The sequence below is a fragment of the Prevotella sp. E15-22 genome (assembly GCF_023204875.1).
Classification (GTDB): Bacteria; Bacteroidota; Bacteroidia; order Bacteroidales; family Bacteroidaceae; genus Prevotella.
This window is the reverse complement of record NZ_CP096247.1, coordinates 1,902,880-1,960,550: the sequence shown is the minus strand read 5'-3', so window position 1 is coordinate 1,960,550 and position 57,671 is coordinate 1,902,880. Positions and strand designations below refer to the sequence as shown.

Below are 57,671 nucleotides of genomic sequence, written 5' to 3'. Positions count from 1 at the left end.
TTTATCTCGGACATTGATTCGGATATTGACTGCACACTGTCCATTGGAATGTGGTGGCTTATTCCCATTGTTTTGGTTGCATGGGCTGTCATCGTTTGGGCTGCAAGTCAAATGTCGAGATATGATAATCGGCGGTCTCAGGGCATTCTTTCTCAGCGTGTCTGGGTTAATCTGTTGCTGATGGTTATGCTGATGTTCTTTGTGGCTATCGTAGGTAGTACCAATGCTGTGTTCCATTTCTCTTCGCATGCGGAAAGGGCCTTGATTCATGGGAATGTTGATGAAGCTCTGAGAGTAGGGGACGAGTCGCAGGAGACGGATAAGCGTTTAACTATGTTGCGCGTGTATGCGCTGTCTAAGAAGGGACAGCTGGGTGAACGTCTGTTTAACTATCCTGTGGTAGGTAATAGTAATGATATTTTGCCGATGCATACCACATTGCAAATTCTTTCAGCAGATAGCATTTGGAAACATTTGGGAGCAATGCCGTCTCATGTATGTGATGCTGATTTGTATTATCGGATACTGGAGCGTGATTCATTGGCTACTCAGGCTGTGGCTGATTATAGGTTGTGTGGCTGCCTGATTGATCGCCGCCTGGATGACTTTGTGAGGTTGCTACCTCAGTATTATGAGGTTGCTGATTCATTGCCTCTGCCTCGTCATTATCAGGAAGCTTTAGTTCTTTATAGGCATCTTCATACCAATCCGTCTGTTGTTTATCATCATGCTGTGCTTGATGAGGATTGGAAGAACTTGAAGCAATTGGAAAAACAGTACAAGCTATTGTCAGAACGTAAATACCGGGTGTTTGACCATTATGAGGGATCTTACTGGTATTACTATTATTATCAGAAATAAAATAAAGCAGGTTTCACAAAAGGTATTTACCTTAAAGTGAAACCTGCTTTATTTAGTGTATTTGGTTGTTTACTCGATGACAATCAGAGCGTCGTCTTCCATGACACTCTCGCCAACCTTAACACAGATAGCAGTTACCTTACCAGCTTTCTCTGCCTGAAGGTTATTGGCCATCTTCATGGCTTCAAGAACTACAACCGTGTCGCCAACCTTTACGTCGTCGCCAACAGCAACCTTGATGTCGGTAATAACACCAGGGAGCGGAGCCTTGATGGCATTATTTTTATTGATGTTGGCAGCTGAGGCTGTGGGCTCGGAAGTGTTGTCGGCTGAAGCTGCAGCTGGCTTACCAAGAACCGGCTTCTTCTTCTCTGGCTCAGCTTCCTTCTCCATCTCAACTTTATAGGTCTCGCCATTGACGGTGACGGTAACGATGTTCTCTTCAATATCGCCTACGGCAACCTCGTATTTTGTTCCGTTGATAGTATACTTGTACTCTTTCATTTTAATTTTGTGATTTAGGGACGTGCTGTCATTACCTGAGCGTAACCGTTCCACTGAGTGGGGTGCTCGGCAATCGTGATGATGCCGGGCTCCACATCGTGAACGTTGTTGCCCAGATGCTCGTGAAGAGCCAACGCGATGGCAGCATATACTTCATTCTTTTTCATACGTTTCTTTTTAACAATTACATAGGAATGTTACCGTGCTTCTTAGCGGGCAGAGCATCACGCTTGGTAGCAAGCTGAGCCAGACCGCGGCAGATGCGGAAACGGGTGTTGCGTGGCTCGATGACATCGTCAATGTAGCCATACTTAGCTGCCTGATAAGGATTGGCGAAGAGTTCGTTGTACTCTTCCTCCTTCTCGGCAATAAATGCCTTCACATCCTCACCAGCTTCCTTCTTGGCCTTTGCCTCCTTGGCATAGAGTACGGCTGCAGCACCTGATGCACCCATCACAGCAATCTCAGCTGAGGGCCATGCGTAGTTCAGGTCGGTGTGGAGCTGCTTTGAACCCATCACGATGTGTGAACCACCATACGACTTACGCAGGGTAACGGTGATCTTGGGAACTGTGGCCTCACCGTAGGCGTAGAGCAACTGTGCTCCGTGCAGGATGACGGCATTGTACTCCTGACCTGTACCGGGCAGGAAGCCAGGGACGTCGACGAATGATACGATAGGAATATTGAAGGCGTCGCAGAAACGAACGAAACGGGCACCCTTACGGCTGGCGTTAACGTCGAGCACACCTGCGTAGCAAGAGGGCTGGTTGGCTACGATACCTACGCTCTGACCATTGAAACGAGCAAAACCTACGATGATGTTCTTGGCAAACTTAGGCTGTACCTCGAAGAACTCACCATTATCAACTACGGCACCAATCACCTTGTACATGTCGTATGCCTCGTTGGGGTTCTCGGGGATAATCTCGTTCAGCATGTCCTCCATACGGTTGATGGGGTCTTCGCACTTTTTACGAGGAGCCACCTCCATATTGTTTGAGGGGATATATGAAAGCAGGGTCTTAATCATCTGCAGACCCTCTTCTTCTGTCTTAGCGGTGAAGTGGGTTACACCTGACTTCGTAGCGTGAACTGATGCGCCACCCAGGTGCTCTTGGTCGATATCTTCGCCAGTAACAGTCTTAACCACCTTAGGACCGGTGAGGAACATGTATGAAGTGCCTTCCATCATCAGGGTGAAGTCAGTGAGGGCAGGGCTGTAAACAGAACCACCGGCGCAAGGACCGAAAATACCTGAAATCTGGGGGATGACACCTGAAGCGAGGATGTTACGCTCGAAAATCTCGGCGAAACCTGCCAATGAGTTGATACCTTCCTGAATACGTGCACCGCCTGAGTCGTTGATACCAATAACGGGGGCACCCATCTTCATGGCCATATCCATCACCTTACAGATCTTCTGACTCATGGTCTCAGAAAGAGAACCTGCATGAACAGTGAAGTCCTGAGCGAAGACAAATACCAAACGACCGTCGATAGTACCAGAACCGGCTACCACACCATCGCCAAGGAAGTTCTTCTTCTCCATGCCGAAGTTATGGCAACGATGTTCCTTGAACATATCATACTCTTCGAAGGAACCTTCGTCGAGCAACATTTCAATACGCTCGCGGGCTGTGTACTTTCCGCGCTCGTGCTGTTTCTGAATTGCTTTTTCGCCACCACCGAGACGGGCTTGTTCGCGCTTCTCGATGAGTTGCTTAATCTTGTCTAATTGCTTTGACATTTGTTTTTAATTTTATTGATGATAATTTATTCTGGATGTTCACAGAGTTCTGTCAGGATGCCGCAGGTTGATTTGGGATGCAAGAAGGCAATGTTCAGTCCTTCTGCACCTTTGCGAGGTTTCTCGTCAATAAGACGGACACCTTTCTCGCTGACTTCTGCCAAGGCTTTAGCCACACCATCTTCTACGCAGAATGCCACGTGATGGACACCCTTGTTACCTTTATCGAGCCATTTCTGAATGGTACTCTCGGGTGATGTCGGCTCAAGAAGCTCGAGCTTTACCTCTCCACACTTTAGGAAAGCGGTTTTTACTTTCTGGTCTTCTACGACCTCTGTTGCATAACACTCTAAGCCCAGCACATCTTTAAAGAACGGTAGGCTTTCTTCAATGCTCTGAACGGCAATGCCCAGATGCTCAATGTGTGAAATCTTCATAAAGCTAAACGTTTAAACCTTAATTGTGCTGCAAAGTTACAAAAGATATGCGAGATACCCATCCTTTTTACATTCTTTTTTAATAAAAAAAGAGATTATTGCATCTCTTGTTTGCAATAATCTCTTTTCTATGAAATAATATCTGATATTTATTCTGTGGGGTTGGCAAAACTGTTGGGGTAGGTCTTGTCTTCGTTTTCGGTCTTAAACCAATCCTTGTCAACCTCGCTGTTTTGTGCCCAGTTCTTGAACAGCGGATAGGCTTTCGTGATGTCAATGAATTCAACAGGATAGTTGAAGTTCTGAGGTACGATGATGGCATAAGGAGGTTCTCCTTTCTTGGGAACTTCAATCTTCTTGTTGGTGGTCTTGTTGATGACATATATCTGTCTCATGAAGTCCTCCATATTCACCGAGTTGTTAATACTGAATTTCTCAGAAACATATGGATATACTTTCTTGCCTTTCTCGGTGTTGATGAACTCTGTGCCTGGAGTTACATTGAAGAACTTGTGTACTTCTTTGCTTGTCAGTTTCTTAGAATTATATAATCCTTGAATCTGAAGTTCATCGTATGCACCGCAAGCAATCAGGGTAATCTCAATTTGATTCTCATCAAGACGAACACCGCGAAGTACCACGTCGTTCATGTCATAATCGGCTTCCTCCAAACGGTCTTCGAAGCACATGGTGTATGCCATAGCCTCGGGCTCGATGGGCTCACTGGGAGCATCAACACCACTGCAAATTTCAATAATCATGTCGCTGAAGTTACAGTCGCAACCATCCTCGAAGCACATGAACGACTTGTTGTTGGCGTTGAAGATACCAATACGCGGGCTATCAAAATCCATACCATAAGGTGTCTCACCATACTTGACCTGTTTTTCTTTGGTTCCGTCTGTCTTGTGTTTTACGGATTCCATGCTGACATCCGTACTCATAGCCGAGAAGTAGTGACCAAAGATATGATTGTTCTCGATATTAAGCGGACCAAAACCATAGGTGCAGCCATTCATGCACTCATGAATGGATTCTCCATTCGCTTTTTGATTCATGAAACCAACAAGATAGCCTTCGGGGATAGAGGCAGAAACAGCTGTCATATTCTCCGTGATTTGTCCATCACCGTAATAGGGCAACAGATATTGAGTGGTTCTTTGGAATTCTTTCTGCTCCTTACCATTAAAGGCTTTGAACTTTGGCAATGTTTTGATGTAATTGGCTAATGCAGCGTCATCGTCTTTGTATTCCTCCAACTTTGATGCGGGGAAATAATAATAGTAGACGTTGTTGTATTCTCCTTCTGTGGTGTTCATCTGGAGAGGAATGATTGTCAGGGGCTGACCATTGCAGACAAAGTGGTTCTTGTACTGCTTGAAATAGTTTGTACCTTCAACAATACTCTTCCAGTTGTTTGACTTACCTCCTTTTTTTGTAACGATTTCACCGCCAGTCTTGGGCAGATAGTAATTTACCAGCCACTTCAGGGTGGTTAAATCCATATTGTCTGTGACAGCTTTTGTGATGGCACCATTGGAGATAGTCCAACCATTGCTTGAGCCATTCTGTGCGGTCCACAGTCTTTCATCCTTCCAAGAACCATCGGCCCAAAGGGGATATTCTCTTTCTGCGCCTTTATGAACGTCGTTTGAATAGCCTGCTTGGTCCCAAATAAGGGTGTATTTATCAGGATTGGCTTGCGCGTCTTCTGCACGAAGGGTGTTGAACGACTTAGCGGGAGCGCCCAACTTGACGGCTGCGGGATCTGGGAATGTTTCACCTGCTCTGTTCATGCGTGCGCTGGCTGGTTCAGCGAAGTTAACTTCCTTGTCTCCAACATTGAACACCTGAACGAAATAGTTGCCCTTGCTGTCTACGCAAGCTGCAAATAATACGTCGTAGATGTTGGGGGCATCATATGCCATCTGGACAGTTTCGCCCTTCTTTACATTAGCTGTATTTAAGATTTTTGCATTGCTATTGCCAAAAGGCGACTCTGTCAGAATCATAACTTTGGCAATGTCCTTTAGGTCTGCGTCAGCGGTGACTTTGATAACTCCTTTGTTGATTGAACTCCAATCCTGGCTGGGATCGATGTCTCCAAAGATCTTTTGTGCGTTTTCTCTAATGGCGGTGTCGTTGTAACCGTCAGCATCTTCATGGTTCATGCAACTACAAAGGCTAATGGCGATTGTTAGTGCGGTTAAAAAAAATTTCTTCATATGCATATAATTAGTGTTCTATTTTTCTACAAATATAGATAAAAAACGAAACAACTAATATGCAATGACCTAAATTTCTCTACAAATTTAACTTCTTTTAAGAAATGTATGATTAATTTGTAAAGTTAATCAAAATTCTACAGTTATTTTCCCATTAATTTGTCGTCCTGTGAGGTAATTAGGGACGGCCCATTGATTATTGGAAACGTCTGTTACCCAATAGTAACTGTTAACATTTGAGATGCCAAATAGGTTCAAACAATCGACTCCTAGCCAGATTCTTTTTAGGGTTTTTCTTTCGTGAAGTGCCTGATAAGCCATATAGCTCATGCCAATATCAGCTCGTTTATAGGCTGGAGCACGGAAATTTTGTGATTCCAAACCGCGATGAGGTGCACCAAAAGGCAGTCCATCGGCATAGGCCAGGCGTAGGGTCATCTTCCATCGTTCTGTTCCAGGGAAATAATCAGTAAAATGCAAGTTGATGGCATAGCGCTGGTCAGTGGGCATTGGAATCCATTGGCCATTCATCTTCTGCTTGGTACTCATTAGTGAAAGAGATATCCATGAGTCGGTTCCTGGTACGAACTCTCCATAAAGTTTGAGATCCAATCCTGCTGTATAGCCTGAGCAAAGGTTCTGTCCGTAATAGGTTATCTTAACGTTTTGCACGTTATAGGGTATCAGGTTTGAAAGAGCCTTGTAATATGCCTCTGCGGTGAACTTGTATGGACGGTCTTTCATGCGGAAACGATAGTCCATTGCTGCAATGAATTGCAGTGAGCGTTGACTCTTAATGTTCTTGTTGAGGGTGACAACGGTGATGTTGGTTGTTGTCGTGGTATCGCGCAGTTCCTTATAGAACGGTGCTTGATAATAGATGCCAGTGGCAAAACGGTAGACAATGTCCTGATTGAAGGCGGGGACGATGGCCAACGACAAGCGTGGCGAGAGAATTGTTTCTTTGTTGAACGACCAATGGGCGAAGCGCAGACCGTAGTTGAGTGTAAAATACGTTTCGTCATGATGCCAGCGGTATACGTCCTGAATGTATCCTTCGATGCGTTTTGACTTGATGTCCTGTTTGGATGATAGGGCATAGATTAAGTCTAAACGGTTGCCTGTATGCGGAATAGAATAGCCGCTTGAGTCGCGCATCTCGTATTCACGACTTTGCTCTTTGATGTGTTCCCATTTCAGGGTAAGACCGGCTTCGATATTGTGCTGACGCAGTTGGTGGTTAAGCATCAGCTTGAGGCTCTGCACATTGCCAGTGAGATAATTGCGAGCGTGTTCGGCATATGTTCCAACGCCTAATTGCTCAGCATTCTGCGATTCGTTAAGCCAATACTGTCCTTGAATGTCATAGCATTCCTGTTCTTTGGTCTTAAAGGCCGACCAAAGGAGTTTTATGTGTGTGGAATCGCCAAGATGACGGGTGATGGCAGCTGTAGCAAACAACGTGCGAAAGATATCTTTTTCTTGCCCGTCGAAATATACTTTGAACGACTTGACGTCTTCCATTGTTCCAAAAGATGTTTCGCGATCTTTTGGTTTGAAGTTATAATGGTTCTCAGAAATGTTTCCCAGCAACTCTAATGTCCATCGCTTATTGGGTTCATAGGTGATGTAGGTCTGATAATCCAACTGGTTAGGGCGATATTCGCCTGTTGTCTCTAAAGAACCTAATAAATATCGATTGGTCTTATAGCGCAAACCGTGGCTCATCGAGAAATTCTTGTTTGATGTTCCCACAAAGGCACTGGCACCAAGTAATGACGCTGTGGCTGAAGCCTCGAAGGCTTTGGGACGACGGTAGGTTATATCAAGTGCACTCGACATCTTATCGCCATAACGGGCGGCAAAGCCACCGCTGGAAAATCCTACCTTTTCGACCATATCTGGATTGATTATGGACAATCCCTCTTGTTGACCGCTCCTGATGAGCAGTGGACGATAGACCTCTACATTATTTATATATACGAAGTTCTCGTCGAACGAACCGCCTCGCACATTATATTGACTTGACAGTTCATTGTGCGTTGACACACCGGCTTGCTGTTGAATCAGTTCTTCAATGGCGTTGCCTGAAGCCGATGGTGTTGCTTTGATATTCTTGATGTCCAGTTGCTCCATCTGTTCTGTCTGACGACGTCTCTGTGTGATAGTGACACCTTCCAGTTCCATGTTGTGCAACTGGATTTGAATAGTCTGTGTGTTCTTTGGATTCCGAAGCACGCGTGTACGCGAGTTATAGCCAACCATTGAGAACTTGACAACTACCGAGTCGGCCGACTGCAAAGTCATCTTGAATTCACCTTTTAGGTTGGTCATCGTTACGGCAGCCTGCTCGACGCATGATACGGTGGCAAGCTCCAGAGCATTGCCCTCATCGTCGATGACCTTTCCTTTTAACGTGAATGACTGAGCAAAACACATGAGGCTTGTCAGAAATGTGACAAGCGTGAAAATATATCGTTTGGTGCGTTGTTTCATCAATAGTAATAACGCAGTGTGCTACGTTTTATTATATCTAGTCGCGATAATACCACGAAAACAGGTTATTTATCCATCCAATGGAGCAATGGAACCAACGATAGGCGCTGGCCTGCTTTCCTCCAAAGCGCAGGATGAAGTCGCGAAATGCATTCTTACGGAAGGGAAGACCAACGTCCATGAAGAATACGTGCTGATAGCCTCGTTGGTGAGAATCCTTAAGAACATTCCATATGGTGAGGATGTCAGGGTGTACGAAAGCAAATGACTTACGTCTGTAGGCGGCGTACCATAGATAGGCTTGCCCCTGACTGTATACCACGGCCGAACATCCGATGGTATGGCCGTTATAACGTGTGAGGAATAACCGCCCGTTGGGACTGTCTTGTAAGCCACGGAAGAACTCGTCGGCAGGGATATATCGTTTGGGCTTCAGCCAATTGTGGGTGCGCAGCAGATGCATAAATGCCAGAAAGTCGGCTTCTGTCTTCACTTCGTCTGTTATCACACCGCGGGCATAGGCCGTATTGATACGCTTCTGCATACGTTCGTTGATGCGCTCTTCTGGTGTGTGAGAATGCAGAGAGTTATGAATGTGAACCCATTTTACTGGAAAATAGTGCGCTTTACGAAGTTCTCTGTAGGCAAACATCTTTCCTGAAAGGTTGCTCACCTCCAAATAGAGCGTCCATCGGCCAACTTTCGCTGTGAGATGCTTCAGCATCATGCTGAAAAGTTCGGCCTTGTCGTAGCCGTCGGCATAGACGCCTTCTCCCAGAATGCGACAATGACGATAAAGATAAGGGGGAAACCATGACGAGTGGTAGCGAATCAATGCCAGCATTTGGGCTATTACCACACCATCTGACGTCTCGACGGTTACCATGTATGGTTTCTGTCGTGGCGTCTTCTTGGCCAATAGGAACAACTGCGGGCTATGGAAGATGTTATCGTCTTTCAGTCCCTTCGGCAATTGATTGCTATTGGTATATATGTTTATGGCCCAATCACTCATCAGGGGACAAAAATACTAAATCTTTCTTAAATTTCGCCTGTTTTTGCTGAAAATTATTACCTTTGCATGAAAAATTAATTGCAAACGACTATGACAGACTTCAAAACACTGGTGCAAGTGCGCCGTTCACATCGTAAGTTTACTGATCAGGAAATTGATGCCGAAGATGTAAAAATGATACTTCGCGCAGCCTTGATGTCGCCCACGTCGAAGGGGCAACGCGCCTGGCAGTTTGTGGTGGTTGACGATAAGATGGACCTTGAGAAACTTTCTGATGCCAAGGAGATGGGTGGTCAGCTTATCAAGGGTGCATCGCTCGCTATCGTTGTACTGGGTGATCCTATGCAGAACGATTGCTGGGTGGAGGATGGTAGTATTGCAGCCATCTCAATGCAGTATCAGGCCGAGGAACTGGGTTTGGGGTCTTGCTGGGTTCAGATGCGTGGCCGAGGTCTGAATGATGGTACGAGTGCCGACACTGTGATTCGTGGAATTCTTGATATTCCCGAAAACTTGAATGTTCTTTGTGTTGTTGCCTTCGGTCACAAGGCCGATGAACGTCAGCCTCAGAACGAAGAGAAGTTGAAGTGGGAGAATGTTCACGTAGATAAGTTCTGATGAGAATCGTTGTTATAGGTACTGGACGCTTGGCTTCTAATCTTGTGCCTGCCTTGCAGAAGGTGGGGCACGAAGTGCGAGTGGTGAATAGTAGAACGCTCGAAGGTCTTCCCAATGAGGCCGAAGCTTTCGTCATTGCTGTGAAGGATGATGCACTCGAATCGGTTGCCCGACGTGTTGTGCGGGGTAGAGAAGAACAAGTGTTTTTCCATACGGCTGGTTCAATGCCGTTGTCGGTCTTCGAAGGAATCGCTCGCCATTACGGTGTTTTTTATCCCATGCAAAGCTTTTCAAAGGAACGACAAGTGGATTTTGCTGATGTGCCCATATTCCTTGAGGGTTGTGATGATAAGGCGATTCAAACGGCTCATACAATTGCTGAGAGCATCAGCCGGAAGGTATACGAGCTAACAACGGCCGAACGACGCTATCTGCACTTGGCAGCTGTCTTTGCGTGCAACTTTGCTAACCATTGTTATGCATTGTCGGCAAAGGTGCTTGAGCAACATGGCCTGCCTTTCGACGTGATGCTTCCTTTGATTGACGAGACTGCCCGTAAGGTGCATACCATGCATCCTGTTCCTGCTCAAACAGGTCCGGCCATTCGTTGGGACGAAAATGTGATGTCGGCCCAGAAGGCTTTGCTTGACAATGAGCCTGAGATGCAAAAGATATATGAATTAATGAGTAATAGCATACACAAACTTTCCCATGATTAATTACGATTTAAAGAAGATTAAAGCCATTATCTTTGATATTGATGGTGTACTTTCTGCCGAGACTATTACGCTGGCTCCCGATGGACTGCCAATGCGCACGGTGAATATTAAGGATGGTTATGCCATTCAGTTGGCTGTGAAGATGGGGCTCCATATCGCCATTATGACGGGTGCTAATGTCGATTCTGTCCGTGTGCGTTACGAAGGACTTGGTGTGAAAGATGTATTTGTGGGATGTGCCGTAAAGATTAAAACTTATGAGGCTTTCCTTGAAAAGTACGGACTGAAGGCAGACGAAGTGATGTATATGGGCGATGATATTCCTGATTTGCAGGTGATGCAGCGCGTAGGCTGTCCCGTTTGTCCACAGGATGCTTGCACCGAAGTTCGTGAAGCCAGTATCTATGTGAGTGATCGCCGAGGCGGTTATGGCTGTGGTCGTGATGTTGTTGAGCAGGTGTTGCGTGCTCAGGGTAAGTGGCTGATGAACGAAAAGGCCTTTGGCTGGTAAATACGAAATAACAATGTTTGAGAATTTAGAGAAATATCATATTATTCTGGCCAGCAACTCGCCGCGCCGCCGTGAATTGTTGGGCGGACTTGGAATCAAATACGAGGTGAAGGTGCTGCCCGATATTGAGGAGAATTATCCTGCAGACTTACCTGTGGCTCAGATTGCTGAGTATATTGCGAAGGAGAAGGCCGATGCTTATCGTGAACTGATGGAGCAGACCGATTTGATTATTACGGCCGACACCATCGTTGTTGCTGGCGATGAGGTGATGGGAAAGCCTGTTGATGCTGACGATGCTCGGCGTATGCTCCATAAATTAAGTGGTAGGACTCATCAGGTAATTACGGGTGTTTGCCTGACCACCACAGACAAACAACGGGCATTTTCGGTGACTACCGACGTCACCTTTAAGCAACTCACTGACGAAGAGATTGACTATTACATCCGTACTTATCGTCCATTCGATAAAGCAGGTGCCTATGGTATTCAGGAATGGATTGGTTATGTGGGTGTCACCGGTCTCAATGGCAGTTACTTTAATGTGATGGGCTTGCCCGTTCAGCGTATCTACAACGAGCTGACAACTGCGTTCTAAAAAATAAATATGGCATTTACCAGTCGTAAATGCCATATTTATATATTAAAAGTGCCATACTTACGACTCGTAAGTATGGCACTTTCTATTACTCTTCTCCGTAGTCGGCCAATCCTTCGGCCTCTTCATCGGGATCTCCGCTGCCCAAATCCATCATCGTTGAGTAGTTGTCCTCGTTGATATCGTCGTCATTGGGATCCTCAATCTCTACATCGTCCTCGTCGGGCTTGTTGTAGTTGTCCTCAATCTCTACGTCGGCATCCTCGTCCTCTTCGTCGTTCATGGCCGAAGCAAACTTCATGCGGGGCTTCTCGGCCTCAGGCTTCACCTTGGCAAAGATGGCTTCCACCCAACTGCCTTTAGCTACTTCGAGTACCTCAAAACCGTCTTCCACCTTCTTTTCATAAAGGCCTCCCTTCTTGTGCAGACGATCCTGGGGCAGAGTAGTGGTAGAGATGTCGAAACCACTCTCGATGATATCCTTGATACTCTGCGACAGTGAGTCCCAGCCACCACCGAAGTTACGGTCGAGCACCTCAATGAGTTTGGCAGCACTGATATGGCGAATGTTCTCGTAGGTCAGGTCTGTCACTCGCATGATGGGGCGCTTCTTGATGGCCCAAGTGATGTGCTTGTTCTCGTCCAGTTTCACTTGTCCTACCTTGTAGCCCTGCTTCTCGTATTTCGTAATGATAATAGGCTGGTCGCTGGTTACCTCTTCAATCATGAAGGCCGAGCGAATAATGTCGACATAACGGCGTACATTGTCTTTGATGTCTGCGTCCTTGTCTGCGCCTTCCCACATACGGAAGATATCGTTCTCCTGAACGTCCCATACACTACTCTTAGTAAGGGTTTTGAGTGTAAGTGCTTTTTTTTCAGACTGTTTCTCCATAAATATTTGATTCTTTTGTAGTTTATGGTTGCAAAGATATAAAATTATTGTGAAAGTTGAATTATGAATTCCGATTTTTTTTGTACCTTTGCGACAAAAATATGGCTGAACCGTTAGCAGAAAGACTAAGACCTCGCACGCTGGATGATTATATTGGTCAGCAGCATTTGGTTGGCGAGGGGGCTGTGCTCCGTAGGATGATTGACTCGGGGCGCATCTCTTCTTTTATTCTTTGGGGACCTCCGGGGGTTGGCAAAACAACGCTTGCTCAGATTATTGCTCATAAACTGGAGACACCTTTCTACACGCTCTCTGCTGTAACCAGTGGCGTTAAGGATGTGCGCGATGTCATTGAGAAGGCCCAGAAGGGGCGGTTCTTCAATGAGGCTTCGCCCATCTTGTTTATCGACGAGATTCATCGCTTCTCAAAGTCTCAGCAGGACTCATTGCTGGGGGCCGTGGAGCGTGGCATAGTGACGTTGATAGGTGCTACAACCGAGAATCCCTCGTTCGAGGTTATCAGACCTTTGCTATCGCGCTGTCAACTCTATGTATTGAAGTCGCTAGAAAAAGACGACCTGCTGAAGTTGTTGGAGCGTGCTATTACGAAGGATGTGGTACTGCGCGAAAGGCGTATTGAACTGAAAGAGACGGATGCATTGCTGCGTTATAGTGGTGGCGATGCTCGTAAGTTACTGAATATCCTAGAACTGGTGGTTGAGTCGGAGAGTGGTGATGTGGTTATCACTGATGAATTGGTGGTGGCTCGCCTGCAGCAGAATCCTCTGGCTTACGACAAGGATGGGGAGATGCATTATGATATCATCTCGGCCTTTATCAAGAGTATTCGTGGATCTGATCCTGATGCGGCTCTCTATTGGATGGCTCGCATGATTGAGGGTGGAGAGGATCCGCAGTTCATTGCTCGCCGTATGGTTATTTCTGCTTCTGAGGACATAGGACTGGCAAATCCTAATGCTTTGCTATTGGCAAACGCTGCCTTTGATACGGTGATGAAGATTGGTTGGCCTGAGGCTCGCATCGCTTTGGCTGAATGTGCTGTGTATTTGGCTACTTCGCCAAAGAGCAACTCGGCTTATCTGGGTATCGATGCTGCTCTTGCTTTGGTTCGTGAGACGGGCAATCAGCCGGTGCCGCTGCCTATACGCAATGCACCCACTCAGTTGATGAAGGAACTGGGTTATCACGATGGCTATATGTATCCGCACGACTATCCTGGGCATTTCACACCTCAGCAATATATGCCTGATGAACTGCAAGACAAACGCTTGTGGCATGGGCAGCACAATCCACAGGAGGAGAAATTGTGGCAGCGCATGGTGAACTACTGGGGAAAACGTTTCGAGGAGTAGCTGACTGTTGGATATGTCGCAATGATGCGAATGCAAAATGAGATAAATAACGAGAATGAATCAAGATATCATAATAAAAATAATTGAGTTGCTGGGTACTTTTGCCTTTGCCATCTCGGGCATACGTCATGCTGCTGCCAAGCATTTTGACTGGTTTGGCGGCTATGTCTGTGGTATTGCTGTGGCTATTGGTGGTGGTACTATTCGTGATGTCATCCTTGATGTGCCCATCTTTTGGATGACTACACCTATTTATATGATATGTACGGCAGTGGCTTTGCTGACCGTTGTATTCTTAAGACGATGGCTGGAACCATTGAAGAATGCGTGGTTCGTGTTCGATACTTTCGGTTTGGCGCTCTTCACAATCGCAGGTATTCAGCGCAGCCTTGATGCTGGTCAGGCTTTTTGGGTGGCTATCATAATGGGTTGCATCACGGGTGCCGCAGGTGGTGTTATTCGTGATGTGTTGCTAAACAACGAGCCTGTAATATTCCATAAGGAGATTTATGCAATGGCCTGCGTCCTTGGTGGCTTGGCCTATTGGATAGGTATAGAATTGGGCATGTCGGTGGGCGTCACGGCTATTCTGAGCTTTGTGGTGACGTGTGTTATCCGATTGCTGGCTGTGCGATACCATATTGCATTGCCGATATTAAAAAGCGAAAACGAGGAAGACTGATTGCTTCCTCGTTTTCGCTTTTTTCTAGTGTGTCTCTTTTTATTGCATTCTGTTTAGCCCTTCCCATCGCACGTTCCAGGTGCCGTCTTGCGGAAAACCTGGGTTGCTCACATTGGGACATCCCTCCCATCCGGCGCACATCATTGCTACAGCTGTAAGCAATGCACCGTTGCCTGGGAGATATAGTCTCAGCCTGTCGGCTGTTTGATAGTTATGCCCATTCTTAAGGTAAGTGTTTTTCTGAACATCCATCAGTAGGGCTTGAATGGCTGTTTCGGGTTCTCCTTGTCGTGCAGCCGCCATTGCTGTCATTCCGAAATCCCAACCCCATGCCGATGGCCAGTTCCAATTATCCATTACCCATGCAAGGGTTTTGCGGGCGGTAACGCTGTCGTTGGTTAAATATGAGGAGGGTAGAATAGCGAAAGGACCAAGAACGGCGGGATGGTCGCTATGACTTTTCTCTTTGTCGAGGGCGGTGCTGAGGGGGATGCCTGCTGTATAGATGCCGTCTTGCATAGGAAGTGGCGATAGATGGGCGGCGATGTCGTCCCATTGTTTGTTACGCTCTTTTCCTAAACGCTCACGCCATTCGTTAGCTTTGTTGAGACCGTAATGCCAATAGGCTAGTTCAAAGGGCTGATTGTAGGCTATGTCCTTTGAAATGCTTTCCTGCATAGCTGTAAATCCCTTAAGGTGGTATTCGGTCCAGAATCGTTCAAGTGGCAAAAGAGGAATTACATTCTTACATCGTCTACGGCTACTCACAAAGTCGGCCATAAATTGTGCCGTTTCCTCTACTAGTGCAGCATATTTGTTGAGAGTTTCTTGTGTGGGGGTGGCTCGATAGAGTTCTTCTGCCATATATATATAATGTGGTTGCTGCCAAATGAGGAAACTGCCCACATTTGATGGCGCCTCGCCTGCCCACGGATCGGTCATCTTCATCCAGCGCAGACCGTTGAAACCTTGACGCTTTGAAATGTCTCTGGCCTCCTGAGCGGCTGATATGTCGTACCAGTTCATAACCGTTTTCATAACTTCGGGCCTGTTCCACAGAGTGAAATCGACCATATGCCACCACGTCATCTCCAAGTGTGGGCGACCAAACCATGAGTTGTAGGTAAGACCTGTTTCCTGCGGAGGCAGTGCATTGGCGCAGTTCACCTGTGTGAGGTATTGCGATAGTATTACGCGGCGTTCCAGTTCCTTGGCTCTTGAATCGGTACAGGCCGAGAAGTCAACAAAGCCTCCTTGCTTCCACCATGTGTTCCATGCCTTTCGTACACTTGCCAGTTCCTGTTCGAAAGCAAAAACTGGGGCTTCTGCGGGAATATGTTGCGTGTATTCGGCCTTCATTGTCAGAACATCGTTAGAGGAAGTCAGTAGGTATTCGTGTGGTTTCGTATTGTTGATATAGGCCTGTCCAGTCCATGATAGTTGTAGGAAATATCGTGTGGTGTCTATTACATGCTCAATAATTGCAGAGTTTGTTGTCTGACTAACGATGCGTGAGGCATGTAATGATGGCTTGTCCCAGTCGGCTGCGCCATCGGAATGTTTGCCCGTGGGGTAGGGAAATCGGATGCTAACCAGGGCACGTCCGTCTTTCAATAGAGGTGTCTTGATGCGATAAATAACAGCATCTTTGTTCTGTAGAGCGGCAGTAGTAACCTCTACAGACACACCATCGGCCTTATACTTCGATTCGATGATGCCATCATATAACTTCAATTCTTGATAAATGTCGGATAATTCGTATGGCGTGATTTGAAGGTTGCTCTTGTTTTTTAATATAAGTCCGATAACTCCCAGATTCAGACGATGTGGGTTCGCACGATAATAGGCTGTTGCAGCCTTCCTGCGTCCATCCTCCTCATTTTTGTATTCTATGGCATACACCTCGTCGTGACCGTGTCCCAAGTTGAATGTCTTTTCGCTCTCCTCGCGTTTCAATCTTAATGTGTTTGAAAATGAATGCCATCCCCAGTCGCTCATTGTGGTTAGAGGAATTCCGTTCTCGTAGTCGTCGTAGAATGATTGCATGCCTGTTACGTCTACAGTTGTGGCTATATGGCCATTGCCAACAGTGAGCGATGATAAAGGATCAATCTGGGTAATGATGGGGTTGTGGCGTTCGGTTACTTCTTGTCGATTAATGGGCTGCATCACATTGTCGGTGGTATAGCCCATTTTCTCCATTTCTAATGATGCCCAGATGAATGGTCCTATTCCTTTCGCGTCGTTATCTCGTTGTGGTTCAGATAGATAATATTCAAAGCTTCCATCACGTCTGCGGTTGTTGTCAGGGCCTAATCCGGCAACGGAACAGCAATGAGTCAGTGACAAGTTCTTGTCTTCATCAATGCGAAGGAAATGACTTGTGATGCCACGGTAGGCTTTAATGCCAGCCTCGCGATATGCCGTGCCTACATAACCCATACGATAAGCTTTGAGCAATGCATAGGAAAACATACAGGAACATGTACTTTCTAGATAGTTGCCCTCGCGGTTGGGGGCATCCATTACCTGATACCATAAGCCTGATTGTTTGTCTTGCCATTTTACAATTGCTGCCAAGTCTTTTTTTAGAAGTGCTACTACCTCTTGGCGTCGGGCGTAGTCTTTGGGGAGTGCATCTAGAATCTCAATCAAAGCCATTGTGTACCAGCCTTGCGCGCGCCCCCAGCAGTGTTGACTCTGTCCTGTTTCTGCATTTGCCCAAAATATCTTCTTTGTCTCGTCAAAGGCATGACGGTTTAGACCGGTCCGATTATCCAATGTTCGTTCATAAGTCTTGATGAGTTGGTTTACAGCATCATCGTAAATCTTGATTGTATTTTTCTTTTTGTTGACGATCGATGCCGTTAGACAACGAAAGGGGAGGCCCATGAAAATGCCATCGAGCCATACTTGATGTGCATAGATGGCTTTATGCCAATAGATACTGTCGTTCTTTGTGCGTGGTTGCTGCTCCAGTTGGTTCATCAGTATACGTATGGCTTTCAGCTTTTTCGTCTCAGGAGCCTGAGTATAGAGACGGGCCACGAAATGGCCCGTACGAATATTGTCTAAGTTGTAGTCCTTTTGTTTGTAGTCACGGATGTAACCCTTCCGGTTAATCATTGTGTCGATGTATTGCTGACAGTAGTTCATGATGTCCTGTCCGCCATAGTGCAGATATGTATCGAACATAGCTTCTAGTTCGATGCCCATTACATACGACCATTTTGGCCGTTTTGAAAAGTCCAGAAGAAAAGATTTCGGGGTTCGAGCCATTTCGGAGTATGTCATCCATTCGGAATAGTGCTTGTAGGGCATTTGAGTCAGCGCAAGACTGCCGTTGATATAGAGTTGGTCGAAGTTGATATTTGATGTCTTACCAGTAATAGTATTACCTTGTTGAACGCCGCTAAAGTGGCTGTCTCTTATTGTGATGTCTTTTACAAAAGTATCTTCGTTGAGCCCAATGATTTGCACACCATAGCGTGACTTCTTGCAGGTCACTCGTTCCATCAAAATGTTTTTTACCATGGGATAAAAGCCTCGGCAACATACCTCGTGAGGCTCGTAATTCAGATTGATTTTCATTACCGACTCGTCGCATTGACCTACGCTAATGTCACGAATATAAATGTTCTCGATGACACCTCCACGACATGAGTTCGTCTTAATTCTTAGCACGCGTTCGAGGTTGGGTGAGTCCATCACGCAGTCGTGAGCGAAGATGTTTCTAGCACCACCGCTAATTTCCGAGCCGATGACAACACCACCATGGCCGTTCTTCATCTCACAGTTTCTTATGATAATGTTCTGTGATGCCATAGCCCGCTCGCGTCCATCGCGGTTTCGTCCGCTTTTGATGGCAATACAGTCATCGCCTGTGTTGAAATAGCAGCTTTCTATCAGGACTCTATTGCATGACTCTGGATCGCATCCATCACCATTAGGCCCGTCGTTATTGATATGGACACCGCGTACCGTTATATCTTCCGACTTTAAAGGATGGATTACCCAAAAAGGCGAGTCGAGCAGTGTGACGTTTTCAATTAGTATGCGTTGACACTGGTTTATACCAATGAGTTGTGGGCGCAGACCATCGTTAGGTCCAAATATACGACTCTTTATACGCTGGCCTTTGTCGTCAATCATTGGCACACCGTCTTCACCGTTTTTTAGTAGTCGAGGCCTTGCTTCTGTCTTTTGATTTGTCATTCCTTCTTTCCATCCGAACTTACTGGCACCACACCACGGCCACCATGTCTGTCGTGATCCATTTCCGTCGATTGTTCCATTACCTGTAATTGCAATGTCTGTTTGCTGGAAAGCGTAGATGCATGGTGACAGATTATAGCAGTCTATACCTTCCCATGATGTTTCGACGATGGGGTATAGTTGTGGATTAAAAGCAAATCTTAGTGTGGCCCCTTTCTCAACGACTAAGTTGACGTGGCTTTTCAGATGAATAGCTCCTGTGGTAAGTGTTACTCCTGAAGGGATAATTACTCGTCCACCGCCTTTCGTAGAGCATTGGTCTATAGCATTTTGAATGGCTTTTTGATTGGCTTCAGGGGTAATAGTGGGCTTGGCACCAAATGTTGTTACATCGTAGGCGTTTTTGCCAAACTGCGGTAGCTGAATGCTCAACTCTATTTCGTGATACTTACGCTCGTTCCATTCAATAGCTGTGCAAAGATGCGGGCACAGCATAAGAAGTATTGGTATAAGGGCTTTTAGGCGCATATTTCCAGTTTTCTGTTTTAGCTTCAGTATTTCTATATGTGGCGCAAAGGTACGAAAAAAGTCTGAAACGACAAAGGACTAATAGCGCATTATGTTCTACTAATACTAAAAATAGAAAAAACATTTGTGGGTATGAACAATTTTTTATATCTTTGTACACGTAAATAAACGAATTTAGTTATTACTAATAATACCAATAATGAATGCCTATGGATCAACTTGTAAATATTGCGTTGGCAGTGGCTATCATCGTGGTACAAGTACTACTGATAAAGCTCACTCTTTGGCTTTATAAACGATGGAAATTCAGTTTGACACGTTTTACGCTACGTAAAGCTATTCCATTGAAGATTAAGGACTATGAGGTTCTGAATGTTCATAAACAGGGTGTTCTGTTTCTTGTCATCTATCGCTTGCTTCGTATCATTGTTGTCTTAATACAATTACTGGTAAGTGTTCCGTTGATGTTTTATGTGTTTCCTGAGACCGAGAAGTTTGCATTTATCATTTTGGGCTATATATGGAATCCTTTAAAGGATCTTTTCTGGAGTGTGGTGGGTTATCTACCTAACCTATTTAAGATTATTGTTATCGTTGTTCTTATTCACTATCTTGTGAAGATTCTTCGCTATTTCTCAAATGAAGTTGCGTTAGGACGACTCAGGATTAATGGCTTCTATCCTGACTGGGCTAGACCTACGTTCTTTATTCTGCGTTTCTTGTGCTATTCGTTTATGCTTGTGATGATATGGCCTTTGCTTCCTAGTAGTAATTCACAGGTATTCCAAGGTGTCTCAGTGTTTATCGGTGTCATTGTGTCGCTGGGTTCGATGTCCATATTTGGCAATCTGATGGCGGGACTTGTGATGACCTACATGCGCCCCTTCCGAGTGGGCGATTTTATCCGCTTTGGTGATGTAGAGGGGTTTGTGGTAGAGAAGACGGGATTGGTGACACGTCTGCGTACCAGGAAAAACCTCTTGGTGACCATTCCCAACTCCACCCTGATGAGTGCCCAGACCTCCAACTACACAATGTCGGCAGAGAACTATGGCATCATCGTGCATACGAAGGTGACCATCGGTTATGACGTGAAGCACGACATCATTGAGAATCTCCTGCTTAGTGCTGCCCGTGCCACAAAACATATTGAGAAGCATCCGTTGCCTTTTGTCATCGTGACGACGCTGGATGATTTCTATGTGGAATATGAGATTAATGCTTATACAAAGCATACGGATCTGCTGTCCATCATCTATTCCGAACTTCATCAGAACATTCTTGACGCCTTCCATCAGTCTGGTGTCGAGATTATGTCACCCCATATATTTGCCCATCGCAATGATTTGGAACCCCAGATTCCGAAAGAAGATATGAATCGTTGAAGATGTTTAGACAATCGTGAAAAATCATGAATTAATTTGGCTGTTTGACATGAATCAATTATCTTTGCAGAAGAATTAAAAAACAAACTAAGTGTAACTATATGAGAAAACTAACTACTTTTTGGATGCTCATCATGCTTTGCATGCCTCTGGCAATGATGGGTGGAAACACCAAGACAACAGTGACACAAGTGACCGACTCGGTGGCTGTGACAGATAATGTGGACTATATCATCTCGGGTGACACCCCCTTTACCGATGATGGTAAAGTGAATATTGTGAATACCGACCATGCCGTGCTGATTATCAACAAGGTGAAGCCTTCGGTGGCCATCAGCAAATGGTTGAAAAAGGTGCTTATCAACGGCGAACAGGCCAAGAACAGTACCAACTGTCAGGTAAAACTCTATAAGAATGGCTGTGTCATCCTGCCTTACGGTAATACCTTTAAGCCCCTGACCACCTTTACGGAACGCAACTTTGAGGGCGAGTCGTGCAATAACTATGGCTTGGGAAATACCGGTGGCTATATGAACACGTTGACCACGGCTCTCCTGAACAACCGCATCCGTTCGTTCAAACTTAAGAGAGGTTATATGGTGACCTTTTCGACTCTAAGCGGTGGTAAGGGTTATAGTCGTTGCTTCATTGCAGCCGATGCTGACCTGGAAATTAGCGAATTGCCTGCTGTGCTCGACCAGAAGATTTCTTCGTATCGTGTGTTCAAATGGTATGATGCTGCCAAGAAACAGATTGCCGACAATTTGAACAGTACGGTGCTGAATGCCCTGAGGGTGCAGAGTAGCTATACGTGGGGTGTGGGTGAGAACAAGGCTCCCGACTATGAGTGCATTCCCAACCATATCTATGAAGATTGGCCATCATCATCGGCAATTGGTGAGGCCACCTGGTCTCCTCATACCAAGAACAACAATGAGCCGAAGAACACGGCGGACGATCACCCTCAGGACCTTACAACCATTCTTAACAACTGGGAGAATATGATGCGTACGGGTATGCGCCTGTGCTCACCAGCCTCTTGGGATGGCAGTGACTATTGGAATGCTACTGGTTTCCTGGCGGAGTTTATGGACTCTATTGACGCACGCGGATGGCGTTGCGATATTATTGACCTGCATTGCTATTGGACTGAGGGCAACTTCGGTAATATTGTCAACTGGGTCAACAAATACAAACGTCCTATATGGATTTCAGAGTGGTGCTGGGGAGCCTCATGGAATAATAACGGTGCCTTTGCCAGTGGCGTAACACAAGCTCAGGTAAAGACGGCTCTCCAGAATATATGTTCGAAGCTGAATAGCTATGACTATGTGGAGCGCTATTATTATTGGAATGGAGAGCGTGAGATTTCACGTGTCTATAATAACGGCCTAACACCCGCCGGCGAGTACTACTCGTCGATGAATGCCCCGATGGCTTACAACGGCAAGTATGACTTTGTGCCAACGACGCCTCGCCAGTATGGTCCGTCGAAGTTCAAGACTGCGCTGACAAATGGAAAGATGCGTCTCACTTGGCATGATTCCAATGGTGAATATAATCAGTTGATGGAGGTTCAGATGAAGGATTCCTCGGGGCGCTGGGTGGTTCTTGACACCATCGCACAGAAGGAAACCGCTGCTAACTATACTTATGATGTGGCTAACACCGACGAGGCGGTTAACTATCGTCTTCATCTTATTGATCTCAATGGCAAGGAATACTTTACTTCCGATGAATTGAATGCAGGTGATGTAGTGGAGGTAGATGGACAGGTGTTCTATGCCGGTGGTAACGTCTTGGTGAATGGCGAGTTTGATCTCGGCTTCACAGATTGGACTAACGGACAGGGCAATGCTTTGACAGAGCCTCAGTTCCAGGTGGTTGGAGCTGGAGGATATGATGGTGGTGCTTACCTGCAGGCACATCTGAACGGTGGTATGAATACTGTTTCTGCAGTAAAGAAGATTGTGGACCTGATGCCGAATCAGAACTATATCTTCCGCATTGCTACCATCAATAGTGGCAACTATGTGAAAATGGCACTTTCACCCGATGGCAGTACATTAGTCAAGGAGGTAGGTAAGGCCACCAATGGAACCTCGTGGAATCTTGAACGCTTTGTGTTTAATACCGAGACCTACGACAAGGGCATCCTATCGTTCTATACCCTGGGTGCCAAGGCTCAGATTGATGCCGTTGAACTGCGTCAGCTCTTTGCAACCCGCGAGGAGGCGCTGGCCGACGACGCCGTTAAGTCACAGCTGAGGGTTCAGGCCGAGGAGACCTATAACGCCCAGTCAACGGCCTTGATAGACCGTCTTGCTCGTTTTGCCACGACACTCGACGCTATCAAAGATAGACCCTGTCCCGGCTACGACCAGATGAAGGACCTGTTGACTCAAGCACAGGCTGCTCAGACCTATCAGAAGAAACTGGACCTGGTAGAGCAAATTCAGGCGATGCTTGATGCTCATTTTGCTTTTACCCGTTCGTCCAAACAGCCTAAGTATGGTTCGTTTGCTGGCGAGAAGAGTGATGGCTGGGAGACAAAGGTTGGTACCTATAAAGACGGCGACCAGAAGGCCACCACGAAGTTTGGTAAGACCTGCTGGAATGCGTGGTGGAGCACCACATCAAAGACCGCTACGATGGAGATTCGCCAAACGGTAACGGGGTTGCCTGAGGGCTATTATCAGTTGGAGTGTAAGGGCACTACCGAGCACTTCTGTATCTCCGACCAGCATGGCTATCTGAAGAGTGGTAATAACGAAGCTGTGACTCCAGTCATGTCGAAAGACTTTTTCGATCTGCCTGTTTCCGATGTCTGGGAGACGCTGAAGTCAACGCCCATCTACGTCGAGCCTAACGGTTCGCTAACCTTGGGGTTCAAGAGTTCTAAGACCAATGCTCATTCCAGCTGGTGGCACAGCTTCGGCAATGCATCGGGCAGCAAAGATAATCGTGAGGGATGGTGGTGTGCCACGGGCTTTGTGCTCTATTATCATGCTATCGACGACTTGACAGGAATCTCTACGCCAACCTCTGTTCTTAAGCCCGTTAATGGTTTCTATACTGTTGATGGCAGACAGATGAAGGAGACGGAATACCTAAAGAGTGGCTTATATATCAAGGTGGAGAATGGACAGGCCAAGAAGGTCATCATCAAATAAATTCATATGTCTATGAACAAAGAATATGTGATGGGGGCAGCACTGATGCTTTTCGTAGCTGTTGGTGCTCAGGCTCAGGAACGCTCTTCGTCGAGCATTTATCTGCAGGGATTAAAGAAGGCTGATGTCAACGTCCCGTTCTATCTCTCGGCAGAGGGTAAGCGTTTCAACCCCACATGGGGTGTTGACCTGGCGTGGATTAGTGAACAGAACATTATGAAGGGTGTGAATCATATGGGCAAAGAAAACGTCGGTATTGGACGTATCGCCTTTCGCTATACTGAAGAGTTAGTCAACGACTCGATACTCTCTGCAAATATGATTGACGTGTTGAAGCAACGTTGTAATCTCTTCAATAAGATTAGTACCACATTGCCCCTCACCCTTACTGCCGACCAGGAGGCTGTGAGTCCTACGGATAATGACCCAAATCGCCGCCCACCTGAATATTATGTGAAGAACAAGGTGGCTAATAACAATCATTGGGCTGCCATGATTAATAGTCATGTGCACTGGGTGCAACAAAATACCAAGCACCCTGTTGTGGGTATCTCACCATTCAACGAGGGTGATTATTGGAGTGTTGAGGAGGGTGGTTCGCCGGCTAAGCAGTGGCAAGTAGCCAAACTCCTAAAGGAGAACTATCCCCGCTGTGCAGACATTGCTATGGTGGGTGGTAATACATTGAACGACGACAAGGCATTAGATTGGTATACTCCCGGTAAACAGTACTATGACTGGGGCAACACTCATCAGTTGGCAGGTTCATTTGATAACTTCGCCAAGTTCTTCCGGCAGCTGCAGAAGGACGGTAAGGTGGGGTATGCTGATGAGATGCACAATGTGGGGGAGGCGATGGTAGGTTTGGAGTATGGCATGACGGTGGGCATCTGGTGGGGCTTTGACAGTAGAGCCCGTGGTGAGTTCTGCGATATCTCGCGTCATGGTGACCGACTGGCTTATGCCGAGCACCGCAATAACTGGACGGCAGCTTCAGTCTATCGCCATGATGACGGACGTATCAAGGCCTTTGTTGGCAGTAGCGAACGCCAGGCCAAAACCACTAGTTATCAGTTTGTGTCTGCCGAGCGCCCTGTCTATTATGATGGTTTCGGACCTGTGCATGAGTATGTATCAAGCATGCCTGGTGGTACAGGTTACCAGTCTGGTCAGACCAATGCTGAGCGTGTCATTGATGTGACGTGGGGAGAATGTGTACCCCCATGTGCCATTGATGGCACCTATAAGATTATCTGCAAGGCTGCTGGCAATAAGGAGAATGTAGTGGCTTTCACGTCTAATGGTGGTAACATTGTACAGCAGGCCTATAAAGGCACTGCCAAGCAGCAATGGACAGTAAAGCCTGTAACCAATCGCACTGGTGGCGACCTGAGTTTTTACGACATCGAATCGGTGAGCAATGCCAAGGTTCATCTCAATGTGAAGAATTACTCTCTGTCGCAGGCCGATATCATTGGTTATACCCAGGATAATCCTACCAGTAATGAGCAGTGGTATCTGGAGTATGTTGACAATGGCTATTATTACATTCGCAATCGTGAAAGTGCCCTCTATCTGGCCAAGCATGCCTCCGAGGCCCGTTTTATCCAGACCAAAAAACTCACTGGTTCGGCCCAAGACCGCATGCTGTTTCGCTTCATCCCCGTTGATGTAGCCTACGACATTACGGCCCCTTCTGCGCCTAGTCGGGTGAGTGCCGAGTCTTCCACCGCTTCGGTTCGTGTGTCGTGGAAAGCTAATGAAGACGCCGACCTGAAGGACTATATGGTGATGCGTGCCCCCAAGGACACCCAGGAGTGGGATGTTATTGCTCGCGGTCTAACAGCCACCTATTTTGTAGACAACACTTGTCGCCCTGGCACTTCTTATATATATAAGGTAAAGGCCATTGATCTCTCGCTGAATATCTCTGAGGCGTCTGAGATTGTCGAAGCTACTCCTAGTGGCGAGCCTGCAATGATAGCCCGATGGACCTTTGAGGATAATCTCTATGACGTGACCACCAATATGATGGATGCGGCATATGCTGGTGGCGCTACTGCCAAGTATCAGACCGATCATAAGCAGGGTGACAAGTCGCTGAACCTTAACAACCAATTTGTTCAGCTACCTTATTGTGTTGCCTCCAGTGACGAGTTGACCATCGCTATGTGGGTCAATTGGCGCTCATCTACAACGCAATGGCAACGCTTATTTGATTTTGGTAAGGATACCGAGCATTACATGTTTCTAACTCCCAATAACAGTTATACCAATGTGATGCGTTTTGCTATCAAAAACGGAGACGACGAACAGGTGCTCGATGCACCTTACAAGTTAACATCTGTTCAGTGGAAACATATTGCGGTGGTCTTGGGTAAAGAAAAAACGTCACTCTATGTGGATGGTGAAGAGGTTGCGTCAACCACGTCAATCACCATTCGTCCAAGTGACATCCGTCCTGTGTTGAACTATCTGGGACGCAGTCAGTTCCTTGCAGACCCATACATCTCGGCGTGGCTCGATGATGTGCGTATTTATAACTATGCTTTGAGTGGTGACGAGGTGAAAGCTATGATTGCAGAGGATCCATCGGGTATCACCAGCGTAAATACAGAGAATCAGAGCGAAGCCTATTTCGGTTTAGACGGTATTCGCAGAGATGTACAGCAACGAGGCATCAGTATCGTGAACAATAAAAAGGTAGTCCGTTAAGACTACCTTTTTTATTATGTTTATTATTGTTGCTATCAACATAGACTCTCCTGATACCAGTCAAAGAGTTTTTTTACGCCATCCTCAATCTCTACTTTATGTGTCCATCCCAATGAGTGCAGTTTTGAGACATCAATGAGTTTGCGCATGGTGCCATCGGGCTTAGATGTGTCAAACACTACCTCGCCAGCAAAGCCCACTGCCTTGATAACCAGTTCAGATAGTTTGCGGATGGTGAGCTCCTTGCCTGTGCCCACGTTGATGTGGCAGTTACGTATTTCGCCTAAGGAGGGAATTGCACCACCACGGCCGGCAGAATGGTTTCTGTCTACGGTACCGTCAACAGCGGCGCCATAGTGTACGCTGGAGTATTTCTCGATGCCAATGATATCCTTGAAATCCACGTTCAGTAGAACATGTACGCTGGCGTCCGCCATATCTTCTGACCACAAGAATTCTCGTAAAGGAGTACCTGATCCCCAAAGGGTAACTTTATTGTTTTCAATACCATATTTCTTCAGCACCTTGAGAATGTCTTCCTGAGAGTCTTTTCCCGTTATACCTTCTACTGGTCTCTTGTTTAAGTCAGTGGCAATTTTGCCCCATGAACCATCGTGAATCAGTTTTGCTAAATACACCTTACGCATCATAGCAGGCATTACGTGACTATTTTCCAAGTGGAAGTTATCGTTGGGGCCATATAAGTTAGTGGGCATCACAGCGATGTAGTTGGTACCATACTGTAGGTTATAACTCTCGCACATCTTCAAGCCAGCAATCTTTGCTATAGCATACTCCTCATTCGTATATTCCAATGGTGAAGTCAATAAACAATCCTCCTTCATGGGTTGTGGTGCATTCTTTGGATAGATACATGTACTTCCCAAGAAAAGCAACTTCTTAACACCATGAGTATAAGCCTCACTTATCACATTGCACTGAATCTTCATGTTCATCATAATGAAGTCAGCTCTGTACAGTGAATTAGCCATGATACCACCTACAAATGCTGCAGCCAGTACTACAGCATCGGGTTTCTCTTTATCGAAGAATGACTTTACTGCAACTTGATCAGTGAGGTCGAGTTCTTTGTGACTTCGACCAACAAGGTTTGTATAACCTCGCTGAAGTAGGTTATTCCAAATAGCGGAGCCCACTAGTCCGTGATGCCCCGCCACATATATTTTTGCTTTTTTATCTAACATAAAATTCAGTGTTCAGTAGGTGTTGTGCATAGCCAAGTTACTTGACGATGCCCTTCTCCAGATACTCCTCAAGGTTAGTGCGTACTTTTGCAGCAGCACCATCTGCAGCCACTTTTGCCATGTCGCTATCAACCATGATTTTGACAAGTTCCTCGAACGAGGTCTTGTTGGGATTCCAACCTAACTTCGTTTTAGCTTTTGTTGGATCTCCCCATAGATTGACCACGTCAGTGGGACGGTAGAAGTCGGGCGAAACCTCAATGAGTACACGTCCTGTAGCTTTATCGATGCCTTTTTCATCAGCTCCTTCTCCTACAAACTCGAGTTCAATGCCAACATGTTTAAAAGCATAGTGACAGAACTCACGAACGGAGTGCTGTACGCCAGTGGCAATAACAAAGTCTTCTGGTTTTTCCTGTTGGAGAATAAGCCACATGCACTCTACATAGTCCTTGGCATAACCCCAGTCGCGCAAACTGCTCAGGTTGCCTAGATAGAGTTTATCTTGCTTGCCCTGTTTAATGCGTGCAGCAGCGAGGGTGATCTTTCTCGTAACAAAAGTCTCGCCGCGACGCTCGCTCTCGTGGTTGAAGAGTATACCCGAGCAGCAATACATATTGTAAGCCTCACGATACTCTTTTACAATCCAGAATCCATATTGTTTGGCAACAGCATAAGGCGAGTAGGGGTGGAAAGGCGTCTCTTCGTTTTGAGGTACTTCCTCAACCTTTCCATACAATTCTGACGTAGAGGCTTGATAGATGCGACATTGATCTTTGAGTCCTAGCTGACGCACAGCCTCTAGGATGCGTAGTACACCCACGGCATCCACGTCGGCAGTAAATTCAGGTGAGTCGAAGCTCACCTGTACGTGGCTTTGTGCTGCCAAGTTGTAAATCTCGGTGGGACGCACTTTGCCAATAACGCCGAGGATAGACATCGAGTCGCCTAGGTCGGCATAATGCAGGTGGAAGTTGGGCTTGCCTTCCAAGTGTGCAATGCGTTCGCGATAGTCGACCGATGACCGACGAATGGTGCCGTGCACCTCGTAGCCTTTGTTCAAGAGAAACTCAGCCAGATATGAGCCATCTTGTCCTGTGATACCTGTAATAAGGGCAATGTTCTTATTCATGTTATTATTGTTTGTCGGGAATAGCTTTCATTAGTTCTCACCAGAGAACTGTTTGATGCGTTGCTCTTCAGACATTTTACAGATTAATAATGTGTCGTCGTTCTCAGCTACGATATAGCCATCGAGTCCCTGAATGACAACTTTCTTTTCTTGTGTGGTATGAACCATACAATTATAGCTTTCAATCATCTGGATGTTATCGCCAATGCAGGCATTTCCATAGATGTCACGTTTGCTTTGCGTCTGAAGTGATCCCCATGTACCAAGGTCGCTCCAGCCAAAATCAGCGGGGCAAACGAAGATTTCCTCGGCCTTTTCCATGATGGCATAATCCACAGAGATGTTTTCGCATTGGGGGAACTTCTCATTGATAACCTCCTGTTCCTGTGGTGTACCATATATCGGTAGCATTTGTTCGAAGATCTTGTTCATCTTGGGCTGATAGATTCGGAAAGCATTGACAATAGTTGACACGTTCCAAATGAAGATGCCGGCATTCCAGAAATAATAATTCTTTTTAATATATTGTTGTGCCGTCTCCAGATCGGGCTTCTCGCGGAAGGAATCCACGCGGAAGATACTTTTGTTGCGCAGAGAAGATGCTGAAAGATCTGCCTGAATGTAGCCGTAACCTGTTTCAGGACGGTTGGGCTTCATACCTAAAGTTACGATTGCATCGCTATCGGCTGTGAAGTCCATACACTCTGAGATGACACGCTGAAATTCCTGTACGTTCATAACGATATGATCGCTTGGCGTAACAACAATGTTGGCTTTTGGGTCTTGTGCTTTGATGCGCCATGAAACGTAGGCAATACAAGGAGCTGTGTTGCGACGACAAGGTTCACAAAGAATATGATTGCGAGGCATGTCAGGCAACTGCTCGGCTACGATGCCGGCATATTTCTCGTTTGTAACAACCCACACGTTTTCCGGGTCTATCAGATTGCCGAAACGCTCAACGGTAAGCTGTAAGAGTGTCTTTCCTGTGCCCAGGACATCGATAAACTGTTTGGGCTTCTCAGGCGTGCTCATTGGCCAAAAGCGACTGCCCACGCCACCTGCCATAATCACGAGATGATTCTTTGATTTCATAGCTCTTTCTTTTTAATGATTGTTTTCAAGACAAAATAACCCACTACCAGTGCAACTATAATGAGGATGCCCCCAACGATATAGTGGTTGTAGTGTTGGATGGTAGTTTCGAGTTGATTCTCGGGTACTACAGTATGCAGATACCATCCCATAGTAGCAAGGATGGCATGCCATACACCAGCTCCGATAGTGGTGTAAAGCAAAAACTTCCAGTAGTTCATGCGTGCCAGTCCGGCAGGGATGCTTATGAGGTGTCGGATACCTGGCACGAGTCGTCCTGTGAGAGTTGCCATAATACCGTGGTTGTCAAAATAGCGTTCGCTCTTTTCAACCTTTTCTTGGTTCAATAAACACATTTTTCCCCACTTACTGTTGGCAAACTTATAGATGACGGGACGACCTACATATAATGCTGCAAAGTAATTGATAGATGCGCCTAGATCGGCTCCAATGGTCGCAAATAGTACTACGAGCACCACATTGAGCTGTCCGCTTGCAGCATGATATGCAGCAGGTGCTACAACGAGTTCGGAAGGCACTGGTATGACAGTGCTTTCCAGCAGCATTAGTAGCAGTATTGTGCCGTAGTTCAGGTTGCCAAGAAGTGTTGATATCCAGTTCATTGTTGTTGTTTGATTTTGTTGATGGTATAGTGATAGTATTCTTCAGGGGCAAGGTCTTGTGGGAAAAGATGCCCCAGTATTTGTTTGCATTCTTGTGGGTTTCGGCTGCAGGCTTGTTTGAGATACAGCAAATATTCGTCGTAGTGCTTTAGTGCATGGCAGCAGTGAGCCATGTAGGCATAACCTTCGTTGAAGTCTGCGTCAATCTCTTCGAAGAACTCTTTAAACAGATTATAGGCAGATTCTACATATTTATTCTCGTAGACAGAGACGATGATATGAAGCATGGTTCGCATTCTGTCTTGAGAATTTGCTAAAGCCTCGGCGAAATAGTTTTGAGCCTCTTTCTGCCTTTGGGCTGCCAGCATGATATGACCTTTGATGACAAGCATCTCTACGTGGTCACAATCAAAAGCATCTGTTTTGTTGAGTTGTTCCAATGCCTCATCTGTACGTCCTAGTTCTGCAAGTATAAAGGCTTCTTCCTGATAAATTGCACAGCGTTCGGAAGCATCTTGAGGCATAATCTCTTCAGCCTGTTTTAGTGTGCTAAGAGCTTCGTCAAACTGATTAAGGTTTGTCAAGCAGTAGCTTTTCTGCATCAAAGCCAACTCATCATCAGGAATTTGTTCTATGTATTTATTATAGAATTTTAGAGCCTCTTCGAAGTTCTCGAGTTTTATGAGTCCGTTGGCTTTCGTAAGCATGGCGGCTGGATCGTTGGGGTCAATGGCAATGGCATATTCGCTACTCTGTACGGAATCGCTATAGTCCTCGCTCATATATTGTGCCGAGGCTAATGCTGTCCAATAACGATTGGAGAACGGATAAGCGTCAACTAACTCGTTAAAGATGTTTTGACTCTCTTTGAACTTGCCCATCTCGAAGAGTGTTCTACCCATGAGTTCCTTATAGGAAGGAGTATCTTCGCTATTTCCTTTGGTTATCCATTCCATTGCCTTACCCGGCTGTCCCCATTCGGAAAAGATATTGACTACGTCTATGATGAAGTCCTGACGCTCGTCAGAGGAAATTAACTCTAATTGTTCTGTCAGATATTGATTTGCCTCATCTATCTTTCCCTCACTAATCAGTATTTCTGCCTTGTCATAGATGTAATCTGGCTCGCTAGTCTCTATAATCTGGTCAAGTAGTAGCCTTGCTTTTTGATTATCACCTTTGAAGATAGCTTCATGTATGCGGTAGGTGAGGGGAGCAATGGCGCCAGGCGACAGACTGAGTGCCAGTGAGATGGCTTTCTCAGCTTCGCCGGTGCGTCCTGTATACTGATAATAGTCGGCGATGTCGGTCAGCTCGTCGGCATCCATAAACACAGGCTCCCCTGCGTTTACGGATGTTTCGTAAGCGTTTAGCAGTTTACTGAATTCTGCGCTGTCAAAATAATCATCGCCTACTTTCATGCTGCTTTATTTATTTCTTCCAAGTGTCTTTTAATCCAACGGTCTTGTTAAATACTGGCTTTTCGGGCGTTGAATCGGGATCAACGTTGAAATAACCGATGCGTTGGAACTGCAGGTAGCTCAATGCTGGCAGTTTTGCAGCGAAGGGCTCGATGTAGCAGTTGGTGAGGATGTGTAGGTTGTCGGGGTTCATCATCTGACGCAACGCATCAGCGCCCTTGATACCTTCCTCTTCCTCCAAACGCTTCAACTCATCACGTGGGTTCTCCATCTTCCACAGACGTTCGTAGAGGCGTACTTCTGCCTTCACGGCGTTATGGCAACTCACCCAGTGCAGCGTCTTACCCTTAATCTTGCGGTTGGCGCCGGGCAGACCGCTGCGTGTATCGGGATCATAGGTGCAGTAGATAGTAGTTACCTTTCCATCTGCATCTTTGTCGCAAGGATGCTCCTCGTCGCACTTGATGATGTAAGCGTTCTTCAAGCGTACCTCTTTTCCTGGAGCCAAACGCATGAATTTCTTCTCGGCTACTTCCATAAAGTCATCGCGTTCAATCCAAAGCTCGCGACTGAATTCCACCTCGTGGGTTCCATCAGCCTCATTCTCAGGGTTGTTGATAGCTGTAAGCATTTCCTGCTGACCTTCAGGATAGTTGGTGATGACCACCTTCACAGGATCAAGAACGGCACTTACTCGCAGGGCGCGGGTGTTCAAGTCGTCGCGTAGGGCACTCTCGAAAAGGGCCATGTCGTTCAGCGCGTCAATCTTTGTATAGCCAATCTTCTCCATGAAGTTCTTGATACCTTCGGGAGAATAACCGCGACGACGGAAGCCACAGATGGTCGGCATGCGGGGATCATCCCATCCGTTCACCAATCCTTCGCTTACCAAAGTGCGTAGGTTACGCTTTGACAACAAAATATAGTTGAGATTCAGCTTGTTAAATTCTGTCTGACGAGGTCCGTCGAAGTCAGCAAACTTGTCGCCCATGTTTTCCAGATAACCAAGTTTCTGAGGATTCTCCAGTGTTCCCAACCATTCTTTCATCCAACCCACAAAGAGATCGTACAAGGGACGGTGCTCAACGAACTCAAGTGTACACCATGAATGGGTGACACCCTCGAGGAAGTCACACTGTCCGTGTGTGAAATCATACATGGGATAGGCATTCCATTTAGAGCCCGTTTTTACGTGGGGGATGTTCAATACGCGATAGATGAGCGGATCACGGAACAACATGTTAGAGTGTGCCATGTCAATTTTGGCACGGAGTACCATTTTTCCAGGCTCACACTTACCGCTGTTCATAAACTCGAACAACTGTAGATTTTCCTCAATAGGTCGATCACGGTAGGGGGAGTTTGTGCCAGGGCTGGTCGTCGTGCCTTTTTGCTGAGCAATCTGTTCAGCGCTCTGCTCGTCTACATATGCGCGTCCCTGTTTGATGAGCCATACTGCAAAGTCCCATAGTTCCTGGAAATAGTCGCTGGCATAATAGACGTGTGCCCATTCGTAGCCTAGCCATTTGATGTCCTGTTCTATATTCTCAATAAACTCTGTATCCTCTTTTACGGGGTTCGTGTCGTCGAAACGCAGGTTGCATTCGCCACCATATTTCTTTGCCAATCCGAAGTCGATGGCAATGGCTTTGGCGTGACCAATGTGCAGATAACCATTGGGCTCGGGTGGAAAGCGGGTCTGCATTCTTCCGCCGTTCTTACCCTCTGCCAGGTCGTCCTTTACCATCTGTTCCACAAAACTGAGGCTCTTCTTTTCCTCTCCCTCATTCTGTATAATTTCTGCCATATTCTTATTTGTATTTAATTTGGTTGCAAAATTACGAAAAAACAAGCGCAAAACAAAGGGAAAAGTCTACTTTTTTATGCTCTTTGGCATCTGCTTAATACAAAGTATGCCACTTACGCATTGTAAATGGCATACTTGAGTGGGATAAATGGTATATTTAGCATGCGGAAATGATAGTCTTAGACATGCTAAATAACATATTTGTTATTTGATGCCTCGCTGATTCAATGCATCGGAATAGCGGGCGGCGTTCTTGAGATGCTCCTGATAGGTGACGGCAAAATTGTGAGTGCCCGAGAAATCTTCCTTGGCGCACATATACAGATAATGATGCTGTACGCGATTTAGTACTGCATCAATACCTTTGATGGATGCTACTTTGATGGGGCCGGGAGGCAGTCCGATGTTCTTATAGGTGTTGTATGGACTGTTAACAGATAGGTGATTGTGATAGATGCGCTTGAGTGAAAAGTCTTGAAGTGCAAACTTTACGGTAGGGTCGGCCTGTAGTGGCATTCCTGCTTTCAGTCGGTTGAGGTACATACCTGCTATCATGGGCTTTTCAGCATTGTTGGCTGTCTCCTCGTCAATGATGCTGGCGAGCGTGCAAACCTTCTCAGGCGACAGACCAAGTCTTGATGCTTTTTGACGACGTTCCTCTGTCCAGAAGTTGTCGTGTTCTTTCACCATGCGTTGCATGAACTTATCTAGGTCGGTATTCCAATAAACTTCATATGTGTTGGGCACGAAAAGACTGGCGATAGTAGCAGTGTCGTAGCCCAGTTGCTTGCAATATTCGTTGCTGGTTATGGCATTGGCAATGCTGGCGCTGTCAAGCATTAACTTGGCTGATAGGCGGGCTGCCAACTGGGGCATTGTACGTGCTTCGGGAATGGTGAGCATCAAAGGCTCTTGTCGGCCGTTTCGGATGATGCGGTAAACATCAATAGTACTGGTATTTGCATCGATTGCATAACGTCCGGAGTGGATGTTTTCGCTAAGACTGAAATGACGGGCCAATGTGCGGAATCCTGTTAGTGCATGTGCCGTAGCAATTGGTTCCAGTTTGGCGTAAATGGAATCTGTTGTGTCGTCGTCGTCAATGTAGACGTACTGTTTGTCTACGTGCTTTGAGAATGCCGTGAAAAAATGGTAATAGCCAATGGCTATAATGCCAGCCAAGCAGAGTAAGGCTGGAATAAGATAAAGTGTTGCTTTGCTGCGTTTCATGTTCTTTTATTTCTAAGAATGGCTGCAAAGGTATAAAAAAAACAGTAACTCCGTGCAGATTTAGCAGGAAAATTACTACTTTTGCAGCCAAAATGACAGAATACAATACTTATATCTTTGATTTAGACGGGACGTTGCTTGACACTCTTGATGATTTGATGGCGTCTGTAAATTATGCTCTACGACAGTATGGTATGCCTGAACACTCGCGCGAGGACATACGTCGTTTTGTGGGTAATGGTGTGAAGTTGTTAATGGTTCGTGCTGTTCCTGATGGTGAGAAGAATCCTCAATTTGAGGAATGCTTCAATGCTTTTCGCGATCACTATATGTTGCACTCGTTGGACACAACGCGCCCTTATAAGGGTATTCTTGGGTTGTTAGCCGAATTGAAACGCAGAGGCAAACGAACGGCTGTCGTGAGTAATAAGTTCTGTGCCGCTACGCAGGAACTGTGTCGACATTTCTTCCCTGATACTATTGAGGTTGCTATAGGTGAGCATGAGTCTGAGGGTATCCGCAAAAAACCCGCACCCGATACGGTGATCGAAGCATTGCGTCAGTTGGGGGTTGATAAGAGCAATGCTGTATATGTGGGCGATAGTGATGTTGACCTGCAAACGGCTCGCAATTCTGGACTACCTTGCATCAGTGTGTTGTGGGGGTTCCGTGATAAAGAGTTTTTAATTGAAAATGGAGCAACCACATTCGTGGATGCTCCAAGTGAAATTCTTGCTTATTGATTGTAAGCTGTTGTAAACCAGCGTTATTGGTGCTGCTCTCGCAACAAATCATTTACGGTTTTTACAGGATTGAAAGTGCCTAAGGGAACTTCTACAAAAATGGTCGACCAGTTGCTCATGGCACCATTCCATAGGCCGGGTAACTCGAGAGCTTTAAGTTCCTTGCCTCCTTTTGATTTACTCGAGATAAATCCAGTAGTCTTGTCTACGAAATCAGGCAGATTGAAGGACTGGCCCTTGTAGTCTTTTACAGCGCATACTAAATCAACGGGATTGAAGTGTGTGCCTTGCGTGAACATCTTCATGTAGTCGGCATTGTTAGTGTCAATCTGGCTGCTTTCCAATATCTGCAAGCTTACAGTGCCATCCTGATTGTAGGTAAGGAACGGACCGCCCCCAGGCTCGCCGACGTTCTTAACAACACCACAGACACGCATAGGGCGATTTAGTTTATTGCGGAGGTATTCGGTGTCCACCTTGCAGCTCTTGGGTTTGGTGCATAGGTTCTTTTCCACGAATGCGGCGATTTCCTGTAGCTCGGCATCATTGACACCTGCATCTAATTTTCGAAGATACTCGAAGGCCTTCTTCTGTAGGCTAACGAGTACGCCTGCAATGACTTGTTTCCACTCTACAGTTTCTGGCTTCAAACGATCGGGTACCACGTTGTCGATGTTCTTAATGAAAATGACATCGGCCTTAATCTCGTTAAGGTTCTCGATGAGTGCTCCATGGCCACCAGGACGGAACAGCAATGAACCGTCAGATTCACGGAAAGGTGTGTTGTCTGGATTAGCGGCAACAGTATCTGTGCTTGGCTTCTGTTCTGAGAAGGTGATATCGTATTTAATGCCGTACTTCTTTGCAAACATGTCGGCTTTTTCTGCTACCTTGGCTTTAAAATAGGCCAGATGATCGTGGCTTACAGTGAAGTGAACATGAGCCTCGCCATTGGAAGCAGCATAGAGAGCTCCTTCAACAAGATGTTCCTCCATAGGCGTGCGTGCGCCCTCTGCATATTTGTGGAAAAGCAACATGCCTTTAGGCAACTGTCCGTAGTTCAATCCTTCAGGTTTTAGCATATTGGCTGCCACTGCTTTGTATTTGCCTTCGGCCATCAGGGCTTTGATTCCCATGCCCTCGTTCTTCACACATACGTCATTAAGAGCATCGTAGAAAGCAAATTTCTCAATCTCATCGAAGTATTTCTTCTCGAAATCTGTGGTGGGTACGTCGTAGTTGGCGTCGACAAAGGCGAACATATTCTTGAACATGCGACTGGCTGCACCAGAGGCTGGTACAAACTTTACCACCCGATGTCCTTCTGCCTTGTATGCTTCCCATGCGTCAACATACTCCTTGCGCTCATTCTCATTGGGAGTCACGATACCGTTCCCCACGGAGGCTGCTGCCTCCAGTTTTAGGAAAGGAAAGCCTGTCTCAAACTCTTTTAGCTGTGTTTCTAGTTGCTCTTTGCTGATGCCGCGTTGGGCAATCTGCTTTAGATCTTTTTCTGTTAACATTGTCTTTTAGATATTTTGTTTGATAAGTTCTTGAATCTCCTCGTCAGTGGCCAAGTTGAAATCACCTGGAATGGTGTTCTTAAGCGTTGAGGCGGCTAGCGCGTAGTTCAGCTGATATTCATTGTTATCAGGAAATGCTTCTGTAGCATGCAGTAATCCTGCCATGAAAGCATCACCAACACCAGAGGGGTCTACAACACCGTTGATGTCGTAGATAGGTGCTTTGAGCAGTTCTCCGTCAGTCCATAAAAGGGCCGTTAATAGATGTCTGTTTGATGCTACCATATTGCGCATGCCCATGAGCCATTTGCGACAGCGAGGAAATTCGCGGTGCAAATCGTCGAACCATTCTCGATACTCGTTCATCTGCATTTCAAACTTTGTGTCAAGGGCTGTGAAAGGAGGTTGCTTGCGCTCGCATATCCATTCAAACTCAATGGCATCGCCAAACATCATGTCACAGCGTGACAGAATGCGCTTTAGTGTCTCTCGTGGTTCGGCACCATATTTCCATAGATTCTTGCGATAATTAATGTCGAAGGCAACTTTGACTCCCATCTCGTCGGCAATGTCGAGTGCTTCGAATGTGGCATCTGCAGTGCATTGTGAAATGGCAGCCGTAATGCCCGACACATGAAGAACAGAAGCATCTTTTAGAATCTCGTGCCAAGGAATCATACCTGGTTTTATTTCCGAACAGGCGGAATCTGCACGATCGTATATTACCTTGGCCGAACGCATGCCTGCAGCTGGTTCCATATAATAAGTGCCGATGCGTTGACCGCCCCATTGAATATAACGACAGCCAACACCCAACTGCATTAAGTTTTGAGCACCAGCATGTCCTACTGGGGTCTCTGGTAGTCGAGTAACGTACTCTACCGTGTCGCCGAGTGTGGCTAGTGATACTGCTACGTTAGCTTCGCTGCCACCGTACTTGCTGGTAAAGTAGTCGCCCTGAGAAAGTCGCTGGTGGTTCTGTTTAGAGAAACGTAGCAGCAACTCTCCGAAAGTCACGAATTTAGTATTCTGTGTCATATTGTGTTATGTGTTAATTTGTTCAACTTTAACCTCAGGAATTATAGTCGTTCAACTTGCTTGACACCCTTTACGGTGCGCAGTTTCTTGATAATTGCCTCCAAACGGGTGTTGTCATTAATCATAATAGTCAATGTTCCACGAAAGATACCGTCGTTGGAATCAATGTTGATATTGCGCAACACAAGTTTTTCGTCTTTTGATATAATTGACGTGAGGTTGTTAACAATACCTAGGTCGTCATTGCCAATGATACGCAATGTGATGGCATATTGACTGGAACCTTTGCCGCTCCATTTAGCACGTACAATACGATAGCCAAAGCGACGACGCATCTCTGGGGCGTTGGGGCAGTCGCAACGGTGAATTTTGATGCCACCGTTGATGGTGACGAAACCAAATACCTGATCACCATAGATGGGGTTGCAGCACTTTGCTAACTGATAGTCAACGCCCTTCAAATCTTGGCCAATCACAAGAACGTCGTCGTTCTGTTGTAATACCTTCTGTCCTTTAAAGTCTTCAAGAACAAACTCTTCGGCCGAGCGTGCCTGATTATCACCGATGACGGTTTTTTCTCCCTGTTGCAACTCTAGATATTTGTCAAATACCGTCTGCACATCGAGAGTTTCGTGGGCAATGTCACGATAGAAATCGCTAGCCTCCTTATACCCTAGCTTCTTCATCGTACGCATCATCAGACTCTCGTCTTGCTCAATTTTGCGGTTCTTGAATTTGCGTTCCAGCATCTCCTTAACCATCAAAGCCTCTTTCTGTTGGGTTTCCTTTAATGCTAAACGAATCTTAGCCTTAGCCCTTGAGGTCTTTACGATGTTGAGCCATTCTTGTTTGGGATATTGAGTTGAAGATGTTTGTATCTCCACTTGGTCGCCGGAGTGTAGTTCTTGACGAAAGGTTACTACCTTATTGTTGATGCGGGCACCTGTGCATGCAGAGCCTACCTTTGAATGAATGTGGTAGGCCATGTCGAGTACTGTAGCTCCTTTGGGGAACTTCAGTAGATCGCCTTTGGGGGTAAAGACATATATTTCATCGTCATAGAGGTCCATCTTAAACTGGTCCATAGCCTCTATTCCATTGGCATTTTCCAGCATCTGACGTATACCGTTCAGCCATTCGTCCATACCACCTTCGGCTTTGACACCTTTATAGCGCCAGTGTGCTGCTACACCGCGTTCAGCCACATCGTCCATGCGTTCTGTTCGTATCTGTACCTCTACCCATTTCTTTTCAGGTCCTAGAACTGTGATATGTAGACTTTCGTAGCCATTGGTTTTGGGCACAGTGAGCCAATCGCGCATGCGTTTGGGGTTTGAGGTGTACATATCGGTGATAATGGCGAATGTTTGCCAACACTGCTGTTTTTCTTTGTCGCTAGGGCAGTCTATGATGATGCGAATGGCGAAGAGATCGTAAACGCCTTCAAAAGCACACTTTTGTTTTTTCATTTTCTGCCATATGGAGTGGATGCTTTTAGTGCGCCCCTTCATGTGGAACTTTAGGCCGGCATCTTTTAATTTCTTCTCTATTGGACCAATGAACTGCTCAATATACTTGTCGCGTGCCTCTTTTGTGGCATTTAACTTTTCTTTGATATGGTAGTAAGCGTCGTGCTCCAAATATTTCAGAGACAGGTCTTCTAGTTCACTTTTTAATTTGTAAAGACCCAATTTGTGAGCTAGGGGAGCATAAAGGTATGCTGCCTCTTCACTAACACGTCGTTTAGATTCTTCATTGCTCGTGTCACGTATCTGGCGCATCAGGTTTACGCGATCGGCAATCATAATGAGAATCACACGCATATCCTCGGCAAATGACAGCAAAAGATTTCGAAAGTTTTCACTTTCGATAACGGGATTCTTCTTATATAGTTCTTGAATGCGTTGTAGTCCATGTAAGATTCGACCTACGGGTAGCCCATATGTCGTGCTGACCTCATCAATGGTTATGAATCCCGATTCTACACAAGGATCTAGTAATATGGCTAAAACGGCATCGCGCTTCAGGCCTATTTCGTCAAGAACGAGAAGGGCAGTCTGAAGACTTGTGACAATGGGGTTAAGTCCAAAGGCATCGCGTTGTACTTTATCTTGTTCTATAGCATGAAGCAGGTGGCTCCGAAGGTGTTCCTCGTCGTATTCTTCGAGTGATGGAGCTACTTTTTCCTTTAATTCTGTATAGAGATTTAGGACTTTTTCTCTCTCTTCTATAGTAAACTCAAAGTGTTCTGCCATTTTGTTATATAACTAATCGTCGGCAAAAATACCATTTTTTTACGAGAATACCATCATAAAAGTTAAAAAAATTGTATCTTTGCAGGCAGAAACTAACTAAAATACGATATGGAACTGATTTTAATGTTGTTGTTGGGCCTCACTTTAGGCTTAATTGGTGGCTTTCTTTATGCTAAGTCGCAGTACGGAAAACAATTGGAACAACAATTGCAGCTCATCAAAGCCGAAATGTTTTCGGCATCGGAACGTATTTTAAAAGAACGTGCTCGTGAGCTTTCTGATTCTAACGAACAGCAACTTTCGAATATATTAAATCCACTTAAAGAAAATATCCGTCAGATGAAAGACGCGGTGGAAAAGAGTGATCGAGCTCAGACTGTAACGATGGAACGTTTGGATGCTTCTATAAAAGAAAATCTGAAACAGGCTCAGGAGGTTGGTCAGCGAGCCGAGAATTTGGCCCGTGCGTTGACAAGTGAGAATAAGGCGCAGGGAAATTTTGGCGAGTTGAGATTGAAACAACTGCTGGAGGAAATGGGACTTGAGGAAGGTATCCAATTTGAAGAACAGGTCACCATGCGTGATGAATATGGACGTGCCATTCATGATGCAGATGAAGGTCATCGTTTGGTGCCTGATGTAATTCTTCATTTCCCTGATCAACGTGATGTGATTATTGATTCAAAGATGTCTTTTACTGCTTTCCAAGACTATCATAATGCAAAAACAGAGGAAGAGCGAGATACGGCTCTTCGTCGTCATTTAACTTCTGTAAGACAGCATGTTAACGAGCTATCTCGAAAGAATTACAGTAGCTATATTCGTGAAGGACGACATCGCTTAGATTTCGTGATGATGTATGTTTTCAGTGAGAGTGCGTTACAATTGGCTTTGAGTGCTGATCCGTCTCTTTGGAAGTGGGCCTATGACAACGGAGTTATTATAGCTGGTAGTCAGAGCCTCTTTATTATGTTGCGTGTGTTGGAAATGTCGTGGAAGCAGATGCGACAGGTTGAGAATCAACAGGAGATGATGAAGGTTGCTAGTCAAGTGGTGGAACGTGTGCAGATTTTTTATGAGCGTTTTCTGAAGGTTGATGAACAACTACGTAAAACTAATGAGGCCTTTGATGAGTTGAAACGTAGCACCTCGTCGTCTGGCGTCAGCATTACTACGGCTGCTGCGAAGTTGTTAAAGTATGGCGCACAGGAGAATCCCAAACGTCGCCAACGATTGCCTAAACCTGTAGAAGAAACAGAAGAATTAACTGAAGAATAAACAAATAAATACTAAAAAACTAATGACTAAAATGAAGAAATTGTTGACAACTATAGCTCTTTTGTGTGCCGCGCTATTAGGAGGAGGGGAGACACAAGCTCAGCGTACTGTTGAATTACTGAACTTTGGATGGAAGTTTCATGCTGGTAACATTGCAAATGCTGAGAGTTTGACATATGACGATGATAATTGGCGTGTAGTTAATCTGCCTCATGATTTTCAGATAGAACAGCCTTGGGTGACTCCTAATGCTGACGAGAAGGCTGATAACAATGACCCTGCGGCAAATATAAAAAGTCGGTTGTCAAGTCGTGGCTTTAAGGAGATGGGTTGTGGGTGGTATCGTCTGCATCTAACTCCTTCTGATTCACTTAAGGGCCGTCGATTAGTACTTGATTTTGGTGGCATAATGTATGTAGGCGATGTCTATGTGAATGGTCGCAAGGTGGGTGGCACCGATTATGGTTATGTAGGATTCCAAATAGATGTGACCAATGATTTGCAGTTTGGACAGGATAATGTTATTGCAGTGTTGGCTGATACCCGCGAACCCAATAATTCACGCTGGTATACTGGTGGTGGACTTTTTCGAGACGTAAAACTCATTGCCACCAATCGTGATTTGTATTTTGAACGCCATCCGCTTAAGATTACTACCCGTGATAATCGTTTTGTTTGTGTGACGGTTGAAGTAAATGTTCGTGGGCGCGATAAAAAGATGCCAGTTGATTTACAAATTAAGAACCCACAGGGAGAAAATGTATATCATGGTCGTGCAGAGGTGTTTCGTAATAACCCTTCTCGCATAGTAGAACAACAACTTGTGGAAATTGAGATTCCTAATGCTCAGTTGTGGGATACAGAGCATCCAAATCTTTATACCCTTGAGGCTACTTTATTTAATGAAAGAGGCGTGGCGGTGGATGCATATTGTGAACGTTTTGGTATTCGTACCGTGGAGATTACTCCAGAACAGGGCTTGCTGCTCAATGGAAAGAAGATACTTCTGAAGGGATATGCCAATCATCACTCATTGGGAGCTCTTGGCGCAGCGGCTTATCCTAAGGCTATAGAAAAGCGAATTCTGTTGATGAAGGAGTTCGGCATCAATCATATCCGCACTAGTCACAATCCTTATAGTCGTGAGTTTATTGAACTATGTGACAAATATGGCATTTTGGTAGTTGATGAACTTTACGATAAATGGACATCCCAGCATACTGGAGGTCGTGTGGCCTTCGAAGCTTTGTGGCAAAAAGATGTGCCTGAATGGGTGAAACGCGACCGCAATTCCCCCTCGGTGGTAATGTGGAGTCTCGGAAATGAACTTCAGCAAGACCCTAATCAGCCATTTAATGATTTTGGGGTTACGATGTATAAGTTAATGAAGACGCTTGTGCAGCGTTATGATTCTACACGTATGGTTACCGTAGCTATGCATCCTCGTTATCGTAGCTGGCAGACTGATTCCTTACCGTGTGACTTAGCAATGGTCACCGATGTGCAAGCATATAATTATAGGTATATGTATTTCCCCGGTGACGGTAATCGCTTTCCTTGGATGAAGTTCTATCAGAGTGAGGCTTCGGTGGCGGCTATGGGACAGAATTTCTTTGAGATGAATCTCGACAAGGTTATTGGTTTGGCATACTGGGGGGCTATTGACTATCTTGGCGAGAGTCAGGGATGGCCGGCTAAGGGTTGGACCCAGGGTGTTTTCGATATTGCTCTCAATCCTAAGCCAAAGGCTTATTACATGAGAAGCTTCTTCAAGCCAAAGGAAAACACTGTTCATATCGGTATCATTGACCGAAAGGGTGACCAGATGTGGAATGGTGTGCAGACGGGTAATGATGGTATGAGTGACCATTGGAATCGAGTAGAGGGACAGAAATACACAGTTGTGGTTTATACCAATGCCGAAGAAGTTGAGCTGTTGTTGAATGGAAAGAGTCTTGGTAAGAAGCAAAATGACCTAAAGAATGCTAAGGTGCGGAATCAGATTTATTGGAATAATGTGGAATATAAGCCTGGCAAATTGGTAGCCATAGCACGCAACAAAGGACAAGAGGTATGCCGTCATACCCTTGAGACCACTGGTGAAGCAGTTGAACTTGTTGCTCTTGATGATGATTATCCTGCTAGTTGGCATGCTGATGGTCTGGATCTTCAACATGTTAAGGTGGTGGCTGTAGATAAACGTGGACGTACAGTTCAGACCATAGATAAGGAAGTGACTTTTTCTGTTGAAGGACCTGCCGAGATAGTTGGTGTTATAAATGGTGATATTCTTAGCGAAGAACTTACTATTGGCAGTAAGCGACGTTTGTATCAAGGAAACTGCACCCTTATTCTGCGTTCAAAGCAACAAAAGGGTAGGGTCGTGATTACTGCTTCGGCTCCTGGGATGAAGTCAGCTAAGTTGAAACTGCAAACACGATAAAGAATAGAAAAACGGACGATGAGAAAAGTTCATCGTCCGTTTTCTATGATTCATTTTATTTAATGGCAATCTTATCAATACGTTTTTGGTGACGACCTCCTTCAAATTCAGTAGAGAAGTATTCATCCATAATTTTGCGCGCCATTTCTTCGTCAATAAAACGACCTGGCATAACTAATACATTGGCATTATTGTGCTGACGAATTAGGTGGGCAATCTCAGGAATCCAACACAATCCTGCGCGAATGCTTTGGTGCTTGTTCAGTGTCATGTTGATGCCTTCTCCACTGCCGCAGATAGCAATGCCGGGGAATACTTCGCCAGATTCAATACCTCTAGCCAGAGCATGGCCATAATCTGAGTAGTCGCACGAATCTTCTGTGTACGTGCCATAATCCTTATACGCGTATCCCTTTTCGTCGAGATACTTCTTAACGAACTGTTTCAGTGCGAAACCAGCGTGATCACTGGCTAAACCTATAGTTTTAATTTCCATATTGTGAATTAATAAATGATTAATCATTTTTATACAGCTGTCTCTTCTTTGGCAATTTTGCGATATTCGCTAGGAGCCATCATATATTTTTGGCGGAATAGTGTATTGAAATGACTTCTACTGTTAAATCCGCTTAAGTCCGCGATAAGCCCTACTGGCTCGTCAGTACTGGCTAACATCTGTGCTGCATGTCGTATGCGCCAGTCGTCTACATATTCTCCGATGGTCATACCATCAGCGCATTCCCTGATAGCATCTGCCACATAACTATAGTTCGTACCTAACATCTGTGCAAGCATTTCGCGGTTCAGAATGTTGTCTGTATATGGCCTTTTCTCGCGCATCAGGGCTACAATGTTTCTATATAATAGATGTGACGCTGAACAATTGCTGGTATCATTGTTGTTTAGCACATTAACTTCTGCTTTTTCTTCTTTTCGTTCCATTTGCTGTATGGTTTCGAATAATTGACGGTTTTTCTCACGCAGTTTTCGCTTTGATAGTGTTACACGCCAATAGGCAGTCGAAGCAGTTATAAACATTATCATAAGGGCGATGATAAAAATAAAATGTATGCGCGCGTTGTGTTTACTTTCAGCAAGCGCTTCATCCTTCTGTTGTGTTTCATATAATATGGTTAGTTCAGCAATGTCGCTACGTTGCTGAGCCCTAATGGCAGAATCTATAGCTATGCATATATTTGATGCCGCAACTAATGCATCGTTTGTTAATCCTGCCTCCATGTTCGCCTCGTATCTTGGTATCATTCTGTCGCGTATATTTTCAAACGTTATTCTAGGACGTTTACTTAATGCGTCAATGCTGTCTAGAATGTCCATCACGGCCAAAGCTTCTTTGTATCGCTTGGCTCCTTTTAGGAACACGAGTTGCGCCTCTAAATTGTTTGGATGCTGCAAAAGATTACTATCTGACACTTTATCATATTCCCGATTCGCTTCTTCAATACGGCCTTTCCTCTGTAAGATAATAGCCTTGTTCAATGATAATGTCTTTCTGTATTCCATTGCCAAATCTACATCCTTATTATTACCGTTAGCTAATTTCTTCTCGATATGTGCTAGGGCTTCATATGCACGATTGTTCCATCGTTCGGCTTCGTCATAGTCGTTCATCTCTATGTATTCGTCGGTATTCGATGCGCAAAGAATCATCTTGTTCTCTGTATAATCCGTATTACTCATCGTCAGAACCTCGTATGCTCTTTTGCAGTTGTTTTTTGCTTCGTCCGTATGGTTCAATTCTATCTGACAGTGAGCGATAAATGCTAGCGTGAAAGCGTGCGTATCATAAGGAAAATGCTTGTCGCCACTTTTCAATAGGCTATCGCCTTTGGCTGCCAATGAGGTAGTCAGCCGCAGGGCTTCATTGAAATCCTGCATCCTATACTTCATAATCGCTAATCGGTAGCCCGTTTCAAAATAATTCTTCCAGTTTTTAACGGGCTCTTTGTATTCGTCGAAAGCACGCTGATAATAATATCCAGCCAAATGATACTTCCATGCACGATCGTAAGCAATGGCCCGTTCAAAAAAAGATGAAGGTTGTGCCACCACATCCTCTTCTTTTTCCTGACAAGCCAAGAGTAATGCTATACCGACGAGTATGTAAGTTAATTTGTTCATTGGTTCATGCTGTCGACATTCTTTCAGCGGCAAAGTTACACATTTTCTATCATAAGAACAAATTTTCTGTCTTGAAATCATGAACTTGTATAATGAGAGTATATTTTTCCTGTAAAAATTGTGTATTTGCGTTCTGAGAACATAATTTTCCTTGTAGAGAACAAATGAATGGCTGATATGTGGTAACTTTGCAAACGATATTTAAACGCTTAACAAAATTCAAAAAATAACCAACCAGAACAATATGAGATATATACTCAGTCTGCTCTCGATTTCCATCACATTGATGGGTATTTCTTCATGTTCGCATTCCGAAAAGAAGAAAGAAAAGACTTCCTTGAATAAAGGACGAGCCGTTATAACTGTCACCCCCAAGACTTTATATAGTCAGTTGGGCGTAGCAGAAAAGATGGCTGCACGTGTGTTATCTGAAAACTGTATTATTACAGATACACTTTTAGTTTATGGAGAAGATGGTGTACTGGTTGGGAAATATGGTGTTGAGACTCATCGTCTTAATCCAGTTACAATCAAGACAGACGAACTTCCTGGCGGTACTTACACAATGTTATTATGGCAATCGTCGCATTCAAATAATAACAGTACATGGGTCGCTACTGGTGAAAAATTCTTGTCTACAGTTGCTATTACAACAGAAAAGGTCGGTATCAGTTTTCAACGTGCTTTAGGCGTGGGAAGTACCACCGTTACTATCGATGGAAAGATGACAAAGACTGCTCTTGATACAAAGCCCGTGGGTAGCATCGTTGAGATGCGTGTTGATGGCCTCACCCGTCAATCTGATATCACTCAATTGGATGTCTATGCCCTTGACAATTGGTATTATGGCGTGCGACTTGACCCTGCACATCGTGGTGATAGTCGTTGGCTTGTAAATAGTGAAAATTACTATGCCAATGTTATTAGTTATCTTAAGCGAGGTCAGAATTCGGAATATTTCTTTACTCTAAACCACGGTGATGACATGACTTTGATGATGTGGGCAAAGAAAAGCGATGGTGAGCGCGAGTATATGGCTACTAGTGAACATCTACAGTTACATACGGGAGGAAGTTCTGTTTATTATTATAACATAGATCATGCCGACTGGCTGGCATTCTATGATAAACGCTCCGAAAAATCTCTGATGTATTAATATATTTTGTGTATTTAATTGAAAAGGGTTACATCGTGATGATGTAACCCTTTTATATATTATTGGAATATCTTGCTTATTATGCAAGCAAATTCTTTACTTGCTTGTAAACATTCTCTCCGGTGAAGCCGAGCTTCTCGTCGAGCACCTTGTAAGGAGCAGAGAAACCGAAGCTCTCCAGCCCCCATACGGTACCGTCGGCACCTACCAGACCCTCGAGGTTTACTGGCAGACCAGCGGTGAGACCGAACTTCTTAACGCCAGCAGGCAGGACGCTCTGCTGATACTCCTTGCTCTGGCTGCGGAACAGGCCCTCAGAAGGTACGCTCACGATACGAACCTTAACGCCGTCCTCACGGAGTAGCTTAGCACCAGCCTCGAGAGTAGAAACCTCAGAACCTGAAGCAAGCAGGATTACGTCGAACTTCTCGTCTGATCCTGCTACAACGTAAGCACCCTTAGTAGCCTGGTTGTAGTCGTTGCCCTCGGGCAGCATCTCGATGTTCTGACGAGAGAAGATCAGGGCTGTAGGAGTATCAACATTCTCCATAGCCATGCGCCAGCAAACGGTTGTCTCCTCAGCATCGGCAGGACGAACTACCAATACAGAGTTCTTGCCGTGGTGGTTCTTCAGCTTCTCCATCAGACGGATTTGTGCCTCCTGCTCAACTGGCTCGTGGGTAGGACCATCCTCACCAACGCGGAATGCATCGTGAGTCCAGATGAACTTAACAGGCAGCTCCATCAGGGCAGCCATACGTACGGCTGGCTTCATGTAGTCAGAGAATACGAAGAAGGTACCGCAAGCGGGGATAACACCACCGTGCAGAGCCATACCGATACAGCAGCAAGCCATGGTGAGCTCGGCTACACCAGCCTCGAAGAATGCACCGCTGAAGTCGCCCTTAACCATATCCTTGGTCTTCTTCAGGAATCCGTTTGTATTATCAGAGTTGCTCAAGTCGGCAGATGCGCAGATCATGTTAGGCACCTGCTCAGCCAGCTGCCCCAAAACAGTAGCGCTGGCGTTACGTGTAGCGCAACCAGGCTTCTGCTCAACCTTGCTCCAGTCGATCTTTGGAGCCTTGCCGCTGAACCACTCCTCAAGCTGCTTGGCCTGTTCGGGATGACCCTTAGCCCACTCAGCCTTCTCGGCGTAGCGCTCAGCTACAATCTTCTTCAACTCCTCAGCACGCTTAGCGTACATCTCCTGTACCTCTGGGAAGATCTGGAATGGATTCTCAGGGTCAGCACCCAGGTTTTTCATGGTGTTGATGTAAGCGTCGCCACCAAGAGGAGCACCGTGAGTAGCGCAGTTGCTCTCGTAAGAAGTGTTATCAGCCTTACGTGCACCCTTACCCATCACGCAGTGTCCGATGATGAGTGAAGGACGCTCCTTCTCAGCCTGAGCTTTCTTGATAGCCTCACGGATCTGATCTACGTCGTTACCGTCAATCTTCTGTACATACCATCCCCAAGCCTCATACTTCTTGGCTGTATCCTCGCAGGTTACAACCTCTGTCTTAGTAGAGAGCTGGATATCGTTAGCGTCGTAGAACATGATGAGATTGTCCAGACCCAGGTTACCAGCGATACGGCCAGCACCCTGCGAAATCTCCTCCTGCACACCACCGTCAGAGATGTATGCATAGATAGTCTGATTCATCACGTTGCCCAGACGAGCTTTCAGGAACTTTGCGGCGATGGCAGCACCTACAGCGAAGCAGTGACCCTGACCAAGAGGACCAGAGGTGTTCTCGATGCCGCGCTCAATCTCGCGCTCGGGGTGACCAGGAGTTACTGAACCCCACTGACGCAGGTTCTTCAGGTCCTCAAGAGTGTACTTGCCGATAAGGGCGAGCTGGCTGTACAGCATTGGAGCCATGTGGCCAGGATCGAGGAAGAAACGGTCGCGTCCCTCCCATGTGGGATTCTCAGGATCGTAAACCAGGAACTCACTGTAAAGGGTGTTGATGAAGTCTGCACCACCCATCGCACCGCCGGGGTGACCCGACTTGGCTTTTTCAACCATCGAAGCAGCGAGGATACGGATATTATCCGCTGCCATGTTCATTACTTTGTTGTCGTTCATAATTTTTAAACTACTAACTAATATATTCTTCTTTATTTGTTGTCTACAGCAGCTTGTTCAATGGGGAGACACTTCTTGTAGTTTTGGATGTAGCGTTCGAATCCGGCCACATCCTCGGCTGTTGGAGCGATGCTTATACCGGTATTACCTGCAAAGACCACATCCTCAAGATAGTCAGCCAAACTCTTGCCATCCTTGTTGATTAGGTAGCCTGCAAGCAGAGCAATACCCCATGCTCCTCCTTCACCAGCTGTCTCCATAACACTGATGGGACTATTCAGGGCTGCAGCTAGCATGCGCTGACCTACGCCTGCAGTTTTGAAGTATCCACCATGACCAGTGATTCGGTCTACGCGAATCATCTCGTCTTTGAACAGAATGTCATTTCCGATTTTTAGAACACCGATGGCTCCATAGAGGTGTGCGCGCATGAAGTTTGCTAAATTGAATTTGTCGTTAGCTGAGCGTACAAACATGGGACGTCCCTCACTTAGCCCCGTTACAGGTTCACCGCTAACATAATTATATGCCATCAGACCACCACAGTCAGCATCACCCTCAAGGGCTTTGTTAAACAACTTGCCATAGAGTTCGTTCATGTCGACCTTAAGGCCCAACAGTTGCTGGTATTCCTTGAACAGGCCCACCCATGCGTTGATATCCGAAGTACAGTTGTTGCAGTGAACCATGGCCACAAGCGAACCGTCGGGAGTGGTCACCATATCAATCATTTCATAGGGCTTTGATAAAGGCTTCTCGAGTACAATCATAGAGAAAGAAGAAGTACCTGCACTTACGTTACCTGTACGCTGTTTTACTGCATTGGTGGCAACCATGCCGGTACCAGCATCGCCTTCTGGTGGACATACGGGGCAACCCGGTTTGAGGTGTCCAGAGACATCGAGTCTCTTTGCACCTTCTGGTGTAAGAAAACCGGCACTTTCGCCAGCATTCAATGACTTTGGTAGAATGTCGAGCAACTTCCAACTGAAGCCCTTTGGAGCAATCAACTCGTCGAACTTCTTTACCATCTCGGCATCATATGTCTTTGTGGCGGGGTCTACGGGAATCATACCAGATGCATCGCCTACGCCCAAAACGAACTGGCCTGTAACCTGCCAGTGTACATAGCCTGCTAATGTTGTTAGATATTTGATGTCGCTGACATGCTCTTCGTTGTCGAGAATAGCTTCATAAAGGTGCGAGATACTCCAACGCAGGGGAATGTTATAATTGAAAAGCTCAGAGAGTTTGGCAGCAGCCTTTCCTGTATTTGTGTTACGCCAGGTGCGGAATGGTACTAGAATCTGCTGGTTCTGATTGAAGGCCATATAGCCATGCATCATTGCGCTGAAGCCGATGGCGGCCAAATTTTCGATCTCACAATCGTATTGCTTCATTACGTCTTTGCGTAATTCTGCGTAGCAGTCTTGAAGACCATACCAAATGGCCTCCACGCTATAGGTCCATAGTCCATCTACGAGCTGGTTTTCCCACTCGTGTGAACCCTGAGCTATGGGTTTGTTTTCTTGGTCGATAAGAACGGCCTTGATGCGTGTGGAACCGAACTCGATTCCCAGAATGGCTTTTCCAGCCTCGATGGTTTGTTTTGCGGTCATTGTTTTCTTAAGTTTTTTGGTATTTTGAGCGCAAAGGTAACATTTTCCGCTCACATAGCCAAATATTTCCATGTCTTTTCATATATATATGGTATAATAATAAAATATGGTGTGATAGATAAATGAATAAATAATATTGAAAATATGGTATTATTTTTAATGGTAAATGAATATACAAATGTGATACTTATTGGCAGCAAATGCAATGCTTGCCACATGTAAATGATATATTTAATGCTTGCAGGTATTATGTTTTGTGTGACATTAATCTATGATATGGTAAATAAAAAAAACTCTGAATCAAATTGACTCAGAGTTCTTTTGTTATGAAGGTAATAATGATTTACTTCAGTGATTTGTTCAGCATAAAGTACATTTCATTATTGCGGAGGGTCTGCTTGAAATCAGCAATATTTGTCTGCTTGTTGATCTTTACATACTCAATGCCCAGCATTTCGGCGAAGTCTTCCCAGTACTCTTCATTAATGTCATAAGAGAAAGCACTGTGGTGAGTACCACCAGCCAGGATCCATGCAGCAGCGCCAACCTCGAAACTGGGCTGGGGAATCCACAGGGCAGAAGCCACGGGAAGCTTAGGCATGGGCTTGGGCTCGATGCACTCTACCTCCTGAGAAATCAGACGGAAGCGGTTACCAAGGTCTACAACGGTGGCCTTGATTCCTGCACCGGTTTTTGAGGTGAACACCAAACGGGCGGTTTGCTGCTTTCGAATACCAATGCCGAGGAAGTGAACCTCGAGTTTGGGCTTGTCGGTAGCGATGAGCGGACAAACCTCGAGCATGTGACTCTGCAGGCAAGAGCTCTTGTCGCCGGCAAAGTTGAGGGTGTAGTCTTCCAGGAAAGAGCAGCCGGTAGGCATTCCCTGCTGGATAACCCACAGGGTGCGATAGAGGCAGGCTGTCTTCCAGTCGCCCTCGGCACCGAAACCGTAACCCTCCTGCATCAGGCGCTGTGAAGCGAGACCTGGAATCTGGTCGAATCCGCAGAAGTTAGGATCATCGATGTTGGCATCACCAAGGTCGTCGAAGTTGGTGGTGAAGGCAGTAGCGCCCTCGTCCTTCAGTACGCGGCGCAGGGCAATCTCGGCCTTGGCAGCGTTCTTCACTTTCTCCCAGTAAACTTGTTCTCCGCTCTCGTCAATCTTGATGGTGTAGAGTTTTTTATACTCCTCAACGAGCTCGTCGGCCTCCTTATCGGTGACCTGCTTGAAGTACTCCATCAGTGAAGATACGGGGTAGTAGTCAACGTGGTAGCCTAGACGCTGCTCGAACTCTACGCGGTCACCATCAGTAACAGCAACGTTGTTCATGTTCATGCCAAACATCAGACAGCGCACGTTGTGAGCATCTGCAACACCAGTTGCTACGCGAGCCCAAACGGCAATCTGTTTCTGAACTTTTTCATCCTTCCAATAACCGCAAACCACTTTACGGGCGATACGCATGCGTGTGCAGATATGTCCGAACTCGATATCACCGTGAGCACTCTGGTTCAGGTTCATGAAGTCCATGTCGATGTCGCTCCAGGGGATTTCGGCATTATACTGTGTATGGAAGTGGCACAGAGGTTTCTGTAACTGCTGAAGACCTTTAATCCACATCTTGGCGGGGGAGAAGGTGTGCATCCAGGTGATGATACCTACGCACTTCTCGTCGTTGTTAGCAGCAAGCATAATCTGCTCTACCTCCTTTGAACTGTTGGCTGTGCCTTTATACACAATCTTTACGGGAATGTTGCCGCTCTTGTTCAGACCGTCAACCATTTCCTTTGAGTGTCCGTCAACTGCAACAACGGCATCGCCTCCGTACAGGAGCTGTGCGCCTGTTACCCACCAAATCTCATAATTATCAAATGCTTTCATAAGTGTATCTATTTTAGTGATTAGAATTAATGTTTTTGTCCTTTCTGTCCATAATAGGCATTGGGGCCATGTTTGCGCATATAATGTTTCTCGATGAGCAAAGGGTTCATTGTTAAGTTGGGATTCACTGAGAATGCAATAAAGGCCATTTTGGCACATTGTTCCATTACCTTTGCGTTATATACTGCGTTGTCAGGAGATGTTCCCCATGAGAACGGACCATGGTTCTTAACCAATACGGCAGGTGTGTGATCGGGATTGATTTTACGGATGTTTAGAACTTCGTCAACAATCACATTACCTGTCTCCAACTCGTACTGACCTTTAACCTCAGCTTCGGTCATGTCGCGAGTGCATGGGATATCCTTGTAGAAGTAGTCGGCATGAGTAGTTCCGATATTGGGGATGTCCTTGCCTGCTTGAGCGAAAGCGGTGGCATAGGTAGAGTGAGTGTGGACCACGCCCTGAATGTTAGGGAACGCTTTGTATAATACAAGGTGGGTAGGTGTATCGCTTGAGGGGTTGAGGTCGCCTTCAACAACCTTACCACTTTCCAAATCAACCACCACCATGTCCTCAGCTTTCATCTCGTCGTAGCTTACGCCTGATGGCTTAATGACAACGAGCCCCTTTTCACGGTCAATACCAGAGACATTACCCCAGGTAAAGATTACTAGTCCCTGCTTTACTAGGTCTAAGTTGGCCTTAAATACTTTCTGTTTGAGTTCTTCTAACATAGTGTTCTTTATAATTTAAATTTTGAATCTTCATCGTAGGCCTTATTATTGAAACGGTATAAGGCCGCACCACGTTTTGATGACTTCTTATCGATAAGATTTGTCTTCTCAATGAAGTCCATTTCCTTAATGCGTTTACGAAAGTTACGTTTGTCAACTTCTTCGCCAATAACGGCTTCATAGAGACGCTGCAGTTGTGTGAGGGTGAAGAGTTGGGGTAATAGACGGAAACTGATGGGGGCAGTCTTGATTTTTTGGCGCATAATACGCAGGGCCTGCTTTACCATTTGGTTGTGGTCTGAATATAGGATGGGTATCTCGTTGATGTCAACCCATTCTACACCATGCTCTTGGCGTAACTTCTCGTCGTAGTCCTTTACGTTAATTAATGCGTAATAGGCAATAGAGATGACGCGTTCACCAGGGTCACGGTCAATGCTTCCAAAGGCTCCTACTTGTCGCATATACAGGTTGTTAAGGCCTGTTAGTGTTTCCAAGGTTCGTTTGGCAGCATCATCGATGCTCTCGTCAGCAGCGACGAAGCCTCCATAGAGGCTCCACTCGCCGCGTCCGGGATCCATCTGGCGTCGGCCGATGAGTACCTTCAGTTTCTGCTCATCAAAGCCGAAGATGATGACATCGACCGACACCCAGACTTTCGAATGTTCAATATAGTAAGTCATTTCGCTTATTATATGTTATGCATTATGAATTATGCATTCTAGAATTGACTTACCAGAAATAATAGTAGAAGGCTGCTGTGAAGCCTAAGATGATAATGGTGTGGATGACATCCCACTTGTTCCAACTAGCACGTGTAGCAGCCACCTGCTCGGGGGTAGATGTTCCGAATACCAAACCCTGGATTTTTTTCTCGTCAGGAGCCTCGGTGATAAGTGACACCACGATGACAACCAAACAGCAGACCACCAGCATAGCGCCGCAGAAGAACAGCCAGTTGAAGTCATAGAACACAGCCTTGAACCATGAGTCGGTAGCGTCGGTAGCGTTGCTGTAGTAAACCTTGGCACTCAGACGGGTGAGACCGATGATGATACCAGACAGCAAACCCCACATGCCACCCTTGGCTGAAGCACGCTTCCAGCAAATACCCAGCAGGAAGGCAGAGGCAATACCAGGAGCAAGCACAGACTGAACGTCCTGCAGGTAGTTATAGAGCACATCGCCTACAGAGCGCATAATGGGAATCCACAGGATGCCGAGAATTACGATGACCACGGTGGCAATCTGACCGATGCGCACCAACTGCTTCTCGGGAGTCTCGGGCTTGAGGCGTTTCCAGAAGTCAATGGTGAACAGCATGGCTGAAGAGTTGAAAAGAGATGCCAGTGAGGACATTAAGGCTGCCAGGATACCGCAGACCACCAGGCCCTTCACACCAGCAGGCAGCAACTTGGCCACGAGGGTGGGGAAGGCAGCGTCGGGAGTAGAGAGCACGAATACCTCACCGTTGGGCAGGGTAACACCCTTGGTGCTCATGGCGAAAGCAATCATACCGGGGATGAGGAACAAGAACACGGGCAGCAGTTTTAGGTAGGCACCGAAGATGGTACCACGGCGAGCTTCTTTCTCATTCTTGCCAGAGAGTACGCGCTGAACGATGTACTGGTCGGTACACCAATACCAGAAACCGATAACGGCAGAACCGATGAGGGCGCCCAACCAGGGATAGTTGGCGTCGCGGTTGTCGCGGATGAGCGAGGTCATCTTGTCGCCATACTCGTTGGCATCAACAGCACCGCAGATAGACATCATCTGATCCCATCCACCCAGAGCCTTGAAGCCCAGCACGAGGATGATGAGTGAACCGAGGAGCAGGATAGGAGTCTGGAGAACAGATGTGTAAAGCACGCTCTTCATGCCACCGAAGATGGTGTAGAGGGCCGTGATGAGTACCAGACCGATAGCGGCAATCCAGAAGAAATCGATGCCCCAAAGTTCTTCGATGCCAAACACCTGCTGGAACACCAGACCACCGGCATAGACGGTGACGGCCACCTTGGTGAGCACGTAAGAGATGAGTGAGATGACAGAGAGGATGGTGCGGCTCTCCTTGTTGAAGCGGCGCTCCAGGAACTCAGGCATGGTGTAAACCATACTGCGTGTGTAGAAAGGAACGAACACCCAACCCAGAATCAGGATCATCCAACCCTGAATCTCCCAGTGGGCCATAGCCATACCCGACGAAGCACCAGCGCCGGCGAGGCCGATAAGGTGCTCTGAACCAATGTTTGAGGCGAAGATAGATGCACCGATGGCAATCCATGTTGCATCCTTACCACCTAAAAAATAGTCTGCTGAGTTGTTGTTCTTCTGACTAACAACCCATACTACTATGCCAATCAGGGCAATTGTAAAGAGCCCGATGACAATCCAGTCTAATAATGCCATAAATTTGTAGTTTTTTTAAGTTATTATTGTTGTTTTCTGTTTTTCCACATAGCGGTCATATCTTCTAACGTCTTGCCTTTGGTTTCAGGCACCATCTTCCATACGAAGAGGGCTGCCAGCAGACAGATGAGACCATAGAGGCCGTAGGTAAACCAGTGTCCGAAATCATCACCTTCTGTAAGGTGCATGTTGAACATGGGCACGAAGGTTGAGGAAACTATAAAATTGAATATCCACTGGAAAGCTACTGCAATGGCCACGGCACCACCACGAATGGTGTTGGGGAAGATCTCGGCAATAAGAACCCATGTGATGGGGCCCCATGAGAACATGAACGAGGCCGCGTAGACCATGATAGAGGCAGCGGTGACAAACTCCAGACCAGCATGTCCGAAACTGATGGCCACCCCCAGTGCGCCAATAGCCATTCCAATTGATCCCCAAATAAGAAGTGGCTTGCGACCCCACTTCTCGACAGTGAAGATGGCTACGAGGGTAAAGAGAATATTGACAATACCCATAAATACGGTGAGAATCATAGGATTGTCCATTCCCATATCACCGAAGATACGTGGCGCATAGTAGAGCACGGCATTGATACCTACAGCCTGTTGAAACACAGACAGCATAATGCCGACAAAGATGCAGACAAAACCATAGGTCATCAGTTTCTCAGTCTTCACTACCATAGTGTCCTTGATGTCCTGCAGAATCTGAGTTGCCTTGCTGCTGCCGTTGATCTTTGAAAGGATGCCAAGAGCTTTCTGGTCCTGACCAATTGATACAAGATAGCGTGGGGTCTCGGGTACGAAGCAGATGAGCAGCGCGAAGAGGCCTGCGGGCACTGCCTCACTTCCGAACATATAGCGCCATCCGGTTTCCACAGTCCATACAGCTTTTGGATCAAGAGAGGCGAGAGTCTTTCCCATTTCTTCTACTGCTGGTTGGATATGGTCGCCTAGGATGAAGAAGTTGACGAAGTAAACCACCAACTGACCAAAGATGATGGCAAATTGGTTCCAAGAAACCAGCATACCACGGATGCCAGAAGGAGCCACCTCGCCAATGTACATAGGACAGATGGCAGAAGCCAAACCTACGCCGATGCCGCCAATCACACGATAGAAGTTGAACATCAGCG

General features: G+C 46.0%; 42 protein-coding genes (2 of these 42 only partly in view). 14 read left to right on the top strand and 28 right to left on the bottom strand.

Annotated features, from left to right (window positions below; genetic code table 11):
- Positions 1 to 861: the 3' portion of a DUF6057 family protein gene (locus tag M1D30_RS08030; protein WP_248502748.1), read on the top strand. Its footprint begins 288 nt before the window's first position; the window shows 861 of its 1,149 coding nt (coding positions 289-1,149); the start codon falls outside the window, past its left edge; it ends in the stop codon at positions 859 to 861.
- 69 nt (positions 862 to 930) lie between these two features.
- Here the strand turns inward: M1D30_RS08030 and M1D30_RS08025 are convergent, their stop codons facing one another.
- The 7 genes from M1D30_RS08025 to M1D30_RS07995 all read right to left on the bottom strand — a co-directional run bounded on the left by M1D30_RS08025 (position 931) and on the right by M1D30_RS07995 (position 9,288).
- Complete coding sequence (locus M1D30_RS08025) at positions 931 to 1,365, bottom strand: biotin/lipoyl-containing protein (protein ID WP_248502746.1); 435 nt, start codon at positions 1,363 to 1,365, stop codon at positions 931 to 933.
- Positions 1,366 to 1,379: 14 nt separating this feature from the next.
- A complete protein-coding gene (locus tag M1D30_RS08020; RefSeq protein WP_248502744.1) occupies positions 1,380 to 1,532 on the bottom strand; it encodes a hypothetical protein in 153 nt (50 codons plus the stop codon).
- Positions 1,533 to 1,549: 17 nt separating this feature from the next.
- Positions 1,550 to 3,115, bottom strand: coding sequence for an acyl-CoA carboxylase subunit beta (locus M1D30_RS08015; RefSeq protein ID WP_248502742.1), 1,566 nt, complete (start codon positions 3,113 to 3,115; stop codon positions 1,550 to 1,552).
- 26 nt (positions 3,116 to 3,141) lie between these two features.
- Positions 3,142 to 3,552 (bottom strand): methylmalonyl-CoA epimerase, encoded by a 411-nt coding sequence (gene mce / locus M1D30_RS08010; protein WP_072289972.1) that lies wholly within the window; start codon positions 3,550 to 3,552, stop codon positions 3,142 to 3,144.
- 149 nt (positions 3,553 to 3,701) lie between these two features.
- A complete protein-coding gene (locus tag M1D30_RS08005) occupies positions 3,702 to 5,723 on the bottom strand; it encodes an LruC domain-containing protein (RefSeq protein ID WP_248502740.1) in 2,022 nt (673 codons plus the stop codon).
- A 183-nt stretch (positions 5,724 to 5,906) separates the two neighbouring features.
- On the bottom strand, positions 5,907 to 8,273 hold the full coding sequence (locus M1D30_RS08000) for a carboxypeptidase-like regulatory domain-containing protein (protein ID WP_371874054.1): 2,367 nt from the start codon (positions 8,271 to 8,273) through the stop codon (positions 5,907 to 5,909).
- Between the two features lie 37 nt (positions 8,274 to 8,310).
- Positions 8,311 to 9,288 (bottom strand): GNAT family N-acetyltransferase, encoded by a 978-nt coding sequence (locus tag M1D30_RS07995; RefSeq protein ID WP_248502738.1) that lies wholly within the window; start codon positions 9,286 to 9,288, stop codon positions 8,311 to 8,313.
- 90 nt (positions 9,289 to 9,378) lie between these two features.
- Here M1D30_RS07995 and M1D30_RS07990 point away from each other — a divergent pair, with 90 nt between their 5' ends.
- From M1D30_RS07990 to M1D30_RS07975, 4 genes are read left to right on the top strand one after another with little or no spacing between them, the layout of a single operon-like run.
- Positions 9,379 to 9,906 (top strand): nitroreductase family protein, encoded by a 528-nt coding sequence (locus M1D30_RS07990; protein WP_248502736.1) that lies wholly within the window; start codon positions 9,379 to 9,381, stop codon positions 9,904 to 9,906.
- On the top strand, positions 9,906 to 10,625 hold the full coding sequence (locus M1D30_RS07985; protein WP_248502734.1) for a Rossmann-like and DUF2520 domain-containing protein: 720 nt from the start codon (positions 9,906 to 9,908) through the stop codon (positions 10,623 to 10,625). Before M1D30_RS07990 ends, M1D30_RS07985 begins: the two co-directional genes overlap by 1 nt.
- Complete coding sequence (locus tag M1D30_RS07980; RefSeq protein ID WP_248502732.1) at positions 10,618 to 11,136, top strand: HAD family hydrolase; 519 nt, start codon at positions 10,618 to 10,620, stop codon at positions 11,134 to 11,136. The genes M1D30_RS07985 and M1D30_RS07980 overlap by 8 nt, the downstream gene beginning before the upstream one ends.
- 13 nt (positions 11,137 to 11,149) lie before the next feature.
- The gene (locus tag M1D30_RS07975; protein WP_248502730.1) at positions 11,150 to 11,734 is read left to right on the top strand and encodes a Maf-like protein; all 585 of its coding nucleotides are present in this window, start codon (positions 11,150 to 11,152) and stop codon (positions 11,732 to 11,734) included.
- Between the two features lie 88 nt (positions 11,735 to 11,822).
- Here M1D30_RS07975 and M1D30_RS07970 read toward each other — a convergent pair whose 3' ends face one another.
- On the bottom strand, positions 11,823 to 12,629 hold the full coding sequence (locus tag M1D30_RS07970) for a hypothetical protein (RefSeq protein ID WP_248502727.1): 807 nt from the start codon (positions 12,627 to 12,629) through the stop codon (positions 11,823 to 11,825).
- 101 nt (positions 12,630 to 12,730) lie between these two features.
- On the opposite strand from M1D30_RS07970, the gene M1D30_RS07965 reads away from it, so the two are divergent.
- Positions 12,731 to 14,002, top strand: coding sequence for a replication-associated recombination protein A (locus tag M1D30_RS07965; RefSeq protein WP_248502725.1), 1,272 nt, complete (start codon positions 12,731 to 12,733; stop codon positions 14,000 to 14,002).
- 55 nt (positions 14,003 to 14,057) lie between these two features.
- Positions 14,058 to 14,684 (top strand): trimeric intracellular cation channel family protein, encoded by a 627-nt coding sequence (locus M1D30_RS07960; protein WP_248502723.1) that lies wholly within the window; start codon positions 14,058 to 14,060, stop codon positions 14,682 to 14,684.
- 39 nt (positions 14,685 to 14,723) lie between these two features.
- Here M1D30_RS07960 and M1D30_RS07955 read toward each other — a convergent pair whose 3' ends face one another.
- Positions 14,724 to 19,394, bottom strand: coding sequence for a glycoside hydrolase family 88 protein (locus tag M1D30_RS07955; RefSeq protein WP_248502721.1), 4,671 nt, complete (start codon positions 19,392 to 19,394; stop codon positions 14,724 to 14,726).
- 242 nt (positions 19,395 to 19,636) lie between these two features.
- Between M1D30_RS07955 and M1D30_RS07950 the strand changes: the two genes are divergently transcribed.
- The 3 genes from M1D30_RS07950 (at position 19,637) to M1D30_RS07940 (ending at position 26,700) form a co-directional block, all read left to right on the top strand.
- Positions 19,637 to 20,812: a mechanosensitive ion channel family protein gene (locus M1D30_RS07950; RefSeq protein ID WP_248502719.1), complete on the top strand. Its 1,176-nt coding sequence runs from the start codon at positions 19,637 to 19,639 to the stop codon at positions 20,810 to 20,812.
- A gap of 101 nt (positions 20,813 to 20,913) precedes the next feature.
- The gene (locus M1D30_RS07945) at positions 20,914 to 23,985 is read left to right on the top strand and encodes a glycoside hydrolase family protein (RefSeq protein WP_248502717.1); all 3,072 of its coding nucleotides are present in this window, start codon (positions 20,914 to 20,916) and stop codon (positions 23,983 to 23,985) included.
- A 12-nt stretch (positions 23,986 to 23,997) separates the two neighbouring features.
- Entirely contained in the window at positions 23,998 to 26,700 is a 2,703-nt protein-coding gene (locus M1D30_RS07940) for a LamG-like jellyroll fold domain-containing protein (protein WP_248502715.1), read from the top strand.
- Between the two features lie 35 nt (positions 26,701 to 26,735).
- Here the strand turns inward: M1D30_RS07940 and M1D30_RS07935 are convergent, their stop codons facing one another.
- From M1D30_RS07935 to mltG, 7 genes are all read right to left on the bottom strand, one after another.
- On the bottom strand, positions 26,736 to 27,905 hold the full coding sequence (locus M1D30_RS07935; protein ID WP_248502713.1) for a GDP-L-fucose synthase: 1,170 nt from the start codon (positions 27,903 to 27,905) through the stop codon (positions 26,736 to 26,738).
- A gap of 37 nt (positions 27,906 to 27,942) precedes the next feature.
- On the bottom strand, positions 27,943 to 29,037 hold the full coding sequence (gmd, locus tag M1D30_RS07930; protein WP_248502711.1) for a GDP-mannose 4,6-dehydratase: 1,095 nt from the start codon (positions 29,035 to 29,037) through the stop codon (positions 27,943 to 27,945).
- 30 nt (positions 29,038 to 29,067) lie between these two features.
- A complete protein-coding gene (locus M1D30_RS07925; RefSeq protein WP_248502710.1) occupies positions 29,068 to 30,132 on the bottom strand; it encodes a mannose-1-phosphate guanylyltransferase in 1,065 nt (354 codons plus the stop codon).
- Positions 30,129 to 30,755, bottom strand: a complete 627-nt coding sequence (locus tag M1D30_RS07920) for a DedA family protein (RefSeq protein WP_248502708.1) — start codon at positions 30,753 to 30,755, stop codon at positions 30,129 to 30,131. The genes M1D30_RS07925 and M1D30_RS07920 overlap by 4 nt, the downstream gene beginning before the upstream one ends.
- Positions 30,752 to 32,176, bottom strand: a complete 1,425-nt coding sequence (locus M1D30_RS07915) for a tetratricopeptide repeat protein (RefSeq protein ID WP_248502706.1) — start codon at positions 32,174 to 32,176, stop codon at positions 30,752 to 30,754. The genes M1D30_RS07920 and M1D30_RS07915 overlap by 4 nt, the downstream gene beginning before the upstream one ends.
- A gap of 10 nt (positions 32,177 to 32,186) precedes the next feature.
- Complete coding sequence (locus M1D30_RS07910) at positions 32,187 to 33,983, bottom strand: glutamine--tRNA ligase/YqeY domain fusion protein (protein ID WP_248502704.1); 1,797 nt, start codon at positions 33,981 to 33,983, stop codon at positions 32,187 to 32,189.
- 204 nt (positions 33,984 to 34,187) lie between these two features.
- Positions 34,188 to 35,213 carry an endolytic transglycosylase MltG gene (gene mltG / locus M1D30_RS07905; protein WP_248502699.1) on the bottom strand — a complete coding sequence of 342 codons (1,026 nt, stop codon included), beginning with the start codon at positions 35,211 to 35,213 and terminating at the stop codon, positions 34,188 to 34,190.
- A gap of 92 nt (positions 35,214 to 35,305) precedes the next feature.
- Between mltG and M1D30_RS07900 the strand changes: the two genes are divergently transcribed.
- Positions 35,306 to 35,956, top strand: a complete 651-nt coding sequence (locus M1D30_RS07900) for an HAD family hydrolase (protein WP_248502697.1) — start codon at positions 35,306 to 35,308, stop codon at positions 35,954 to 35,956.
- A 23-nt stretch (positions 35,957 to 35,979) separates the two neighbouring features.
- On the opposite strand, the gene M1D30_RS07895 is transcribed toward M1D30_RS07900, so the two are convergent.
- From M1D30_RS07895 to M1D30_RS07885, 3 genes are read right to left on the bottom strand one after another with little or no spacing between them, the layout of a single operon-like run.
- Complete coding sequence (locus M1D30_RS07895; protein WP_248502696.1) at positions 35,980 to 37,479, bottom strand: DUF4301 family protein; 1,500 nt, start codon at positions 37,477 to 37,479, stop codon at positions 35,980 to 35,982.
- A 6-nt stretch (positions 37,480 to 37,485) separates the two neighbouring features.
- Complete coding sequence (locus M1D30_RS07890; RefSeq protein ID WP_248502694.1) at positions 37,486 to 38,517, bottom strand: sugar kinase; 1,032 nt, start codon at positions 38,515 to 38,517, stop codon at positions 37,486 to 37,488.
- Positions 38,518 to 38,558: 41 nt separating this feature from the next.
- Positions 38,559 to 40,772 (bottom strand): bifunctional (p)ppGpp synthetase/guanosine-3',5'-bis(diphosphate) 3'-pyrophosphohydrolase, encoded by a 2,214-nt coding sequence (locus M1D30_RS07885; protein WP_248502692.1) that lies wholly within the window; start codon positions 40,770 to 40,772, stop codon positions 38,559 to 38,561.
- A 108-nt stretch (positions 40,773 to 40,880) separates the two neighbouring features.
- Between M1D30_RS07885 and M1D30_RS07880 the strand changes: the two genes are divergently transcribed.
- A complete protein-coding gene (locus M1D30_RS07880; protein WP_248502690.1) occupies positions 40,881 to 42,050 on the top strand; it encodes a DNA recombination protein RmuC in 1,170 nt (389 codons plus the stop codon).
- A gap of 31 nt (positions 42,051 to 42,081) precedes the next feature.
- Positions 42,082 to 44,493 carry a glycoside hydrolase family 2 TIM barrel-domain containing protein gene (locus tag M1D30_RS07875; protein ID WP_248502688.1) on the top strand — a complete coding sequence of 804 codons (2,412 nt, stop codon included), beginning with the start codon at positions 42,082 to 42,084 and terminating at the stop codon, positions 44,491 to 44,493.
- 55 nt (positions 44,494 to 44,548) lie between these two features.
- Here the strand turns inward: M1D30_RS07875 and rpiB are convergent, their stop codons facing one another.
- Both rpiB and M1D30_RS07865 read right to left on the bottom strand, forming a co-directional pair.
- The gene (gene rpiB / locus M1D30_RS07870; RefSeq protein ID WP_248507772.1) at positions 44,549 to 44,989 is read right to left on the bottom strand and encodes a ribose 5-phosphate isomerase B; all 441 of its coding nucleotides are present in this window, start codon (positions 44,987 to 44,989) and stop codon (positions 44,549 to 44,551) included.
- Positions 44,990 to 45,018: 29 nt separating this feature from the next.
- Positions 45,019 to 46,632 (bottom strand): response regulator transcription factor, encoded by a 1,614-nt coding sequence (locus M1D30_RS07865; RefSeq protein WP_248502686.1) that lies wholly within the window; start codon positions 46,630 to 46,632, stop codon positions 45,019 to 45,021.
- A 244-nt stretch (positions 46,633 to 46,876) separates the two neighbouring features.
- On the opposite strand from M1D30_RS07865, the gene M1D30_RS07860 reads away from it, so the two are divergent.
- A complete protein-coding gene (locus tag M1D30_RS07860; RefSeq protein ID WP_248502683.1) occupies positions 46,877 to 47,788 on the top strand; it encodes a hypothetical protein in 912 nt (303 codons plus the stop codon).
- A 79-nt stretch (positions 47,789 to 47,867) separates the two neighbouring features.
- On the opposite strand, the gene M1D30_RS07855 is transcribed toward M1D30_RS07860, so the two are convergent.
- The 7 genes from M1D30_RS07855 to xylE form a co-directional block, all read right to left on the bottom strand.
- Positions 47,868 to 49,880, bottom strand: coding sequence for a transketolase (locus tag M1D30_RS07855; protein ID WP_248502681.1), 2,013 nt, complete (start codon positions 49,878 to 49,880; stop codon positions 47,868 to 47,870).
- Between the two features lie 32 nt (positions 49,881 to 49,912).
- Positions 49,913 to 51,499, bottom strand: a complete 1,587-nt coding sequence (locus M1D30_RS07850) for a xylulokinase (RefSeq protein WP_248502680.1) — start codon at positions 51,497 to 51,499, stop codon at positions 49,913 to 49,915.
- 343 nt (positions 51,500 to 51,842) lie between these two features.
- Entirely contained in the window at positions 51,843 to 53,381 is a 1,539-nt protein-coding gene (gene araA, locus M1D30_RS07845; protein WP_248502679.1) for an L-arabinose isomerase, read from the bottom strand.
- 26 nt (positions 53,382 to 53,407) lie between these two features.
- A complete protein-coding gene (locus M1D30_RS07840) occupies positions 53,408 to 54,118 on the bottom strand; it encodes an L-ribulose-5-phosphate 4-epimerase (protein WP_248502678.1) in 711 nt (236 codons plus the stop codon).
- A gap of 8 nt (positions 54,119 to 54,126) precedes the next feature.
- A complete protein-coding gene (locus M1D30_RS07835) occupies positions 54,127 to 54,801 on the bottom strand; it encodes an NUDIX domain-containing protein (protein ID WP_248502676.1) in 675 nt (224 codons plus the stop codon).
- Positions 54,802 to 54,850: 49 nt separating this feature from the next.
- Positions 54,851 to 56,530, bottom strand: coding sequence for a sodium:solute symporter (locus M1D30_RS07830; RefSeq protein ID WP_248502674.1), 1,680 nt, complete (start codon positions 56,528 to 56,530; stop codon positions 54,851 to 54,853).
- A gap of 23 nt (positions 56,531 to 56,553) precedes the next feature.
- A protein-coding gene (gene xylE / locus M1D30_RS07825) for a D-xylose transporter XylE (protein WP_248502673.1) crosses the window boundary here: on the bottom strand, positions 56,554 to 57,671 show its 3' portion. Its footprint extends 358 nt past the window's final position; the window shows 1,118 of its 1,476 coding nt (coding positions 359-1,476); its start codon lies off the right edge, out of view — the gene reads right to left on this strand; it ends in the stop codon at positions 56,554 to 56,556.

What these genes read in the sequence shown, in the direction of transcription:
- M1D30_RS08025 (WP_248502746.1), bottom strand. Translation starts at nt 1,365, where the DNA reads ATGAAAGAGTACAAGTATACTATCAACGGAACAAAATACGAGGTTGCC.
- M1D30_RS08020 (WP_248502744.1), bottom strand. Translation starts at nt 1,532, where the DNA reads ATGAAAAAGAATGAAGTATATGCTGCCATCGCGTTGGCTCTTCACGAG.
- M1D30_RS08015 (WP_248502742.1), bottom strand. Translation starts at nt 3,115, where the DNA reads ATGTCAAAGCAATTAGACAAGATTAAGCAACTCATCGAGAAGCGCGAA.
- mce (WP_072289972.1), bottom strand. Translation starts at nt 3,552, where the DNA reads ATGAAGATTTCACACATTGAGCATCTGGGCATTGCCGTTCAGAGCATT.
- M1D30_RS08005 (WP_248502740.1), bottom strand. Translation starts at nt 5,723, where the DNA reads ATGAACCATGAAGATGCTGACGGTTACAACGACACCGCCATTAGAGAA.
- M1D30_RS08000 (WP_371874054.1), bottom strand. Translation starts at nt 8,273, where the DNA reads ATGAAACAACGCACCAAACGATATATTTTCACGCTTGTCACATTTCTG.
- M1D30_RS07995 (WP_248502738.1), bottom strand. Translation starts at nt 9,288, where the DNA reads ATGAGTGATTGGGCCATAAACATATATACCAATAGCAATCAATTGCCG.
- M1D30_RS07990 (WP_248502736.1), top strand. Translation starts at nt 9,379, where the DNA reads ATGACAGACTTCAAAACACTGGTGCAAGTGCGCCGTTCACATCGTAAG.
- M1D30_RS07985 (WP_248502734.1), top strand. Translation starts at nt 9,906, where the DNA reads ATGAGAATCGTTGTTATAGGTACTGGACGCTTGGCTTCTAATCTTGTG.
- M1D30_RS07980 (WP_248502732.1), top strand. Translation starts at nt 10,618, where the DNA reads ATGATTAATTACGATTTAAAGAAGATTAAAGCCATTATCTTTGATATT.
- M1D30_RS07975 (WP_248502730.1), top strand. Translation starts at nt 11,150, where the DNA reads ATGTTTGAGAATTTAGAGAAATATCATATTATTCTGGCCAGCAACTCG.
- M1D30_RS07970 (WP_248502727.1), bottom strand. Translation starts at nt 12,629, where the DNA reads ATGGAGAAACAGTCTGAAAAAAAAGCACTTACACTCAAAACCCTTACT.
- M1D30_RS07965 (WP_248502725.1), top strand. Translation starts at nt 12,731, where the DNA reads ATGGCTGAACCGTTAGCAGAAAGACTAAGACCTCGCACGCTGGATGAT.
- M1D30_RS07960 (WP_248502723.1), top strand. Translation starts at nt 14,058, where the DNA reads ATGAATCAAGATATCATAATAAAAATAATTGAGTTGCTGGGTACTTTT.
- M1D30_RS07955 (WP_248502721.1), bottom strand. Translation starts at nt 19,394, where the DNA reads ATGCTGTGCCCGCATCTTTGCACAGCTATTGAATGGAACGAGCGTAAG.
- M1D30_RS07950 (WP_248502719.1), top strand. Translation starts at nt 19,637, where the DNA reads ATGGATCAACTTGTAAATATTGCGTTGGCAGTGGCTATCATCGTGGTA.
- M1D30_RS07945 (WP_248502717.1), top strand. Translation starts at nt 20,914, where the DNA reads ATGAGAAAACTAACTACTTTTTGGATGCTCATCATGCTTTGCATGCCT.
- M1D30_RS07940 (WP_248502715.1), top strand. Translation starts at nt 23,998, where the DNA reads ATGAACAAAGAATATGTGATGGGGGCAGCACTGATGCTTTTCGTAGCT.
- M1D30_RS07935 (WP_248502713.1), bottom strand. Translation starts at nt 27,905, where the DNA reads ATGTTAGATAAAAAAGCAAAAATATATGTGGCGGGGCATCACGGACTA.
- gmd (WP_248502711.1), bottom strand. Translation starts at nt 29,037, where the DNA reads ATGAATAAGAACATTGCCCTTATTACAGGTATCACAGGACAAGATGGC.
- M1D30_RS07925 (WP_248502710.1), bottom strand. Translation starts at nt 30,132, where the DNA reads ATGAAATCAAAGAATCATCTCGTGATTATGGCAGGTGGCGTGGGCAGT.
- M1D30_RS07920 (WP_248502708.1), bottom strand. Translation starts at nt 30,755, where the DNA reads ATGAACTGGATATCAACACTTCTTGGCAACCTGAACTACGGCACAATA.
- M1D30_RS07915 (WP_248502706.1), bottom strand. Translation starts at nt 32,176, where the DNA reads ATGAAAGTAGGCGATGATTATTTTGACAGCGCAGAATTCAGTAAACTG.
- M1D30_RS07910 (WP_248502704.1), bottom strand. Translation starts at nt 33,983, where the DNA reads ATGGCAGAAATTATACAGAATGAGGGAGAGGAAAAGAAGAGCCTCAGT.
- mltG (WP_248502699.1), bottom strand. Translation starts at nt 35,213, where the DNA reads ATGAAACGCAGCAAAGCAACACTTTATCTTATTCCAGCCTTACTCTGC.
- M1D30_RS07900 (WP_248502697.1), top strand. Translation starts at nt 35,306, where the DNA reads ATGACAGAATACAATACTTATATCTTTGATTTAGACGGGACGTTGCTT.
- M1D30_RS07895 (WP_248502696.1), bottom strand. Translation starts at nt 37,479, where the DNA reads ATGTTAACAGAAAAAGATCTAAAGCAGATTGCCCAACGCGGCATCAGC.
- M1D30_RS07890 (WP_248502694.1), bottom strand. Translation starts at nt 38,517, where the DNA reads ATGACACAGAATACTAAATTCGTGACTTTCGGAGAGTTGCTGCTACGT.
- M1D30_RS07885 (WP_248502692.1), bottom strand. Translation starts at nt 40,772, where the DNA reads ATGGCAGAACACTTTGAGTTTACTATAGAAGAGAGAGAAAAAGTCCTA.
- M1D30_RS07880 (WP_248502690.1), top strand. Translation starts at nt 40,881, where the DNA reads ATGGAACTGATTTTAATGTTGTTGTTGGGCCTCACTTTAGGCTTAATT.
- M1D30_RS07875 (WP_248502688.1), top strand. Translation starts at nt 42,082, where the DNA reads ATGAAGAAATTGTTGACAACTATAGCTCTTTTGTGTGCCGCGCTATTA.
- rpiB (WP_248507772.1), bottom strand. Translation starts at nt 44,989, where the DNA reads ATGGAAATTAAAACTATAGGTTTAGCCAGTGATCACGCTGGTTTCGCA.
- M1D30_RS07865 (WP_248502686.1), bottom strand. Translation starts at nt 46,632, where the DNA reads ATGAACAAATTAACTTACATACTCGTCGGTATAGCATTACTCTTGGCT.
- M1D30_RS07860 (WP_248502683.1), top strand. Translation starts at nt 46,877, where the DNA reads ATGAGATATATACTCAGTCTGCTCTCGATTTCCATCACATTGATGGGT.
- M1D30_RS07855 (WP_248502681.1), bottom strand. Translation starts at nt 49,880, where the DNA reads ATGAACGACAACAAAGTAATGAACATGGCAGCGGATAATATCCGTATC.
- M1D30_RS07850 (WP_248502680.1), bottom strand. Translation starts at nt 51,499, where the DNA reads ATGACCGCAAAACAAACCATCGAGGCTGGAAAAGCCATTCTGGGAATC.
- araA (WP_248502679.1), bottom strand. Translation starts at nt 53,381, where the DNA reads ATGAAAGCATTTGATAATTATGAGATTTGGTGGGTAACAGGCGCACAG.
- M1D30_RS07840 (WP_248502678.1), bottom strand. Translation starts at nt 54,118, where the DNA reads ATGTTAGAAGAACTCAAACAGAAAGTATTTAAGGCCAACTTAGACCTA.
- M1D30_RS07835 (WP_248502676.1), bottom strand. Translation starts at nt 54,801, where the DNA reads ATGACTTACTATATTGAACATTCGAAAGTCTGGGTGTCGGTCGATGTC.
- M1D30_RS07830 (WP_248502674.1), bottom strand. Translation starts at nt 56,530, where the DNA reads ATGGCATTATTAGACTGGATTGTCATCGGGCTCTTTACAATTGCCCTG.